Genomic DNA, 57,671 nt, shown 5'->3' with positions numbered 1-57,671 from the left:
TCTTCGTCTCCTAGTAACACGCCTCCTCCATTCGACAGGGCTAATTTTCCGCAAGTAACCATCTATGACAACGTTAAATTCCAATATAGGCTGGTGACTGAAAAATTCGGCATTCAAAAGATTGCACTCGTAGTTGGATGGTCAATGGGAGGCATTCAATCATTCCAATGGGGGGCAAGTTACCCCGACATGGTGGAACGAATTGCACCTTTCTGCGGAGGTGCAAAGACTTGGCCACAAACGTATGTGGTCCTTGACGGAATGAAAGCTGCGCTCATGGCTGCAATTGGCTTCGATTCAAATAAATTAAACCAGTTGACATCTGCAGACATGCGCACCGTTGGCCGTTTTTATGCGGGATGGGGCCTATCACAGGCGTATTACAGAGAGGAACTTTATCGTGATATGGGATTTGATTCATTAGAAGATTTTGTGGCTGGCGTTTGGGAAGATAGCTTTATGAAGATGGATCCGCACAATGTCCTCGCCATGTTATGGACAGGCCAAAATGCGGATATTAGTGCAAATCCTGTCTATAATAGAGATTTCGATGAGGCGCTTAAAAACATTAAAGCGCTAGCCTTCGTCATGCCAGGGAGTACGGATCTCTTCTGCACTTCGGACGATAACGAATACGAGGCTAAGCTTATACCTAATGCTGTTTTTAATCCTATCGAATCTATCTGGGGCCATTTTGCCGGTCGCGGAATCAATAATGTCGATAATAAATTTATAGATGACAATCTAAAACGCTTGTTGTCGCTTAATCCAAACAGATAAATAATTATTAGTAATTAATTCGGAAGAAAATGTACAACAAAAAAATAAGTCTACACTTTATCAAAAGCCAAAAAGTGAAGTGAAGAAAAAAGCTTAATTTCTCTGCATTTAATTGAGAAATTAGGCTTTTTTAATATTGAAAATTCCTTAACGTTGTAAATTCGCATTTTCCTGACGCTACCCCAATTAATGTGCATAGTTTTTTCAGATAATGGAAACTTATAAAAAAGCACAATGAACCATATAAATAAGAATAAATAAAATAGGAGGGAATACCATGCCATTAAATGTTACGCAAAAGTTAATAAAGGAGCACTTGGTTTCTGGTGAAATGGTTCCTGGAACGGAAATAGGAATTAAAATTGACCAAACCTTAACACAAGATGCAACAGGAACCTTGGTTATGCTGGAACTAGAAGCAATGGAATTGGATCGTGCGAAAACCGAAGCGTCCTGTCAATATGTTGATCATAATCTAATTCAAGTAGATAGTAAGAACCCTGATGATCACCTATTCTTGCTAAGTGCAACACAGCGATTTGGCCTATATTATAGTCGTCCTGGTAATGGAGTAAGTCATCCTGTTCATATGCAGCGTTTAGCTAAGCCTGGAAAAACATTGCTCGGCTCGGACAGTCATACATGTGCCAATGGGTGTATGGGTATGCTGGCAATGGGTGCTGGTGGTATTGATGTAGCTTTAGCGATTGCTGGAGAGCCTTTTTATGTGAAGATGCCCAAGGTATGGGGAGTGAAATTAACAGGAGAACTTCCTGAGTGGGTCAGTGCGAAAGATGTTATTTTTGAAATGCTTCGTAAATATGATGTCAAAGGCGGAGTAGGTAAGGTAATTGAATACTACGGTCCTGGTGTTGAAAGTTTAAGTGCAATGGATCGACATGTAATTGCAAATATGGGGGCTGAACTTGGGGCAACGGGAACTGTGTTTCCATCGGATAAAGAAATTAAGCGTTTTTTAAAGGAACAGGAGCGTGAAGAAGATTGGATAGAATTAGTAGCAGATAAGGATGCAACATACGACATCCATGAAGAAATTAATTTGTCCGAGCTTGAACCGTTAATTGCAAAACCATCTAGTCCCGGAAATGTTGTACCGGTTACCGAGGTTGCTGGTACACCGATATATCAATCCTATATAGGGTCATCTGCAAACCCTGGATTTCGAGATTTCGCGATCGCAGCTGAAATTGTTAAGGATAAACAAATAGCTGATGGGGTATCTTTTGATATTAATCCAACATCAAGGCAAATGCTAACAGATTTAGTAAAAGAAACTTATGTTGCAAGTCTACTTCAAGCTGGAGGACGTTTACATCAAGCTGGATGTAACGGATGTATTGGCATGGGGCAGGCTCCAGCAACCGGTCGAAATAGCTTACGTACAACACCACGTAACTTCCCTGGTCGTTCAGGAACTAAAGAAGATAGTGTCTTTTTGTGCAGTCCAGAAACTGCCGCAGCATCTGTATTAACAGGGAAAATTACAGATCCACGTACACTTGATATTAAATATCCGAGGATCAAGGAACCAAAAAATCCAACGATTGATGATAAGTTGCTGGATAAGCCTTTACCACTTGAAGAAGCGAGAAAGGTTGAATTACACAAAGGTCCAAATATCGCATCGATCCCCAAAATGGATGAAATGCCTGATAAGCTTGAAGTTCCAATTCTTCTAAAAATGGGTGATAACATTTCTACTGATGAAATACTTGCGGGTGGTGCCCGTGTACTCCCATTTCGCAGTAATTTACCGGAAATCAGTAAGTTTTCCTTTGAGATTATTGATACAACGTATTACAAACGCGGAAAGGAAACTGTTGATAAAGGTGGCCATGCTATTGTTGGCGGTTTTAACTATGGTCAAGGTTCGAGTCGTGAACATGCTGCATTAGCACCGAGATACCTTGGGTTGCGCGTTGCTTTAGTAAAAGACTTTGCTCGAATCCACTGGCAAAACCTTGTAAACTTTGGCGTATTACCACTAACATTCGTCAATGAAGAAGACTATGATTTGTTGGAACAAGGGGATGTATTAGTACTTACTGATTTGAAAAATAAAATAAAACAAGGTAATGAATTCACGATAAGCATAAAAGATAAAGACCATCAAATAACAGTTCAACATCTACTTTCTGAACGTCAAGTTGAGATTATGTTAAAAGGTGGAATCATAAATTGGGTGAAAGACCGACAAAAGAAAACAATATAAAGATAGGAGGATTACAAAATGGTTGATCGAGAAAATACATGTAAAGCCTGCGAGGGTACTGGAATGTTGGCAGATGATGAAGGATGGCAATATAGATGCAGTGTTTGTGGTGGGGATGGATCATACAGTGAACAACCAACACGAATAATGGAAGTTGACGAAATGAACCGGTTATTGGATTAGAAATTAAAAGCTCTTTTCGCATAGTTTGTTGCTATTTATAGAAACTGCGACATAACTCAAAATTATGTTTGGCACTCTGTGATCGCTGTATATCATTTTATAACATTCACCATTTAACTTCAGTGATTGGAGCGTAGAGGACGACTTCCCGAAGCGGAAATCACGTTGCTGTTACGTCGCGTTTTTTTCAACTATTAAATAAGATGCAGCATGTGAGAACAAAACAATCTTTTAGAAAACAGTCCAATAAAAAAAGAAATCAGGGAGGTTGACCTCACCTGATTTCTTTTTTACTTATTTTTATTAGCATCTTTTCCGTAAATATATTTCGATGCATCAACTGGTTTCCAATCTTCTGTTGGTGTATAGAAACGTAATAAATCACCATAAAGAACATCATCTGAAAGTTCTAATTCATGTCCAACCCTGTCTCTCATTTCTTTCATTTGTTTTGTTGGCTCAAGTTTTTCGCCGGTTTTCGTATCATAATAGGTTCCTTCTATCAGACTATATTCTGGCGTGATAAAGTCACCATTACGGAATGGTACAAATTCTTTGTGTCCTTTTGAAAACATGTCTGTACCAAATTGAATATAATTCTGTGCATTGATACCCATTAAATGCAGCAATGTCGGCATTACATCAATTTGTCCTGAATATTCATGAACAGTACCTTTTCCATCAACACCTGGTATTTTAATCATAAATGGCACACGTTGTAATTGTGCACTCTTGTAATCTGTAATTTCTTCACCTGTAATTTGTTTCATGGCACGATTATGGTTTTCTGAGATACCATAATGGTCACCGTAAATCATGATAATTGAGTCTTCGTAAAGTCCTGATTCTTTTAAGTCCTTAAAGAATTGTTCCAATGATTCATCCAAATATCTTGCTGTTTGGAAGTAGCGATCAACAGATGGATCACCAGTTTCCGCAGGCTCAATAGTTGCATCTTCTGGATCGATTTTATATGGATGATGATGTGTAAGAGTCATCATGTGTGCATAAAATGGCTGATCCAATGATTCAAGTAATGGCATTGATTCTTCAAAAAACGGTTTATCTTTTAGTCCATAATTGATTACTTTTTCTTCACTCATATCGTAATAGCTAGAATCAAAGAATTTATCGATACCCAATTCTTTATAAATCTCATCACGATTCCAAAAAGATTTATTATCACCGTGTAAAACAGCTGATGTGTAATCCTGCTGTTGTTTTAGTATAGCTGGTAATGCTTGGTACGTGTTATTACCTTTTGTTACAAATGCTGCGCCCTGTGGTAACCCGTACAATGAGTTATCAAGAATTAACTCGGCATCAGCAGTTTTCCCTTGCTCTGTTTGATGGAAAAAATTGTCAAAGTACGTAAAATCTTTGCTTTGATCATGCACTAATGAATTTAAGAATGGTGTTACTTCTTCACCGTGTAGTTTGTAATCAATCAAAAATGATTGAAATGATTCTAGATGAATCTTAATGATATTTTTACCTTCACCGACACCAAAAAGTTCTGGGTTTGGCTCGGCGTATTTATTTTTCGTATAATTTTCTACTTCCGTTAAATCACTACTATCCGCAAGAACACGTTGAGTAGATGAACGCATTGTTTGAACGGCGTCATAGATTGCGAAATTATATGATCCCAAGTATTTCACAATATAATTACGGTCAAAAGTTCGTTCTAATAGTTGTGGACGGTCAATTTCTGCTAAGCCTAAGTTTACTGTAAAAGCTATGACACCTGCTGCCAAAACAGTCATAGGTCTTCTAATTTGCATACGATCCGTTGACCAATTTTTCCTACTCCAAATAAATAAAGCGATAAGAACAATAATGTCCACAGCGTAAAATAAGTCATGCCAAGCTACTAAACTAGCAACACTACCGCCTATGCTACCAAAATTGTCTGTTTGGGTAAGTGTAGGCAATGTTATAAAATCGGTATTAAAACGGTAAAATACGACATTTGCGTATACAAGAAAGCTCATTAAACTATCAATGAGAATAATCCACAAGCCTACTTTTCTACCTTTTGCAAATAACCCTAAGCCGAGAAATATTGCTGCCGAGCTAAGTGGATTAAAGAATAATAGAAATTGCTGTAACGCATTTTGAATGTCTAAATTGAATTCGAATAAATATATTAGATAGGTTTTTAGCCAGAGCAAGACTACTGCAAGACTGAAGAACCCCATTTTAGAAGAAATAACTTTCTTCATATTTTTTCACCTCTATAATTTTTGCCTTATATATCAAAGCTGTATTATAGCGTATATAAGACGATAATGCAAGGGGTATTTTGTACTATGCAGTTATTGTTAAGCGGAGAGTGGTATCCGGGGGATAAAGAGGTTTTGTGGGACGAAGGGACTGACCCCTTGTCCCACGCCATTAGTCTTAATGTGGCATTGTTCCTTGAATCGGTGCGTAACTGTTTTGGAAAGCTTGCATGTCTTGTTGTTGTAATTTAGGAACTTGATAATAGTGATTTTTGTTTTGGTATAAAAATACTTCATAAGCCATTTCAATCATATTAGGAACACTATCTGCAAATAGACGTCGCATGACAGGGTTTGTCATTTCTAATGCTGTCATTGTAAACGCAGAGGCACAAGATTTTAATTGTCCTAACATGAAACCAGAAATACATTGATCATTTATTTCAGTTACATTTTGACTTGGAGTTTTTGGTGCTGATGGCTGCATTCCATATATGACATTATTATCCTGTTGCATTTCGTACGATTGAGTTGGAATAGCAGGGTCTTGACCAGTCTTAAATGTTTCAACAAGTGAGTTGTACAGTTGATTACAAAATGTACGATGTTGTTGCATCATTGTTTTAAGTTCTGGATCTTGAACATGCTGCTCGTATAATAAATAATGCTCCATTCCACCTACTAATGTTGAAAAGGCTTCATGCGCATCGAACATATCATGCCCACCATAATGCTGTCCGGGAGGCATCTGTGATGTGCCTTGTAAGTTTTGTTGCTGATTCTGATTTTGATTTAGCATCTATATTTAACCCTCCTTGGAATTATAATCACCGTTATTTTGGACCAATTTGTTCATTCTATACATATGTTTACTGTTAATTTGAAAAGTAGAAGCAGAATAGAAGTAACTCAATATTGTTCAAACGTTTGATTAACTTCCTAGCGATTTTTTAAACTTCTCCACCTTTGGTATGGATTCATCGATTAATTGTTTGAGTTTAACTACATCCGGACTATCTTTCTTAATCTCGTCAAAAAGGGGATATAGACTGCTTTCGATATTGTTATATTCCTCTGGATTTGTTTCTTCTACTTGTTTTTCAATTTGATCCCAGTTTTCTGCAACCATTTTTCCAGTTGATTGTATTTTTTTCGTTTCGCTAGGCGAATTTTCTACCGTTGTTTTTAATTTTTCTAATGACACTAAGACCTTATCCAATCCACTGGTTAAATCGGGTGAAATGGTATTGCCTGCTTCCTTAGATACTTCACTTGTCTTAAATTCATTCGTTTCTTGATTCTTTTGTCCCTGCTCTTTTTGTGACTGTTCATCGTTACTTGCACCACACGCAGCCAATAGTAATACCATAACAACTAATGCAAAATAAAGTGTGTTTTTCATTTTAAGAAACCTCCAAAATTGGATTTATTTGTTTAGTATGTTATTTTTTATCACTTTTATACAACAAAATTTGCGGGGGATACGGTGAAACCTATCCTAATGTATTTCGTACGTTAAGGAAAGACTAACATTGGGAGGTTTCGTTGTGGTCTTAAGGTTAACTAAAATAGCGTTATTCTTAATGGTTGCGGTGTTAGTAATTGGATGCAGTGACAAGTCAGAAGAAAAAGCGGATAATTCTAAGTCAGAGGAAGGAGATACAATGGAGAATCTTAAAGGCAGTTGGGATGGAACCATCAACGTACCGAACCAGGCTTTATCAATCACTATTTCATTTAAAAAGGCAGAAGAATGGACCGGCACAATTAGTATTCCTGTTCAAGGTGTTAAAGATCATCCTTTGACAAATATTACATATGATCGGCCTACTATTGGATTTGTGATGAAAATTCCAGGGCAAAAGCTACTATTTGAAGGGACTATTAACGATGGCATAATTGAAGGTACGTTTACTCAACACGGACAGACTTTTCCATTTGAATTAAAAAAGGACGTTGGATTGAAGGATTCCGATAGAGATGAAGAAAATTTTTTAAGTATTGATACTAATCAAGGAACGCTTTATGGCGAATTAGAAAAGCCTAAGGGGAAAGGGCCATTTCCCGTAATGATTATTATTCCTGGATCAGGTCCTACAGATCGTGATGGAAATTCTATCGGGTTTTCGGGTAAGAATAACAGTTTAAAACGTTTAGCAGAAGCATTAGCAGATAACGGAATAGCAAGTGTTCGTTACGATAAACGGGGCGTTGGAAGAAATCAAGAAGCGGCAATTCCTGAAACCGATCTAACGTTTGATCAGTTGATTGAAGATGCTGAAACCTGGATCAAAGCATTGAAGCAAGATAAGCAATTCTCGCAAGTAGGTTTGCTAGGTCATTCCCAAGGGTCACTTGTCGGAATGGTATCAGCACAAACTGGTGTTGATGCTTTTATATCGATTGCAGGTGCAGGTCGACCTATTAATGAGGTGCTTTATGAACAATTGAATGGAAGCCTTTCAGATGATTTAATGTCGGAAAGTAAAATAATTCTAGGAAAGCTAAAACGAGGTGAGCATGTTGAAGATGTGAGCAAGGAACTGGAAAGTGTTTTTCGTCCGTCTGTTCAAGCATTCCTATCGTCATGGATGAACTATAACCCAGTAGAAGAGATACAAAACCTTAATATACCGGTGTTAATAATAAATGGTAACCGTGATATACAAGTTCCGGCTAGTGATGCGAAAGAACTGAAACATGCAAAGGACGACGCTAAACTGCTGATTATTGAAAAAATGAATCATGTATTAAAAGAAGCACCAAACGATAAAGCGGCAAATGTGGAAACATATACCAATCCAGGACTTCCTTTAGCTGATGAATTAGTGGAAGGAATTTTGAGCTTTTTAAAGGTAAACGGATTTTTGAAATAAGAATAATTAAAATAAAAATAAATACACACTAATAAGATAAATATAACTAGCATATTAGTGTGTATTTTTATGATGTAACTTTTTCCTGTAGAATTCGTCTCCTTAAATAGATACATTTTTATTTTAAGCTGATTGACTTCCATACAATACAACCGAAGAGAGGGCTTCTAATGCTAAAGAAAATCGGTTTTTCCTTATTAATTTTACTGATAGTCGTCGTTATGGTTCGTTTTTTTAACAATGGACATAACCAAAGCAATGATAACAATTCTGATATAGCGCAAGATGAAGAAACAGAGCAAACGGATCCTGGGGACAATAGTATTGATGTAAATAAAGTATTTGCTCTATCCGAACAAGGAAAGGTGCCAGATGTTCCGTTTATTGCAGGCAAGACAGCCAAACGAGAGGTGAATGAAAAGTGGGGAGAACCAGGGAAAACAACTAATTTGGAAAATAAAAAATACGTTAACTACCCTGAACGTCGTATAGATTTTGGTTTTCAAAATGATATAGTATTTGATGTTCGATCGTTTGCTAATAAATTGCAAGCTATCCATTTTGGAGACATTAAGAAAGCAAAAGGGGAACCGGATGAGGTACGTTACTATAAAGATGATAGTCATGATCAAATAATTCTTGTTTATGATGTTGGTTCGAGTTACCAATTGAAATGGATTTTGCCTAAACCGACAGATGATAATCCTAATCCTAAAACGGATCATATTTCCGTTGTTTCGCAATTTACGGAGCAGGATGAGGAGGAAGCTTCGAATGCTGATATGGTTGAAGAGATGAGTTTGGATGAAAAAATTGGACAGATGATTTTTGCTGGTACTTCTGAGGAAACCTTGACAGCGAACACAAAAAAATTAATCCATGGCGATAAGGTCGGGGGAATCATTTTTTATAAGGAAAATCTTAAAAGTCCTAAACAGTCAGTAAAACTATTAAATCAAATTAAGAAGGTCAATGAAAACAGTCGGTTACCACTTTTTTTAGGTATAGATCAAGAAGGTGGGCGTATTTCCCGACTTCCAGGGGATTTAGTCGATATTCCTACAAATGAAAAAATTGGTCAAATAAACAATGAACAGTTTTCCTACAAAATTGGCTCTGTTCTAGGTGAGCAGCTTAATTCGTTTGGTTTTAATCTAGATTTTGCCCCAGTACTTGATGTAAACAGTAATCCTGATAATCCAATCATTGGTGATCGATCCTTTGGGAATAATCCAGAAGTGGTGGGTAATTTAGGCGTGCAAACAATGAAGGGAATTCAATCGCAACATATTATCTCGGTTGTTAAACATTTTCCGGGGCATGGCGACACGTCGGTTGATTCCCATTTACAGCTTCCTAAAGTAAACAAAAGTCTTGCTGAATTAAAAAGCCTTGAATTAAAACCATTTGCATATGCCATAAAAAATGGAGCAGATGTCGTCATGATAGCTCATATTTTGTTGCCAAAGATTGATTCAGAATATCCAGCTACCATGTCTAAGAAAATTATTACTGACATGTTAAGAAAACAACTTAATTTCAACGGGGTTGTAATTACGGATGACATGACAATGAAGGCGATAACAAACAACTTTGATATTGGTCGTGCATCTGTTAAGTCTGTGAAAGCTGGCAGTGATATTATTTTGGTAGCGCACGATTATAACAAAGTGGTATCCGTGTTTGACTCGTTAAAGTCTGCCGTAGAAAATGGGGAATTGACTGAGGAAAGAATTGATAAGAGTGTTAGTCGAATTATTGATTTAAAAAGAAAATATAACCTCACAAATGAAAAGGTTAATGCTGTTGATATTAATGAACTGAATCAATTAATTGAAAATGCGCTTAACATGATGCCTTAGGTGAATTGGGACAAAGGGACTGACCCCTTGTCCCAGTAATATGCTATTATAGAAATAACATTATATAGGACAAGGAGGTTCATGATGAAAAGTAAAAATCCAATCCAAATAGACGACCGAATACATATTATTGATGGGTTTGATCTTGGCGTATCAGAGCGGACTGGTATATATGTTATTAATGAGACAGCGTTAACTTTGGTGGAAACAGGTCCAAGTCCATCTGTTCGGCATATTAAAAAGGGATTAGAATTTCTTGGTTTTTCGTTAGAAGAAGTTAAATATATCATCGTTACGCATATTCATTTAGATCATGCCGGCGGTGCTGGACTGCTTTTAAAAGAATGTCCTAATGCAAAAGTGGTTGTTCATCCAAAAGGGGAACGTCATCTTATAGACCCTAAGCGATTAAAAGCGGGAGCAAGGGCGGTTTACGGAGAAAGTTTTGAGGAGTTATTTGAGCCTATAATTCCTATCCCAAGTGATAGATTACTAGTAAAAGGGGAAGGGGATTCATTGCAAATTGGCCAATCCTGTACACTAGAATTTTTAGATACACCTGGGCATGCTAAACATCATTTCAGTATTTATGACCCCGTTAGTAATGGGATATTTACTGGAGACACGGTTGGTATACGATATGACCAATTAGTAAATGACGGAGTGGATTTATTCCTGCCAACGACTTCACCGAATCAATTTGATCCTGATGCAATGCGGTCTGCGATTGATCGCATACAGGAAAAGGATGTAGACCGGATTTATTATGGTCATTTTGGTATGACGGAAAAGGTGGATGAGGCACTTCGCCAGGTTGCTGATTGGCTAACTATTTTTGAAAAGGAAGGGCAGCAAGTTGCTGCTGAAGGAAAAGGATACGATGAGCTTGCAGGAAGATTGCTTTATCGTGTTAAAGAATATTTACGAACACTTCTAATAGAAGATGAACATCCTGTGTATGTTTTAATTAATTTGGATATGCAGGTTAGTGCACTTGGAATCGTTGATTATCTTCAGAGGAAGAACAAATAATACTAGGTTATTGTATTAAGTCTCTATTAGAGCTGAGTAATCTGTCTCGGGAATAATAGAAAATGTGCTAGTAACATAGGGGATAAGCCAAGTCAATTGGCTTACGATCACATAGATATAATATAAATCGAATACAAAAAATTTTGTAAGAGATTTTAACTCATGAATCACTCCCCTGAAAAGCCGATTGACCACCGGAAAAAGGGAAAACACCTACTAGTCATTTAGACGGTAGGTGTTTTTCATTGGTTCTGTATGACTATTTTGTGTAGTTAAGCTCCCATAATAAGTTATTCTTATCTTTAACGACTGCATGTTTGGCACCCCAAAATGTGTCTTGCAATTCCATTTGTATTTCTCCGTCATTGGTGAGTGCATTATATATTCGGCTAATCTCTTCCTCGCTAGTAAGGTCCGGACCAAGAAGGATATTGTTTCCTCTTATAACTTTATCGCCAAAAATGTCAGCAAAATAGATGATGCAATCTTCATTAATATGTAATTCAGCATGGATATACTTACCTTCATGCCCTTTGAACATATCAATTCCATCGGCTAATTGCACGTTTTTAATTTCCCCGCCGAAAATATCTCGGTAATATTCAATCGCTTCTTTACAATTTTCAATTCTAATATGTGGAACAATTTTTTTCATCATGAAAACCTCCCTGTAAAGTTACTATAAATCAATTCTCAAAAGGTCAAAACAAATATCATAAAAAAAGCTGACTTAGTACATTAAGTCAGCCAATCCTTATTATTTACTTTCCTCGGTTTTCATAAACGTTAAAATGAAAAAGAACAGGAAGCTAAGGAGCATAATGGATCCTCCAATAATAAAGAAAACGGTTGTTATGGTATTGGGTAAATCAAATGGTTTTATGTAATAGAGCCACATACCAGTCGTTAATCCGATTACACCAATAATGGCAGTAAATACATGAAACGTTGCAACCACTGTTTTAGCAGGTGTGAAAACTTTATAGTAGACTGCCCAACAAATAAAGTTAACCAACCAACAACAAGAATATGCGCATGGACGGTTTTGAATGCATAACCTCCTGCACCTGCCATATGAGAACCAAGAAAGGCTCCTACCAATGCAAACAAAGCTGAAAATCGAAGTAATATTTTACTATATTTATTCAAAATTAGCCTCTCCCTAGTTAATAGTCTATGGGCTTTGTTTACCATTCATTCGAAGTATTATTATTCATTACATCGTTTCGTTGTCCGTTATATTTTTATACATCTTTATACAAATGTGTTAAAGCATCTTCAATTCCTGGAATGGCGTCTTCAATAGTTGTTGCTTGTATAGTGATTTTTCTATTATCTGGGTACTGGTTCGCTGTGTGCTGATAACGTGGATCGTAGTAGTGTTCCAGTAACAGTTTTACAGCATGAAAATAATTTTCTTTTTTCAAGTCATCGTCAATCATTTTTGCAATAGGTGTATGGATTCGTTTTTTAATAAATTGGAATGCATGAATGAATTTCTCGGGAAAATTCCAAGGTTGATAGTCGTCTAATATATTTCTAACACGTTCTTCGATAGGGAGATTGATAAACAGCTGTGTTCCTTCTTCTTTTTTATCACAGAGAAAATCTGGTAATAAAACTTTTCCGATTCGTTTGCTCTCACCTTCTATAAAAACATATGGCTCATGTTTATGACGTAGGAGTTGCTCTACCAGTAAAGCATCGAACTTTTTCTGATTGCTTGGTTCCAGTCCAATTTGGCCAAAAATAGAGCCTCTATGATTAGCCATACCCTCTAAGTTAATTGTAGGATATCCTTTTTGTTCAAGTAGTTTTAGAATAGCTGTTTTTCCAGAACCTGTGTATCCGTTTAATACGATTAGGTTCGGCTTAAATTCTTGACTTTCTAAGAAACGAACGACCCATTGCCGGTAGGATCTTATTCCACCACTTAATCGATATGCATCAATACTCATCAAATCAAGAACTGTAGCAGCAGTCTTACTTCGCATACCGCCCCGCCAACAAAAGACGGTTATTGGTGTTTCGATTTGTTTAAACGCTGCAATAAACGCTGGTAGTTTTGCAGAAAAGATTGCTAGTCCCCGCTTTTTTGCTGCCTCTGGTCCAACTTGTTTATAAACTGTGCCAACTTCAGCCCGTTCCTCATTTGAAAAGACAGGAATATTGATACTGCCGGGGATAGTAGCATCTTCATACTCCTTAGGGGAACGAACATCAATTAATGTGTGGATTTCTTTATTTTGTAATGCAAACAAATCATTTAATGCTATATCCTGGAACATAGAATTCGTCACTTCCTAACACGTATACTAGTTAACAGTAATGTGTCCGCTTTTTCCTTCGACAACATCACCAATTATTTTCGCTTCAACACCATTAGCTTGTAAGTCTGTAACTAGTGAATCAGCCTCGGCGTTACCTATTGCTATAAGTAACCCGCCAGAGGTTACCGCATCACACAAAATCCACCTATCAATTTGATCCATTGTATCTGGGTAGGAAACGATATCTTTTACGTGAGCATAATTATTTTTCGTTCCCCCAGGTACGGATCCCGCTTCTGCAAGTTCTTTAACACGAGGTAAAATCGGTACTTGATTATATGCGATATTAATTTCAACGTCACTTCCTTTGGCCATTTCAGAAGCGTGTCCAAGTAGACCAAATCCAGTTACATCCGTACACGCATGTACATTATAGGCATCCATTGTTTCTGCAGCAGTTTTATTAAGTGTTGTCATTACATTGGTAACGCGAGTTATTTCATCGTCACTAAGCAAATCTTTCTTAATGGATGTTGTTAAAATTCCCACTCCGATTGGTTTGGTTAAAATAAGTTTGTCGCCTGGCTTTGCTCCTGTGTTTGTCCGAATTTGATCTGGGTGTATGATACCTGTAACAGCAAGTCCAAACTTTGGCTCTTTATCGTCAATGGAGTGACCACCAACAAGCGCAACACCAGCTTCGTTCAGTTTATCTCCGGCACCTCGTAGAATTTCGGCTAAAATACTTTTGTCTAGAGTAGATATCGGAAATGCAACAATGTTAAGAGCAGTTATTGGCTTCCCACCCATTGCATATACATCACTGATTGCATTTGCTGCTGCAACCTGTCCAAAGTAATATGGATCATCAACAATCGGAGTAAAAAAATCAACTGTTTGAACAAGGGCAAGATTGTCATTAATTTTGTAAACACCGGCATCATCACTTGTATCGAGACCAACAAGTAAATTTGGGTTTGTAACAGTAGGCGGGAGTGAGCGAAGGGCTTGAGATAAATCTGCAGGCCCTATTTTACAACCACATCCACCCTTTGATGATAATGAAGTAAGTTTAATGGGAGTTGTCATATGTAGTGTAGTTAGGTAATTTAATCTTAACATAGGTGACGTTTGGAAACGGATTTAAAGGTTTTAATGTTATTTTTAACACAACAGACATAAAATGCGACGTACACACCAAGCCGAGGAGGCAGAAAAATTTTACTTTCATACTAGAGACATCCTGGGGAGATGATGCTCTGTAGGAGAGCGTGAACATCAGCGGGAGCGCGTGAATATCGGCAGGAGACCGGGAACATCGGCAGGAGAGCGTGAATATCGGCAGGAGAGCGTGAATATCGGCAGGAGAGCGTGAATATCGGCAGTAGAGCGTGAATATCAGCAGGAGAGCGTGAATATCGGCAGGAGAGCGTGAACATCATCGGGAGAGCGTGAACATCGGCAGGAGAGCGTGAACATCGGCGGGAGAGCGTGAATATCGGCGGGAGAGCGTGAATATCGGCAGGAGAGCGTGAATATCGGCAGGAGAGCGTGAACATCGGCAGGAGAGCGTGAATATCGGCAGGAGAGCGTGAATATCGGCAGGAGAGCGTGAATATCGGCAGGAGAGCGTGAACATCATCGGGAGCGCGTGAATATCGGCAGAATAGCAAGGATAGCGACTGCTCCGGAATACTGGCTGTGAGAATAACAGCTACATAAGATGATTTACGTCGCATTTTACTGAAACTCCGTAGTAAAAGGCAATGAAATTTACGAAATGGCCTTATTGTATTTGGGTTTATTTTTTGTATTGACAATCAAAGTGTATTAAGACTATAATACATCACAAGGGTGTATTAACTGTTTAATACATGAATTTTTATGACTAATGTGTATTAATAGCATAATACACATTTCACATAAGCTAATCGGAGGAGAATAGATGATAAACGTAAAACAACTTAGCCATAGTTTTACTTTAGGCAAAAAAGATCCAAAAACAACCTTGCCAGTTTTAAAGGATATATCATTTAACGTTAAAAGAGGTGAGATTGTTTCCGTTATTGGGAAAAGCGGGTCGGGTAAATCAACCTTACTAAACCTTATAAGTGGTTTTAGCCAACCAACTGAAGGGGAAATTTGGATTGACGGTCAACAGGTTACTAATTTTACGGAGGCAGAATTCGCTGACTTCAGGTTGAGTCATTTAGGGTTTATCTTTCAAAGTTTTCAGCTGATACCAAGTATGACAGCTTATCAAAATATTGAACTACCATTAGTTTCTAAAGGTGTAAATGAATATGACAGAAAACAAATTACTATAGAATTACTCAAAAAGACCGGATTAATTAATTACCAGGGTCATTATCCAAGTGAATTATCTGGTGGACAACAGCAACGAGTTAGTATTGCAAGAGCATTAGTACTAAATCCACCTATCATTTTAGCTGATGAACCTACAGGGAGTCTAGACAGTGAAACGGAAGCTGATTTATTACAGTTTATCAAGCAGTTAAATAAAGAGAGGGGCATTACGTTCTTAATTATTACGCATGATGATGCAGTTGCTGCTATTGGTAATCGTACGATTGCGATAAAAGATGGCAGACTTCTAGAAGTTGGTGATGCTCAATGAGGTTAAAGGATCAATTAGCTTTTGTTAGGCAAAATGTTAAAAAGAACAAGGTAAGGACCTTTATGACAATTTTAGCTACTGCTATGGGATGTACGTTCCTCATTGTACTGGCATCAATAGGGTATGGTCTTCAACAAACAATAGTTGAGGATACCTTAGAGCAGCAGATTGTCACGAAAATAGATATTCATGGATATGAGAAAGAAGATGGGAGATTTCGTTCATTAACGATGGATGATATTGATTATCTAGAATCAATTGACGGCGTAAAAGCAGTAACAAGAAGAAATCACCTTCAACAAATTCCTACCTTTTCAACTGGTGACTACATAGAAGAAGCAGAAGCAGTTATTGCGCATTTTCCATCTGAAATTAAATCCGGTCTCAAGTTAAAAGAAGGAAGATTACCTAAAAATGCGAATGAAATTGTTATTGGCTATCATTTTCCCAAGCACCTTCATCCAGATTCTATCAAAGAACAAGATTTATACAGTAAAGATGGTGAATTAAAAGAGAATTATCAATACAAAGAGGAATTAATCGGAAAATCAATTAAAATGACCGTTAAACGGTTGGATGGGGAGAAAGAAGTAACCCATATCATTCCGCTAAAGGTTGTAGGTATTTTAGAAAAACCAACAAAGGAATGGATGCAGGACCGAAACGTTTATATTTCTCAGGAGGTTTTGGAGGAAATTGTAGGATTTACTGGCACTCCAAATGGTAATCCACGCCAGGAAGAGGGAATGGAAGAAGCGAATAAAGCAGCCGATACGTTTGATGAGGTAAAAGTATATACAACTAATTTGGAAGCCGTAAAAGGCATTTCGGATCAACTTGATGATGCAAACTACGCATCCTATTCAGTTGTCAAAGAGATGGAGCAGATTAACATGCTATTCACTATTGCAAAGGCTGGATTAATATTAGTTGGTACAATTGCTATTTTAATAGCTTCCATCGGAATTTATAATACAATGACGATGGCTGTAACGGAACGGGCGCCAGATATAGGTATCATGAAAGCAATTGGAGCAAATCCAAGAACGATTAAACGAATTTTTCTGCTAGAAAGTAGCTATATTGGTGTGATTGGTGCAGTGGTTGGAGTAATTGTAGCGTATGCAGTTAGTTTTTTAGTGAACTTTGGTCTTCCTATAATTATTGAAGCTGCTTTTACGGAACAGCTACCGGATAACTTAAAGTTTTCTGCTATTCCAGGTACCTTGATCGTAATATCTGTCAGTATTTGCTTAGCTGTTACTATTTTGTCTGGGATGCGCCCGGCTAAACGTGCTACACAAATAGATGTTTTAAAAGCAATGAGACGTGAGATTTAAAATAACTCATCTGAGAAATGTAGGAGATGTGTCTATGAATAATATAAAGTTTAATAATCGAGATCCTGTTTATGTGCAGGTTGTCCGTCATTTCAAAGAACAAATCGCAACTGGAATGCTAGAACCTGGTAAGGAAATTCCTTCGAGACGGGAACTTGCTAACAAATTAAAAATCAATCCTAACACTGCGCAACGTGCGTATAAAGAAATGGAGGAGGAAGGCTTGATTTATACAGAGCGTAATTTACCAAGTCGTATTACTAAAGATGAACAGGTTTTAGGGGGCGTTAGAGAAGAACTTATTTTACAAGCGGTGGACTCCTTTGTTAGCTCCATTCGTTCCATTAATGTACCTGTTGATGAGGTGTTAAGTTTGGTTAAAGAAAAATACGCGGCAGAGGACAAGAATTAAGGAGGGATATGCATGATTGAGGTAAAGGATATAACAAAAAAATTTGGTCGGAGAAAAGTATTAAATGGAGTCTCATTTACTGCAAATAAAGGGGAAATAACCTGCTTAATTGGAATAAATGGTGTAGGAAAAACAACTATTCTAAATGCCATTATGAATCTTACCCCAATTAACAGTGGCCACATACTGATCAATGGTGAAAAAATCAAGAAAGAAAGCTATGAAAAAATCACCTTCATTCCAGATGCCATTACAATGCTTCCACAAATGCGAATAGCGGAAGCGATGGGATTTATGAACGACTTTTATGACTGCTGGAACCAGGAACGTGCTACAGAATTACTTGGATTTTTTAAACTAAAAGAAAGTGAACGGATTTCTGATTTATCAAAAGGGAATACAGCGAAGGTAAATCTATTGCTTGGTCTAGCAATGGACGTTGATTACATCTTGATGGATGAACCATTTTCTGGAATTGATATATTTAGCAGAGAACAAATTGCTAATGTGTTTACGAGTCACTTGATTGAGGATCGGGGTGTTATCATAACCACGCACGAAATCAGTGATATTGAACATTTAATTGATAAAGTTGTGTTACTGGACAATGGAAACGTTTTGAAAGAATTTAATGCTGAAGAAGTTCGAGAAAATGAAAATAAATCGGTAGTAGATGTCATGAGAGAGGTGTTTAAGGCATGAATAGGTATTTGAAATTGGTCAATTTTGAGTTTAATAGAATTGCTAAGGTTTATTTTGTCTTATTAGCAATTCTGTTAATATCGCAGATAGCTGGTGTGATTTTTAGTTCAAAAAACTACTTGAACGAGACTAATCGAATGATATATGAAGAGTTAATACCAAAAGCGGAGTACCTTTCTAGATACGGGCCAATGAGCATGGATCAAGTATTATCAAGTATATGGTTCATAGGCCCAATGGCACTATGTGTTGCATTGGTAGCATTTTATATTTTTCTTATTTGGTATCGAGATTGGTTTGGAAAAAATACATTTATCTACCGCTTATTGATGCTGCCAACAGCAAGACTGAACGTTTTTCTTGCTAAGATTACAACTATTCTTTTGATGACTTTTGGATTTGTAGCATTTCAATTAATTCTTTATCCAATTGAAAGCACTATCTTAAAATGGATGGTTCCAAAGGAGTTTCGTGTGGACTTAAGTGTGCATGAACTAATTAGCTCTAGTGGATTTTTAGAATTAAATATTATCTTCCCAAATAGCATTATAGAATTTATTTTAAATTATGGTGCTGGATTTGTGGCGGTTACCATACTTTTTACAGCGATCATGTTCGAACGAAGCTATCGTATAAAGGGGATATTGCTTGGAATTGGTTATAGTATTTTGGCAGTTATTATATTCTTTGCACCGATTATTATCCAAGAATTTTTACAAAGGTATTACCTTTATCCAAGTGAAATACTAATTGTAGAGGTAGCGATGGGAATCATCGTAACGTGCTGTTCCATTTGGGTGAGCAACTATTTATTGAAGAAAAAGATCAGAATATAGGGGGGAGATTGTCATGAACAAATATTGGAAGCTTATTATCATTGGAATCGTGATTATTCTTTCTATCGGAACGTTTTACATTAAATCTGCATTAACAGTGAGTAAATATCCGGAATTTGTGATAGAAAAACAGAGTGGTGATGAGAGCGAAGTGGATAACGTTGTAATTAATGGAAATTATTATGCAAGATCCACTATAGGTGAAAGCTTAACACTAACATCAAATGGCTCAAAGTACAAAAGTGAACAGTCATTTTTAAAACAGCTTGATGGGTATGGTGGAATAGCAAGTATTAGACAGCTCAAGGAAAAACACCGGAATTTCATGCGGGGCAAGTCTGGTTCTCCAGATCATTTTTATGAAGATGAACATTATTTGGTATATGGTGAAGTAGATTATCAAGTAAATTCTCTTTCACCAAGGGATTTCCGTTTTTCTATATCTGTATTAGATAAAGTTGAGGATAAAACGAATTCATTTGAAATCGACGTACCAGACGTAAAAGAACTTGATTATATGAATGTAGACGATGTGCAGATGATGGATGGGAAGCTTAAAATTTTCACAAAAAATGTGACTGGAGGAAATGAAGCTGTTCATCTATATAGCCTTGATATCGCCTCAGAAAAAATTGTTGATCATAAAGAAGTAATTTCAAATGAAGGTCTTCTAGAAAATCAATCAGGTCAAATTATGATACTTAGTGAAACGAATCCAATGCAGAAGCATCAGAATGTTCTTTTTGAAAAGTCCGTTATTGAAGATGTGGAGCAGTCTGAAGGGTATTATGTATCAGAAGAAGTCAGTAGTGAGCTTGTAGCCTATAACCTTGAAACGGATGAGAGCCATCCGATTGCATTACCTGAAAAAATTCATGCGTCAGAACAAAGAACCATGTTTGATGATTCAACGATTTATTTTGTTGAGGAAAGTCCAAATGATGTTGTAGTCACTCCATATTTGTTAAACGAGGGTATTAAGGGAGAGTTTAAATTTACTTTACGAGACTCAAAAAACAACGACGCATCGGTTGAAGAATCTAAAACGATTACCATTAATAATGGGAAAGTATATGCAGTAACAATGATGATGGATGCAAAAAAAGCTGCAGTACTTGTTGTTGGAAGTCTAAAAACAGGTAAAACGCTTTATACAGGGGAAATAATACCAAAAGATCCACTAAAAGACGAAATAGATTCTTCCCTGTATGTTACAGATATACAAATTAATTAAATTTGCATAAAAAGAGCTTGCTTTGAATTCTTTTCAAAACGAGCTCTTTTTCGTTAGAAGTGTAGGGCAGGAACGTAGGAGGCGAGAGAAGGAACATGTGCCCGAGAATGGTAACATGGCCCAATGGCGAAAACATAAGAAGGGGAAGGACCTCCATAACTCTGTGGTTTCCCTCCCTTCATAATTCAGGTTAATGATTTTAGACTTTTCTCAATAGACCTCATAGTTCTTTCCTGTTTGAGCACCGTATACACTTTTTTTGAAGGCGCGTGCAACACGACTAGCTGGAACTGCTTCAAATCCTTGAAAGTAATCTTTTAGTCTATCCCATGATTCCTGTACGGCGTTAGGGCTAACACTATTTATCCGAATTCCTCTAGGCATCTCAAGTGCAGCTGATTTTACGAATGCTTTCACACCCCCATTTGCCATTGCTGCTGAAGCACCTTGTCTGATGGGGTCATCCATCATGATCCCAGTTGTCAGTGTAAAGCTGCCGTTATCATTCATATAATTCAAGCCTAACAGTACTAAGTTAATCTGACCTTTTAGTTTACTTTCAATTCCAATTTCATTTAGTTCTGGTGTTAATTCAACAAGCGAGCTAAATTGTGCACGACCCGCCGCATTTACAACTGCATCAAGTTTTCCAACCTTTTCGTACATTGTTTTAATACTGTCAATCGAGGTGATATCAACGGACACATCTGATCCATTTCGCCCGGCACAAATAATTTCATGATCTGATTGTAATTCTTTTGTAATTGCTTTGCCAATTGTACCACTGGCACCAACAATCAGTATTTTCATATACGTTGACCCCTTTTCTAAAATTGAAGTAAACTGAACAAACACACATGAAGACTGAACACTTAACAATGAAGACAGAATAACACAGCGCAGTCTATACTATCCTTTAAATAATTTATGTGTATGAATGCAAAATATGAAATTTTTGATAAAATTATATAGTGGAATTGAAAGGAGCAATCCAATGTTATTAACTACTGATCGGCTTCGGTTAAGAAAAATGAATATGGAAGACATAGATGATCTGATGAAAATATTTAGTGATCCAGAGGCGATGAAATATTATCCATCAACTAAAACAAGAGAAGAAGCGGAAAAATGGATTGAGTGGACAATGAATAACTACTCAAATTTTGGTGTTGGATTATGGATTGTCGAGAATAAAAATACAGGTGAATTTCTTGGACAGTGCGGAATAGTTCCGCAGAAGGTTGGGGAAAAAGTAGAAATGGAGATTGGGTATCTGTTTGTAAGGAGTGTTTGGGGTAATGGATATGCGACTGAAGCGGCGTTAGCATGTAAAGAATATGGATTTGCAGTATTGGAGTATCCGAAAATGGTTTCGCTAATTGACTTAAATAACCAACCATCGATTAAGGTTGCTGAACGGATTGGTATGAAAAGGGAAACTACCATATATAAATGGGATAAATATAATGATATTTACGCGTGTTATCTATAATTTTTCACGTGTGAAAATGTGGTTGAATACATTACGCTATTCAACCACATTTTCATATATTTTACGGATTTTTTCATCGAGAAGCTGTAAATGGACAATGCGTGCTTCTCGGATGTATTCCTTCCCATTAACAAATAGTAGTAGAACAGGGACAGTAAATATGGAAAAGCGTCCAGCGATTTCTTTAACTGCGTCCGCGTCTACATGCCCCAGTTTGATTTCAGGATAGTTCATCATTAATTCCTGTACTTGCGGTAATAGGCCGTGGCATACACTGCAATCTGGACGTGAAATGTAAAGGAATGCTAACTCATGTTCATGCATGAATTTTTCTACCATATCGAGTGATATTAGTTTTTGAAGTTCCCTCATGCGTAGCCCTCCGAAAAAAGAATAGTATTTCATCTATCCTATCAATATAGGTGCATGCAGTCATGCTAGATGCTTTTGCAGAAATAAAAATTCCCACTACACAATCTTACGTAGCGGGAATTCATGCCTAGTTTTTATTAATTGCTTCCAACGTAAAATCAATTTTTTTATCGGATTGTTCCTCATAACCCTTCATATAATTAATCCGGCGCTGTGCGGATGCTTGGCTAACCTGTTCATCAGCATGATAAGACGAGCGTACCAATGGGCCAGCTTCGCAGTGACGAAATCCTTTGTTTAAAGCGATTTCTTTCAGTTCAGCAAATTCGTCTGGATGATAATAGCGCTCAACTTTAAGATGCTTTTTCGTTGGCTGCAGGTATTGCCCAATTGTCATAATATCAACGTCATGTGCCAACAAATCGTCCATTGCTTGAACGATTTCTTCTTTTTCCTCACCCAAACCTACCATGATGCTTGATTTAGTTGGTGTTTTAGGTGCAATTTCTTTAACGCGTTGAAGTAATTGCAAGGAACGATCATACATAGCCCTAGCACGAACACGTTTTGTCAATCGGCGTACGGTTTCTATATTATGATTGAAAATGTCTGGCTTACTGTCCATTAATGTATGCAGGCTTTCATAATCACCTTTCATATCAGAAGGTAAAATTTCAATTGTACATCCTGGATTTTCACGGCGAATTGCGCGAACGGTTTCAGCAAATACAGCAGCGCCACCATCATTTAGATCGTCACGTGCTACAGCAGTTACGACAACATGTTTAAGTCCCATAATCGCAACAGACTCTGCCACTCGAAAAGGCTCTCCCCAATCGAGTTCGTTTGGCAATCCGGTTTTAACTGCACAAAAACGGCAGCCGCGTGTGCATGTGTCCCCCAAAATCATAAATGTTGCTGTTTTGCGTTCACTCCAGCATTCATGGATATTTGGACAGCGAGCCTCTTCACATACTGTATTCAATTTCTTATCACGCATTAATTTTTTTAGTCCTTGATACGATTTATTCGTGTTAATTCTAGTTTTAAGCCACTCCGGTTTTCGTATGTACACGTCCTGTTTAGCCACTTTTTACACGCTCCTTAGATGATGTTTGAAGTTCCACTCGTCTGTACTGTATTTTGTTTCAGCAAGCTGATATACTTCATTCCATTGATCTGAAGTTAATTCAATTGGAAATAACTCAATGTTTAATCCTGTTTGAAATCCTTTTTTAAACGCGTTTTTCATGGTATCGATTGAAATTTGTTTTGCTGTTTCCTGACCGATTGTTGTTGCTTTCGTTGCAAAAGCATGTCGTTTCCTAGTACGTATTTCCTCGGTTGGAAAATGGAAAATGTCGAAAAGCATTCTTTCATTAAAAGATCTAGGGATGGATCCATGTTGTAGTAATACACCTTGTTTTCGAGTTTGGGCATTTCCAGAAATCTTCTTTCCATTAGCCATTAATTCATACAGTGCCGGTCTTTCAAAGCAGACTGCTGAACGGTTTTTGCTTGATTCTATTTTTTCTGCGTAATCTACAGTGATTCCAAGGTTAGCATATCCTTCAAAAATCCCCTTAGATAGTACGTAATATGCTTCCCTAACAGACGCAGGAATATAGGACTTATTTTCAGCGATGATAATGCTATAGGTCAGTTCATCATGGTGAAGTACGGCACTTCCGCCTGTTAATCTTCTTACAAGTGGTATCTTATAATGATCGATAGCTGCGAAATCAATAGTCTTTTCTACATTTTGAAAATACCCAACAGATAGACTGGGGTCTGACCATTGGTAAAAGCGTAAGATGGGTGGGATTTTCCCTGCGCCATGCCAGTTAAGCAATAATTCATCTAATGCCATGTTTACCGTTGCATCGTGTACCTCGGTGTCTAAAAATCCCCATGTGTCATTCAAAGTTTAACACCTCGCTGTTTTTTTAGGCTGTTTTCACACAGATTGTTGCTTTCTCACATGCTGAACCTTATTTAATAGTTGAAAAACTGCGACATAGATTTAAATGGTGGTAAAACTGCCGTTCTGGAAATACACTTCGCTTTCCGCGGACAACGCTTCAACCTCACGGAAGAAACCCAATTCCTGCGGGGCAGAAAACCATAAAAAATGCGAAATTAATACAGCACTTATGTCACAGTTTCTATAAATTGTAACAAACTATGCGGAAAGAGCCTTTTATAATAATATAAAAGACTACACCCCAAAGCGGGATGTAGTCTGATAAAACGTAAAAATGAGTAAACGTACGCTTCGTCAACACTTCCCCACGCTAGTATTACCTGGTTCGGGTAAAAAGGGTCAGAACGAAACAGTTCTTCTCAGCCAATATATAGCTCCCCTAGTGTAAATAATTGGTATGCGGTTTTTCTATGGTTCTATCTTAACGACATTATTAGACATTGTAAATAAGAAAGGGTACCTATAACAAAATGCCCTTACAATAAATAAAAGCGTTCAAAGCTCTCCGTTGTACCATTTAAAATAACCAAACTCCCATGAAATGTATGCAATACCAAGGAGAGACATAATCATCATACATAAGAAAAACCAATCACTCGGAGTAATAGTAATGCGTCGATAAAACGTTCGTTCTTTTCCACCGGTAAAACCCTTAGATTCCATTGCGATTGCTGTGCGCTCCGCTTTACGAATCGAGCTTGCTAACAATGGTATAGAGAACATTTTGTACTGGTTCCACTTCTCCCGTAATGTTTTTGCATGATTAAATCCACGAACACGATGAGCGGACCGGATGATAGCTAATTCGTCCTTCATCATTGGTAAAAACCGATAGCCAGCCAACACCCCATAGGCAATTTTAGGTGATACTTTTAGATGCTGGATTAGACTTAAAATAAAATCTACAACATTGGTAGTCAATATAAATAAAAGGGATAATGCTGCTACACTTAAAACACGAAATGCCAATGCAAGTGCCGTTACAAAGGATTCTTTAGGTACATCAAATCCAACGAGGCTGATCACTTCATGTGGATTAGCAGGTGCATCTGCGAAGGCAATTGTTGTCCAAAGCATCCCAAATGCTATAACGAGAAAAGGAACAAAATATAAACAATATTTTTTCCAGTTTATATTCCCACCTAAAAAGGTTAAGATAACTGTCAAAATCATGAAAAGAAATGGTGTAATCGGGTCAAATATTAATGCCAACATAATTACCAGTAATACAATCGTCAAAGCCTTTATACATGGGTTAAGGTTGTGTAGAAACATAGCAAGTATCCTTTTTACAAATTTGTTGGAGCTGGACTTGAATCGGATAATCTAATTGCCAGGCATTTAATGTTACTTTAGGTTGTTTCCATAATTCATTTGGATTGCAATCGGCAACAATTTCCCCGTTATTGATAACAATTACGCGCTCTGCGTAGTGGTGAACGATCTCCATATCATGGGTGATCATGACAATGGTGGTTCCTTGTTTATGTCGTTCCCATAGCAGTTTCATTAACTCCATAGTAGACTGTGTATCCTGCCCAAAGGTTGGCTCATCTAAAATGAGCATATGCTGCTGATCGACAATCATCGTAGCTACACTAAGACGGCGTTTTTGTCCTTGACTAAGTGAGTAGGGATGTTCGTTTTCAAGCTCTGACAATTGACAAACCTTTAAAATAGAAGACACTTGTTTGTTTATTTCTCTAGTATTCATCCTTTTCAGATGTAAACTAAACGCAACTTCTTCATAGACAGAGTTCGTAACAAACTGATGCTCTGGATTTTGAAAAACATATCCTATCTCATCCCTTAAAGTCTCTTCTTTCCAATCGTCTAAGGGTTTTCCGTTCAGTTGAATGGTCCCGGAAGTTGGTTTCTGGATGCCAGCCAAAAGACGTGATAAGGAAGTTTTACCACTGCCATTCGCTCCTACAATAGCTACAAATTCGCCTTTGTAAAAATTGGCTGATACATTTTGGATAATAGTGTTATTATTTTTCACCCATGAAATATCATTTATTTCTAGAAACTCCTCTACATTTCTTTTTTTTTGAGGAGCCGTATTGCATATTGGTTGTTGCCAATAATGGGATTGATTAGCAAATTCGCCAATCGTAAGTGGAATAAAATCTTCATTAAGCCCATCTTGTTGTAATACGTACTGGGTTACCTTTGGAAGCCAGATACCTTGTTCACGCAAGCAGGGTAAAATATGTTTAATACCATTTCTAAATGAACCATCGAAAAACAGTTCACCATTCTTATTCAATAGAAGCGTCCGATCAACTAATTCCATCCACCCATCCAATTGGTGCTCGATGACAATAAGAGAAAATTCCTGTTGTCTTTTTAAGTTTTCGATTGTTGCAACTAACTCCTTTGTTGCAACCGGGTCCAAGTTGGCTGTTGGTTCATCTAAGATAAGCAGATCCGGCTCCATTGCTAAAATACACGCTAAGGCAAGCTTCTGCTTTTGTCCGCCAGAAAGAGAATTAATGGCAGATTCCTTAAAGGCGGACATATTGACCAAGGACAGTGCATTGTCAATTTTCTCTTCCATAAGTTGCTGGGGTACATTTAAATTTTCTAAACCAAATGCAATCTCATCTTCAACCGTAAGCATGCAAAATTGCGTTTCTGGATCTTGAAAAACAACTCCAACGTGACGGCTAAGCTCACCTGGCTTATAGTCAGTCGATTGTTTGCCATTGATAAAAACGTCACCGGTTATAGTTCCATCAAGTTCACGAGGGTACAAGCCGTTTAAGCAAAATGTTAACGTACTTTTTCCGCAACCACTTGGTCCGAGTAGCAAGACGGTTTCTCCTTTTTTTAATTCAAAGTCTATGTTGGAAAGGATGTCTTTATCCAATTGGTTTTCAAAACGTAAACGAAGCTGCTGAACATGTAGAAGGGCTTTTTTCATCATGCTGTTCGTTTCTTTCTGAATTCTTTTCCTAACGCAAAACTAGATAAGACACCTGTTTGCGCTAGTCCATCGCTCAATGCCTTTCCTAGTACCCCAGCAATTAGTGCACCACTTATCATGCGTGTAACAAGCATGCCTGATACATACGTAGTAGAGAGTGCAGCATATCCACTTATAAAGTAACCATATACAAAGCTGAACACTGCAGAACCAACACCTGCAGCCATGAGCACCCATGATGAATAATTTTTCCAGCGTGTCACAGCAAATGCCGTCTCTGCACCTAATCCTTGAATCATTCCAGATACAATTAGCATTGGTCCAGTTGCATTTCCTAACATGACTTCAACCATTGCTGCGATTGTTTCTGAAATAAATGCGGCGCCGGGTTTTCGGATGATATAGGCCGCGATAATGGAAACAATAAACCAAATACCAAAAATCAAGTCATACCCAATTGGTCCAAAAAAGCCTACAAGAACTTTTCCAATAGGAAGAAATGCTAAATAAACAACTGCAAATACAACAGAAAGTACTGACATGACGACGATTTCTTTAAAACGCCAATTATTCATTATCGATTACCCCTTTTTGTGATGGACTATTTGCTGAGATAGAGACAGTCATTACCGTGTGACTCGATCCGCCATTAACGGTTGCCTGAAAAACCTGTTCTAATCCATTAAAAATGCTCATAGACTCACCATCTAGTCGAGTAGAGTAATGTGAATGCGAAATGTTTACGTGTCTTTTCATAGACTCGATCTGTTCCATGATTACATTCATATAGTTTCCGCCCCCCAATGGATAAAGTGAAAATTTGGCGGCAGCAGGTTGCTTGATGGTCTGCACGTGTTTGATGTTTACTGGGATTTCATCCTCTGCCATATAAACATCTCCGGCTGAATCGCCTGGGCATCCTAACGAATAAGTCGCTTGGAACGCAACATGTTCGCCAGTTTTAGCTGCATGCATGAAAATAGCTTTTGTAACATCAAAAACATGTATCATTTTCCCTCGGACTGTTGTCGTCACAGCGTCTGTTTTCATCCAAACCTTCGATGAGTCCACTACCTTTAGAGCACCGGTAATGATTTCAATAAATTTGTCGCTCATGGGATGAATAGAAAAGCTACACCCTGCGATCTGTGATTCTGAACATTGCTGATTTGTCATTTAAATTTCCTCCTTTTTAATTCAAGTGGTGCTTCTACAGATAGCAGCACTCCAATAATTTCCAATAAAAAACTGCATCCCCGTGGAATGCAGTCTGCTTGTATGTATTTATGAATATAAAAATACATCTACGACCACACTTCCCCACGCTAGTATTATCTAGTTCGGGTGCAAAGGGTCAGAACGAAACAGTTCTTCTCAGCCGTTTTCACAGCTCCCCTAGTGCTAACATGAATATGCAGTTTTTCTATTTATATCGTAACGAGAATATGGTGTATTGTAAAGGCGTGACAAAAGTCGCATTTAGAAAAGTAGTAAAATAGTAGAATATAAATTAGTAGATTAGAAGCGGAGAAGGTGGGATTCGAACCCACGCGACGGTTACCCGCCCTAACGCATTTCGAGTGCGTCCCCTTATAACCACTTGGGTACTTCTCCAATAGGGATGCTGGTGAGAGGATTTGAACCCCCGACCCCTTCATTACGAGTGAAGTGCACTACCAACTGTGCTACACCAGCGTTACAAAAAGAAATAATAATACATTTTTACCAATTCTTCAAGCAACTTGTCTGTATTCTTCTTAAGGATAAAAAAATCTAGCAAAGAAGTAAACTTATTTGCTAGATAATCTATACTAGAAAAAGCTATGCTTATTTCCGGTCGCCGCCTAAAAGATCGAACAACCCACCAGTAATACTACCTTCTCCTTTTGAGCCGCCACGTTCTGGTGCTGCTGCAAATACACGGCTAGCTAAACGACTAAATGGCAATGATTGAATCCAAACAGTACCTGGTCCGCGAAGTGTTGCGAAGAACAGACCTTCTCCACCGAAAAGTGCTGTTTTTACACCACTGACAAATTCAATATTGTAGTCAACATCTCCTGTCATTGCTACTAAACAACCTGTATCAACACGGATTGCTTCTCCAGGCTGAAGTTTTCTTTTATGTATAGTTCCGCCCGCATGAACAAAAGCGATACCATCGCCCTCAAGTTTTTGCATGATAAATCCTTCGCCACCAAAAAAGCCTGTTCCAATTTTACGTTGAAACTCAATACCTACTGCAACACCTTTTGCCGCGGCCAAAAAGGCATCCTTTTGACAGATTAATTTACCATCAATTTCACTTAGATCCATAGGGATAATTTTACCAGGATATGGTGAAGCAAACGATACATGTTTTTTACCACTTCCATTGTTTGTGAACGTGGTCATGAATAAACTCTCACCGGTAATCACACGTTTACCAGCGCTAAATAATTTTCCGACAAGTCCGCCGCCTCCTTGATTTTCGGAACCATCACCAAAAATAGTTTCCATTTTGATTTGGTCATCCATCATCATTAAACTCCCAGCCTCTGCAATAACCGTTTCTTGTGGATCAAGTTCCACCTCAACAAACTGCATGTCGTCACCATGTAGCTTGTAATCAATTTCATGGTTATTCATGTTCCCGCCTCCATTTACTTAATTAAACAATTAATAGTATTCTCTATATTTTATGATATACCAAATTATCCTTGATATCTATACGTGATGAAATGTATTTACAGATAATATATAATATTATGGTAAATCAAAAAAATAAAAAGGCTGTCTGTCTTCAAAAAGCACAGATTAACAGGAATAGAGTTTCCGTGATTGCTAAAGTTGAGTCAGAAAGGGGAGAAATAGTGTGGAAGGACTTAAAAGAATGATTGATAGCCTTGATTATATTGAGAAAAATTTAGATGATGACCTCCGAATTGAACATGTGGCACTAGTTGCATGTATGTCTAAATTTCATTTTCAACGAATGTTTCATATGTTGACCGGGGTAACCGTTGCTGATTATATCCGTAAACGAAGACTTACACTGGCAGCACAGGAACTGACCCATTCGGGCAGTAAGGTAATTGATGTTGCCTTAAAGTACGGCTATGAAACGCCAGAGTCCTTTTCAAAGGCATTTCGTAAAACGCATGGATTAAATCCTTCAGCTGTAAGAAGGAACAATCAATCTTTAAAAGCCTTTCCCAGACTCTCCTTTCAAATCAAATTAAAGGGTGATGAAGAAATGGATTACAAAATTGTAGAGAAAGAAGCATTTCATGTAGTAGGGAAGGGAATCCGCACAGTAACTTGCAACGGTCAAAATCATCGTGATATACCAGCGTTTTGGGATAAATCGAACAGCAATGGGTTAACTGCGGGGTTGGAAAAAAACTGTGATTCTATGGGTTTGATCGGTGCGTGCATGGACTTTGATAAAGAACAAGAAGAATTAACTTATTTTATTTGTGCGGAAAAAGGTGATCATAATGTTCCAACAGATTGGGAGGAAAAAATAATACCAGCAGCAACGTGGGCAGTATTTCCCGCAATCGGACCAGTACCGCACGCAATAGAAAAAACATGGGAGCGAATTTTTTCGGAGTGGTTTCCATCTACAGGTTATGAGCATGTCGATGCCCCAGAGCTAGAAGTTTATCCTGTTGGTGGCGATGTATTAGCTGAGGACCACCAATGTGACATTTGGATTCCAATTTTGAAAAAATAGCTATACGGGACAAGGGGACAGACCCCTTGTCCCAGTTTGTGAACTTTTTATGAATAGGGAATACTTTAGTTGCACGTTGGATAAACTTGGCATATACTCATTATATAAACTATCCAGTCAGTTTTTATATTTAACAAAGCAGGTGGTATTTATGGCTCCAAGAATTTCAGAGGAAGCTAAGGAAGAAAAGCGTCTAGCACTACTTGACGCAGCATTAGAATGTTTTTCGCAGAAAGGGTACTATGCTTCTTCCGTTGATGATATTGTACGTTATTCTAATTTAAGCAAAGGCTCTGTATATAATTATTTTAACAGTAAAGAGGATATTTTTATTTCGCTATTGCAACATCAAACCAAAACATCACTAGAAAGATTAAATAAAGTATTAAGTGAAATCAAAAGTCCTTTAGAAAAGTTAAAGTACTGGATAAACCTTGATATCCCTTTTAATATACACAAAAAAAAGATGATGAGGGTTCATATAGAATTTTGGATGTACTCAGCAGACTCACCAGATGTTAAGAAGGTTATGACTGACAGATTTGATACTGTTCTTAAAATTGTAAAAGATATTATTGCTGAAGGAAAAGAAGCGGGGGAATTTAGGAAAGACGTTGACCCTGAAAAAGCAGCAGGAATGTTTTGGGCTTTACATGATGGACTATGGCTCCATACACTGGTTCGCTTTAATGAAAAGGAACTAGAAGAACGGATCAAAGAAATAGAAACAACCATGTTAGCTTATTTGACATAAGCCAGCATAAATATGGGGAATAGATAAGTCAAAAAAACTAACTGGTCAGTTTTAAATAAATTTATAAAAGTATACAATATGCGGAAGCAATTATAATACGATTTGCATATGGTAAAGAGGCTGACTAAGAATCATTCGTTGTTATAAAAAATGTTAGCTGACAGGCATATTTAATGAATTATCGAGTAGGATAGTTAAGGTTATTGTTTAAAATTCAAATAGGATGAGGCAGTTTTTTCACAATTTAAAAAACTGACTAGTCATTTTAATTAAGGAGGAGTACTATTATGCTATTAAGTGAATATAGACGCGAGGTAAAAAGTCATTCGTTAAGAAATTATTTGAAAGAATTAATGTACAGCTTGAATATGTCAGCTGCAAACAAAAAAGGACGAACTGATTATAGTGATCATCAAATTACAAGCCGAAATCAGAAGCCACCAGTAATAGAGACGATTGCAGACTATGAATACAATCGCAATTTTTACCACTAAATAGAGCTACTGGTGAAAACTGACCAGTCATTTTAAGAGAGAAGTGAGAAACATGCAATTAAGTGAGAATAAGGTTGATACTAAAGGTTATACGTTAACAAAATTAGTTCAAATAGGCTTAACTAGCTTAACAGAATTAAATAAGAAAATCTTCAGAAATCGTACACAGCCAACTTATGATCAGTATAAATTATCTGATGAAATTCTAACTGCATACAAAAGTAGAATCGGCTATTACCGATAAAATGAAAAGCGTGGGACATGGGGTCAGTCCCCTTGTCCCACGCTTTTGTTAACTCTCATAGGTACGCAGAGACTGCCCCCCGTGTCCTGCTTAACTTTCTTGAATTAATTTTTTGATTTCTTCTGTGTTTCCTTGATGGAATAAGTCCACAATTTTACTACCAACAACGACCCCGTCACAATAAGCACCTAATTCCTGGGCCTGCTTTGGATTGGATACACCAAAACCGGCCAGTACGGGAGCATGGGCATGTTGTTTTAGTTTTTGCAAATAGGATTTCACCTCAGTCTGGTGTGATGTCCTTGCACCAGTTATCCCGGTGACAGACACGGCGTATAAAAATCCTTCTGTACGTTCGGCGATTTCGACAATACGTTCCTCTGGACTGGTTAAAGCTGCTAGTCGAATAAGTGCGATTTCCTTGTCTTGTATATAATCAGCAATCATTGCTTCTTCTTCCAGTGGTAAGTCTGGCACAATAACTCCATCCACACCAGCTTTGACACAATCTGAAGCAAACCTTTCGATACCATAGATAAAAATAGGATTTATATAGGTCATTAAAATGATAGGTATTGTTCGTTCTGCTTTGAATTGCTCAAGTCTTTCTATGACAGAATGAAGTGTTGTTCCGTTAGCCAACGCCCGAACACCGGCATCCTGAATGGTTGGACCATCTGCAACGGGATCAGAAAAAGGAATTCCCAGTTCGACAGCAGTTGCACCACATTCCTGCAGAAATCTTAGACGTTCCTCTAAACTATCCAATCCACCATCACCAGCCATAATGTATGGCACAAATATTTTTTCGTTTGCAGAAAGTTTGTCATTAAAAGCTTTTTCCAAGTAGTGTTTACCCATTTTTATTTCCCTCCAATGCTGCTTTGACTTGTTCAACATCCTTATCACCACGTCCAGATAAACAAATGACAAAAGATTGGTTTCCATTCATTTCCTTAGCTAGTTTTAAAGCATATGCAACAGCATGAGCGCTCTCTAATGCAGGAATAATTCCTTCCGTTTTTGATAAAAATTGAAATGCATCCAGTGCCTCTTTATCTGTAATTGATGTATACGTTACCCGTGAAGTATCATGTAAATAACTGTGTTCGGGACCAACACCAGGATAATCAAGTCCTGCGGAAATGGAGAACGCTTCTTGAATTTGTCCGTCTTCATCCTGTAATAGATGTGTCATCGTTCCATGTAATACTCCAACTTTTCCATCGGTTAGTGTTGCTGCATGTTTCGTTGTATCTATTCCCGCTCCGCCTGCTTCAACGCCATATAACGCAACGTCCTCGTCTTGAACAAATGGATAAAACATTCCCATCGCATTACTGCCGCCACCTACGCATGCTACGACAGCATCTGGTAACGTTTCATTTTGCTCATAAAATTGTTTCTTTGTCTCTTCGCCAATGACAGTTTGGAAATCACGAACAATTTTCGGAAATGGGTGTGGGCCTACAACAGAGCCTATAATATAATGTGTGTCTGTTACATGACTTGCCCAGTAGCGTAAGGCTTCGTTTACAGCATCCTTTAATGTACCGCTTCCTTGTGATACACTTCGGACCTCTGCACCAAGTAATTCCATCCGAAACACATTAAGCTTTTGTCTCCTAATATCCTCTTCTCCCATAAAAACAACACAATCTAAACCAAGTAATGCACAAACCGTTGCAGTTGCAACACCATGCTGACCAGCACCTGTTTCTGCGACAACTTTCCGCTTGCCCATTCGTAATGTTAATAAAGCTTGCCCGACAGTATTATTAATTTTATGTGCTCCTGTATGATTTAGGTCCTCGCGTTTTAAGTAGATCTTTGGTCCACCAAGTTGTTTTGTTAGATTTTCTGCATAGTATAACGGTGTTTCGCGACCCACATATTGTTTGAGGTAATAGTTTAGTTGATTAATAAATTCAGGATCCTTTATTGCTTTTTCATATGCTTCCTCTAGTTCAATCAAAGCAGGCATTAGTAATTCCGGAACAAATTTGCCACCAAATTTTCCGTAACGACCTTTTGTATTAGGCATTGTATATGGTTTCAACGTAATCATCCTTTCCCTTTTGCAGTGTTAATAAATTCTTTTATTTTGGCTATATCCTTTTGTCCATCTGATTCAACTCCACTGGAAACATCAACTCCAGACGGCCTTGCTTTAGCTATCGCTTCTTGTACATTGTCAGCGTTAAGTCCACCTGCCAAAATAACTTTGCTTAAATTCAGATTTGTTTCGGTTAATAATTTCCAATCGAATGTTGTGCCGTTTCCACCTCGATTCGCGCCGATTGGACTATCAAGTAAATAATAATCACAAGGAAACTTACTAATTTCTTTAATGGTGTCAGACTCCATTGGAAATGCTTTGATAATTGGATAGGCAAGTTTTTCAGCAAATTCAGGAGACTCATCACCGTGTAATTGAATGTAATCAAGCCCAACCTGCATGGCAATCTGTTGTATATTTTCTAATGATTCATTTACAAAAACGCCAACTTTCTTGATGGAAGAGGGAAGCGATTTTGAAATTGTTGCTGCTGCAACAGGAGTTATTTTTCGTTTACTAGGGGCAAAGACAAATCCGATAAAATCAGCCCCGGATTGAACAGCTGTTTCTGCAGCCTCTTTTGTCGTGATGCCACATATCTTAACGAGCATTTGGTATCTGTCCTTTCGCAATTTGTACACGCAAGTCTTGAAAAGTCACAGATAAATTATCCGAACGCATCAATGTTTCTCCAACTAATATGCCACTCACATTTGCTTTTGCTAGTCGCTCGACATCATTGTGTGTTTTTATGCCGCTTTCCCCAATCAGCAGGGGATGGTGGGACAGGGGGTCAGTCCCCTTGTCCCGGTATTTCACCATAGGAGACAGTGTTTCTGTTACGCTCAAGCTGACTTCAAATGTTTTTAAATTCCGGTTATTGATACCGATGATGTCAGCATCAAGCGCCAGAGCTATTTCCATTTCTGCTTCGTTATGCACTTCGCAAAGTACGTCTAGATTCATGCTTTTTGCATAGGTATACATTTCTTTTAATTGATCCTCGGATAAAGCTGCAACGATCAGGAGAATGATGTTCGCGCCTGCAGCTTTTGCTTGATCTATCTGTACCGGATCAATGAAAAAATCTTTACATAATAATGGTAGATCGATAGCCATCCGAACCGCATGCAGGTCATCCATCGATCCTTTAAAAAATGTCGAGTCAGTCAAAATAGAAATAGCGCCCGCCCCTAATGCTTCATAGTTTTTTGCTTGCTCAATAGGGTCAACATTTAAATCGATTGCGCCCTTAGATGGTGATGCCCGTTTGATTTCGGCTATGACATTCATGTTTCCAGATGAAAGAAATGTTTGTTTAATCGACGGAATGGTTGCCCCGGTTAGTGAATATTCCTTTATACCGTTTGCTTTCAACTGTGCTATCTCTATTTCTTTCTGCTGTAAAATTTTCTCTAAAATAGACACTCACATCACCTCGCTTGGAATCTTTTTACTATAGCTAATTAACATTTGCAGTTTTTCCATTGCTGCTCCAGATACAACACTTTCCCTTGCCATCTCAACGCCACCCTTAACGGTCGTAGCAGTACCATTTGCAAATAATCCTAGACCAGCATTTAATAATGCAGTATCAAGGTGAGGACCAGGGTTCCCTTTTAAAACACTAAGCAGAATTTCCGCATTTTCTTTGGCATCACCACCACGGATTTGATCGTTTGAATAAACAGGTAGGTCTACATCAGTTGGATGAATCGTGATTGACTTGACTTTGCCTTGATCTAATAAAGAAATATGGTTATCACCTGCAAGAGAGGCTTCATCCATATAGCCTGCCCCATTAATGACAATTGCGCGTTTCCTGCCAAGCTTTCCTAATGTTTCTGCCATCATCGGAAGTACATCACGCCTGTTTACCCCAAGTAACTGGGTGTTTAATTCAACAGGATTTGTCAGTGGTCCAATCAAATTGAAGATCGTTGGAATCCGTAAATCCTTTCTAACCTTCATGAATCGTTTTATTTTTGGGTGAACATGTGGTGCATACAAAAATGCGATTTTGTTTTCCTGTAAAATTTCCTCCACTTGTTCTTTGGATAAAGATAATGATATTCCCAAGTGCTCGAGTACATCGGCACTTCCTGTCTTACTGGAAATACTTCGATTGCCATGCTTTGCAACCGTAACACCAGCCCCAGCAATGATAAATGCAGCAGTTGTACTTATGTTAAAGCTGTTGGACCCATCGCCACCGGTTCCACAGTTATCCATGACATTTGGAATTTGGTTCGTTATTTGTAGAGACTCCCGGCGAATTACTTCTACTATGCCAGCGATTTCATCGGCGGTCTCACCCTTGGCTCTTAGTCCAATTAAAAGTGCTGCGATTTCGCTGTCTGAAACAGTATCTGTAAAGCATTGCGTTGTAGCATCCATCATTTCCTCTAATGCTAGATGTTGCTTATTGATTAGTTTTTCAAGATAGTTTTTCATGTCTAGACCCCTCCCTAATTTCTTGTAAAAAGTTTCGAATTATTTTCTTTCCAGTTAACGTGCCTATTGATTCGGGATGAAATTGCACGCCGAATACTGAAAACTTGCGATGTTTTATTGCCATAATCTCGTTATCATCTAATGATCTGGCAGCAATCTCCAATTGATCAGGCATCGTTTTTGCATCGATGATTTGTGAATGATAACGCATGACCTCGAGCGGCTGGGATAAATAACTAAACAATCCCAAGCTATTATGGGTAATCAAGGAGGTTTTCCCATGCTTGATTACATGTGCCTGTTTTATTTTGGCACCTAATGCAGCTGCGATGATCTGATGACCAAGACATACGCCTAAAATGGGTATTTGTTTATGAAATGCTTTTACGATATCTAGGCAAATCCCTGCTTGGTCAGGTAATCCTGGACCAGGTGAAATAACAATTGCGTCTGGTTTTAATGCTTCAATCTGTGACAAAGTGATTTGATCATTCCTGAAAACCTCAACATGGATATATTCCTCTGAAAAATATTGAAAAAGATTGTAAGTAAAGGAATCATAGTTATCAATGAGTAAAATCATATAAGGTCACCTCCGTTAAACTTTTAGCCTTGTGTAGTGTTTCTTCATATTCTTTTTCTGGTATTGAATCATGGACAATTCCTGCACCTGCCTGCAAATATGCTGTTGCGTCTTTAATGACCAGTGAGCGAATCGTAAGTGCCATGTTTAAATCGTGATTGAAATTGATATAGCCAATCCCGCCACCGTATGCACCGCGTTTCTTTTCTTCTAAATTGTTGATAATCTGCATGGCACGAATTTTGGGTGCTCCTGAAACGGTTCCTGCTGGTAAGCATGAGCGAAGTGCATCAATACTTGTGAAGCCTGCTTTCAATTTCCCGTGTACTTCGGAAACAATATGCATCACATGCTGGTATTTTTCTATTTTCATATAGGTCGGAATTGTAATACTGCCAATCTCACAGACACGACCAAGATCATTTCTGCTTAAGTCGACTAACATACGGTGTTCCGCAATTTCCTTTTCATCTGCAAGAAGTTCTTTTACAAGTGCTTCTTCTTCTATCTCTGTCTTTCCACGTGCTCTTGTGCCCGCGATTGGATTTGTCATAACTGTGTCTCCGGATGTTTGTATTAGGCTTTCTGGTGATGCCCCAAGTATCAAGTAGTCGTCAAAGTCAATGTAAAACATATAGGGAGAAGAATTTGCTTTTCTAAGCTTTCGATAAAAAGAAAACGAGTCGCCAACCATTTTTGCTTGCATTCGTTGTGACAAAACCACTTGAAAAATGTCTCCTTGCTGAATATGCTTCTTGGCGGTTTTTACTTTTTCCTTGAATGCATATTCTGTTACTTGTGGTTGAAACTGAACATGCTCCATTTCTTTCATTGGTGCATGCTGATTTGTTTTTAATTGGTTTTCTAAAATATGCAGCCGTTTGTTTAGTGCTTCTTCTGATTGGTTGTTAAGGTTGATAGCAATTAAATAAATCATTTCGTTCGTGTGGTCATATACGATAACATCCTTGTAAATCATAAAATGAATGTCTGGCATGTTGAGTTCGTCTGACAAACTCTCCCCGATGTACTCGTATTGTCTAATCGCATCATAGCCGATATAGCCAATCGCTCCGCCGTAAAAAGGGAAGGGGAGGTCGGCATCTATTTGCGGCAAATTCTTTTGTAAATACTGCAGAGGGTCTTCTGTTAATTTTTCAATGTTGCCAGTATCCTGATGGATGATGGTTGTGGTATTCTCTTTTCCGATGATCTCCTGATATGGATCTCTGCCAATAAACGAAAACTTACCTTTTTGCTCATGCTGAAATGAACTTTCCAACAGAAATTTTTTCTTGCCTGTTATACGGGTAAAGATGGAAATAGGTGTTAATGTATCGGCGTTTTGTTTGATGATTTTGTAGGGTTTCATTGGTAAAACTCCTTCCTTAATAGTTCTAAGGGATTTTTTAACATTTAGTTGATTCTGCGAGCCGTTTACATACGTGTAGGCTTCCGTGGAAAGCCAACGCGCGGTCCATGAAAAAATAAAAAAGTCCTCTATAAACACAAATAAATGTGATTATAGAGGACGATTGATCGCGGTGCCACCTCTTTTGAAAGGAAACTTTATTCCTTTCATCTTGATTCAGATACGGGATTATTTTATAGAAAATAAACTTATATCCTATCCGTGTAACGGCGGAGCTCCGTGTTTCCCTACTTTTATTCAGGAACCCTCTCGTAAGGCCATTCAGCATTCGTCCACGTACCGGAATCCCACCAACACCGGCTCTCTTTAACGCTTCTTGTATGCTTACTCTTCTTACTCAACGATTTATATATTTAGTTTGTTCATTAAAGGAATACAAAAAAGTCCCTCAATCCAAAAAGGACGAGGGACCGTGGTACCACCTTTATTAGCTGCAAAACAGCTCACTTTGGCACTATCAAGCAAATTTGCTGAATAGTTGTCTCTTGTAACGATGAGACGTTCGCCAAAGCCTACTGCATTATATGGTTCAGTTTGGAAGTTCAGAAGTCCATTCATCTATTTATCAACACTGGTTTGCACCAACCACCAGCTCTCTATAGCATCCAAATAGATTACTACTCTTCGTCATCACTTTACGTTCAATTAAGTTATTGGAATTAATGATAAGGAAGTTAAGTTTAAATGTCAAGAGAAAATTTATTTAAATACTGAAAACTTTTCCGTAACTGGTATTCTATCCTTTTTAGCAGGGCTTTCGTCAAAATATCCAAGATGCAAAAAGCCAACGATTTTTTCATTTTCCCCAACGTTTAAAATTTCTTTTACGTTCGGATCGTATATATGTGGATTCGTTTTCCATACAACACCGAGTTTTTCTTCCCATGCAAGCAACTGGAAGTTTTGGATCATACATGCTGTTGCGCCGAAATTCTCATCCCATTGCTTTTGTAATTCAGGCTCCTGCATGATAACAACAAGAAATGCATTTGGTTCGTTAAGATATTCCTCACGATTTTGTTGTCTCTCTTCAGGATATGTTGCAGCAATTTGTTTTGCGAACGTTTCTTTTTTATCAGAGCCTACAAAAATAAACCGCCATGGCTGCCGAACCCCATGTGTTGGTGCCCAAATTGCATCTTCCAATATTTCTAAAACTGTTTCTTGTTGTACGGGTTTATTGTTATAGCCCTTTTTTACGGAGCGTCGTTCACGTATAATTTTCTTGAGATCGGTTTGTTGTCTCGTTTGTTCCATCATGAAATCCTCCCATTTATTCTTTATGTTTATTTCTATTCAATTTAATTGATAATTATTATCAGTTAAATTGTAGCGAATAAATGATTAGAAAGCAACAATAGGATTTTTTGAATGTTTGTGTGATATTAAACACTTACTTTTATAAGGGAATCCGATATAATTGCTGGTAAAACTTGTTGAACTTTTATGAGGGAGGATTTTAAGTGGATAAATTTATGGAACGAGCAATAGAATTAGCAGCAGAAAATGTTCGTGATGGTGGGCAACCGTTTGGTGCGGTTTTAATGAAAAATGGTTACATTGTCGCAGAAGGTGTGAATGAACTACATAAACGGTTTGATGTAAGTGCGCATGCTGAGATGTTGGCCGTGAGACGGGCACAAAAGAAAATGCATACGCATGTTCTTCCGGGTTATACGATGTATGCAAGCGGGGAACCTTGTCCAATGTGTTTAACTGCGATGCAATTTGCTGGTATTGATAAAGTATATTATTGTACATCAGTTGAAGATGCTGTTGAGGCAGGATTAGGGAAATCAAAGGAAATCTATGGCGATTTAAAAAAACCGAAAGAAGAACGCTCAATAAAGATGGTGAACTTGCCTTTACATGAAGGAAAAGAAAACCCGATGAAGCTTTGGAGTGGGCGTTCATAATGCACTGTTGACAACAGAATCTTACACCAGTAAGATGAAAGAAAGAATACATGAAGGAGGACCTATCCTACAATGAAGTAAGCCCACGTTTTTTCCAAATATGTTTGAATAAGTTCAAACAAGCGTTTCTGTCTGACTGAAACGAGTGGGATACGTGTGTGTACTTTTGTAGGATAAGCCGACTTATACGTCTATATATTTTCCTAAAATAGGTATATCCATATTCCATTTCATTCACAGGACAGAATCCTGTGTTTTTTTATTGGCAAAAAGTAATGATGGGGGATTGGATATGTTTATATTTAAAGCTAAAGGACTTTGTAAGGAATGGAACGGTGTAACATTATTTGAAAATATTGATCTTGAACTAAAAAAAGGGGAACATGCAGCACTATTTGGTCGGAATGGTTCTGGAAAGACCACAATGTTAAATGGTTTAATAGGACGGATTAGTTTTGATAGAGGAAATGTCCAACAGTTTGTTTCATCTGAAGAGTGGGGTGTCCTTGAACAGGACCCATGTGTCGATCATTCTACTTCGACTATCGATTATGTCCAATCAGCATCCGAGCTTCGTTTTACATTGAAGCAGGAGCTTGAGCAAATTCAATCACAAATGAACAGTTCGGATCAAAATTTACTTGATAAGTATAATGAAGTTTACAATAAATTTTTGTCAGTAGATGGTTATAACCTTGAAGCAGAGGCAGAAAAATGTCTGCACGAAGTAAACTTGGATGAATCCGTGTGGAAAACGCCATTTAATCAGTTGAGTGGTGGACAGAAAACACGAGCACAGTTAGCGCGTCTTGTTATACAAAATCCAGCTTGTATCATAATGGATGAGCCGACTAATCATTTGGATAAAGAAACGATTGAATGGCTTGAGAGCTGGATGCAGAAATGTACTGGTGCTATCTTGTATGTATCCCATGATCGCTATTTTCTGGATAGAACAGCCCACGCCATTTATGAACTGAATCCTGATGAATGCAAACGATACACTGGTAGCTATTCAGAATACCGTCAGCAAAAGGAGCTTGAACAACGAACGCAAGAAACAGTTTACCGAAAACAAAAACAAAAACGGGAAGAATTGATGCAAACGATTCGCCGCTACCAGCAATGGTTTCAGCAAGCGCATAAAGCAGCAGGGCAAAATGATTTTGCGCGGTCAAAAGCAAAGAAGAACGTTTCGCGATTTAAGGCTAAGGAAAAAGAACTGGAGCGATTGGAAAATAAAAAGGTTCAGAAACCCCAAGCAGATAAGCAATTAAATTTAAACTTAGAAGGAAGTGGATTTTCAGCAAGGCGACTGTTGCAGGTTGAGGGTATTTCTTTTTCCTATCGTGATACAGAATACCTGTTTAATGAATTTTCGACATCGATAAATAGAGGTAATCGTCTGGCGGTTATCGGTCCTAATGGTTCTGGCAAATCAACACTGTTAAAATTATTGATTGGCAAATTGCGCCCTACGAGTGGAGAAATCAGGCTAAATCCACAAACAAAGATTGGGTACTTTGCACAAGAACTAGAGAACCTGGATTTGGATAATACGATTCTTGATAGCATGTTAGCTTTGCCAAATATGACACAATCAGAGGCAAGAACGATCTTAGGATGTTTTTTGTTTTCAAGAGAAGCGGTTTACAAAAAAATTAAGGATTTAAGTATGGGTGAAAAATGCCGTGTAGCATTTCTTAATTTATATTTTAGTAACGCCAATCTGCTTGTATTAGATGAACCGACAAACTTTTTGGATATTGATACAAAGGAAGTCATTGAGGATGTGTTAGTGTCGTTTCCGGGTGCGTTAATTCTTGTATCCCATGATCGCTATCTAGTTAAAAAAGTCGCCAATCGTTTTATTGAACTAGGCATGGAGAATATCGTGGAATATCGAGGTGATTACGATTCGTTTTTAGCGCACAAAGACACAAGGATACTTGATACAGATAAACAAAATAAAATTCGTGATCTTGAACTCAAATTGACACAGTTAATGACATTGGAGATTGCAGAGGATACAGAAGCCCAAACAGAAATTCTTCAAGTAATTAGAGCAACAAAACGAAAACTTAGTGAGTTGAAAAAAATAGACAAAAATTTGTAATAAAATATTCTGAGGAGTGTGTCGAATGTCATAGCTGCCCTCATAGCTACATGGTGTAAGATAGTAGTGTAAGTGATGATTTGGGGGTAAAGGTAATGACATTTTACATGTTTCTCGTATTCATACATATTTTTTCTGCAATTTTAGGAATGGGTCCAGGTTTTGTAATGATCTATATTGTTACGAAAGCTACGACAATGACGGAGCTTAGGCATGCATATGCAATTCGAAATCGACTACATATTTTCGTAATGGTAGGAGGGACGCTGCTGCTAATTACAGGACTATGGATGGGGGCATTGAATCCAATATTGTTCCGAGCTGGTTGGTATGTAACAAGTTTAACGCTCTTTTTAATAGCACTGGGGTTTGGTCCAATAGTACTTTCACCAAGGTCTAAGCCGATCAAGAAGCTTTTGAAAAATTATGCGGGTGACGATATTCCTAAAGAATATTATATATTCGCGAAAAAACTATTTTTTTATGAACGTATTGAGAATGTGATTTTCTTGGTTGTGATTGCATTGATGATTACAAAGCCGTTTTAATCAAAGCTGTATGAATTCCAACGTAAGATAATACGATCCAATTTTGATAAAATACGATCCAAAACCGAATAATACGATCCGAATTGGTGCAAATACGATCCAAAGTCAAACTAATACAGGCACAGTAGCTTTATGCTACTGCGCCTGTATTACATTTTTAAGTATTCACGCTAGTATTCTTTTTCAATACGCCAACCAGTAAAGCTGTAACAATTGTACCAACGATGATTGCCACTAAATAGAGGAGTGCCTTCGCAAATCCACCTTCGACAAGCCCGATAACAAAAACTCCTCCATGTGGGGCACGTAACCCAATATCAAATAGCATTGATAATCCACCGGTAACTGCAGCACCCACCATTGCAGAAGGAATTACACGTGCTGGATCGGCTGCGGCGAAAGGTATCACGCCTTCTGTAATAAAACATGCACCAAGGGCGTACGATGTTTTTCCAGCTTCTCGTTCTTGCTTAGTAAAACGATTCTTAAATAATGATGTTGCAAGGGCCATACCAAGTGGAGGTACCATGCCAGCAGCCATAACTGTTGCGATAAATGTATAGTTGTGTGCATCTAACATTGCAATGCCAAATGTGTATGCTGCTTTATTAACGGGTCCTCCCATATCAAACGCCATCATAGCACCTAAAATAATCCCTAGAAGTACTTGGTTTGTTCCACCCATTCCTTCTAAAAATGCTGACAGGCCAGTATAAACCTTGGTCAACGGTGGATTAATTACCATCATAATGATTCCAGTAATCGCGATGCTAAATAATGGGTAAAACAAAACTGGTTTTAGGCCTTCAAGTGATTCAGGTAACGCGGCAAAGGCTTTTTTCACAAGCAATGTAACATAACCTGCAAGAAAACCTGCGATAAGACCGCCAAGAAAACCGGAACCACCAGCAGCCCCTTCCGCACCCGTAACGGTTGTGGCAATTAATCCGCCTACCATACCTGGAGCAAACCCGGGTCGGTCAGCTATACTGGATGCGATAAACCCAGCTAGTACTGGAACCATTAGGAAGAACGCTTTTCCTCCTCCAATGGTATTCAACATTGCCGCGAATTCATTATCAGATTCAATTCCCCAAAAGAATGAGATGGCTATTAAAATACCGCCACCAACAACAAATGGTAACATGTTTGATACACCGTTCATGAGATGCTTATAAAAACCGCTTCGTTCCTCTTTGTCATGTGAGGCATTTTTTGAGCCTTCGTCCTTATAAATAGGTACATCCTGGTTTACTGCACGATTTAATAAATCTGTTGCTTCGTGAATTGCTTTACCAACACCTGTTTGGATAACAGGCTTACCACTAAAGCGAGCCATTTCTACCTTTGTATCGGCAGCAACAATAATTGCGTCTGCTTCCTCAATTTCTTGATTTGTGAGGCGATTTTTAACCCCACCCGATCCATTTGTCTCAACCTTTATCGATATCCCCATTTCTTTAGCTGTTTCAGAAAGTTTTTCTGCCGCCATATACGTATGAGCAATCCCAGTAGGACAAGCAGTTACAGCTAGGATTTTTTGTGAACCTTCTGTTGGTTCTTCCGGTGTATCCAGTTCAGCCTCTTTTTCGTTTACCGCTTGTAAAATTTGTTCAATTGAGGTAGCTTGATAGATTTTATCCCTGAATTGTTGGTCCATCAAAAATGTGGACAACCGTGACAGTGCTTCTAAATGCGCATTATTTGCTCCTTCACTTGCTGCAATCATGAAGAATAGATGTGCAGGTTGCCCGTCAAGCGAATCGTAATCGATACCGTTTGCTGAACGACCAAAAGCGATAGCTGGCGTTTTCACTGCTTCTGACTTTGCATGTGGGATGGCGATTCCTTCACCAATTCCTGTTGTGCTCTGTTTCTCACGTGCTAAAATACCTTTCATAAATTCTTCTTTATCATTTAATCTTCCTGCTTGATTTAGCTTGCTAACTAATTCGGTTATTACATTTCCCTTTGAATCGGCATGTAAATCTAGAATGATTGTATCTTCTTTAAGTAGTTCCGTAATTTTCATTGAAATCACATCCTAACGTTGAAATGGACTTATCTTAACACTGTTGACCAGTTTGTCGGCATCTTCTTTTTCGCATAGATCTGTTTGAAACGCAGTGGCACTACCTGTTGCGACACCATAACGAAAAGCCTCGACTGGATTTTTATCTTTTACATATGAAGCGATAAAACCTGAAACAAGGGAATCGCCTGCTCCAACCGTATTTACAACGGTATCCTTTGGTGCTTCGGCTATTAGTGCATAATCTTTAGTAGCTAAAATCGCTCCATCACCACCCATCGAAACAATGACATGTTGAACACCTTTGTCTACAATTTTTTTTGCAAGTTGAACCGTTTCATGATAAGTCGTTACCACTGTATCAAATAATTCACCTAGTTCGTTTTGATTCGGTTTAATTAAAAATGGTTTTGTTTTTATTAAGTTTTTAAGTGCGGGTCCAGATGTATCCAGAACAAAATGGACATCTTTTTGCTTGCAAATTAATGCTATTTCCTGATAAAAATCGTTGGGTATTGAATTAGGTAAACTTCCTGCTAACACAAACCAATCACCTTGCCGAAATGTTTTGATTTTAGACAATAATGCCTGTTGCTGTGCTTGGTTTATGCCGGGGGCAGGTCCGTTTAGTTCTGTTTCGTTTTCCGACTTTATTTTTACATTGATACGTGTTGTTTCCGATGAAGGTATAAAATCAGTTTGTATACCTTCTTTTTCTAAAAACTTCGTAATGTAAACTCCAGTGAATCCTCCTGCGAAACCTAAGGCTACATTGTTATTGCCAAGTCTTTGTAATACTCGAGATACATTTATTCCTTTTCCACCGGGATAATAATAGACTTCATTGGTTCGATTTAATTTACCAGTTTGAAATTCAGGAAGATAAACGGTGTAATCGATTGATGGTGTTATCGTGCATGTGTAAATCATCTAGTTGTTAACCACCTTTACATTTGTTCTTTTTGTTAAATGGGATAAATCATCTGCTTCAATTTCTGTTGTTATTAATTGAGCTTCTTGTAAATCGTTTATTTTGGCGAAGCTGATTTTATTATGTTTCGTGGAATCAGCTAATACATAGACTTCCTTAGCTAAAGAGCTAGCAATTTGTTTCATATGTGCTTCTTCAGGGTCAGGTGTCGTGTACCCATAATCGATATGATAGCCATTGACACCAAGAAAACACTTATCGAAGCGGTAGTTTTGCAATGATTGAACTGCTTGTTGGCCAATAAGTGCGCTTGTTTTTGGTTTTATTAAGCCACCAGTTAAGTAGGTAGTAATACCTCTTTCTATTAACGAATCTAAATGTGTCAGTCCATTTGTCACAACAACTACATCTTTATCTTGTAAATAAGGAATTATTTGCAACGTTGTAGTACCTGCGTCAAGGTAAATACAGTCACCATCTTGAACGATAGAGGATGCATAGTTGGCGATTTTAATTTTTTCCTGAAGGTTTTTGGTTGATTTTTCAGTGATGCTAAATTCCTGTAATTTACGTTCTGTTAGCGTAGCTCCTCCATGGATGCGTTCCAATTTATGTTGCTTCTCCAGTTCTGTTAAATCGCGCCTGATAGTAGACTCCGAAGCGGAGGTTGTTTCTATAATATCCTGAAGTGTAATGGTTTGTTTTTCTTTTAGTAATTGTAAAATGATTTCATGTCGTTCCGTTGTTAGCATGAGCAACACCTTCTTTTCACTGTTAAGATAAATTATAAAGCAAACGTTTTCATAAATCAACTAAAATCATTCAAAAATAGCCAAAAACAATCATTCGGGCTTGCTTTGGGGTTTAATGTGATCAAAATGTGGATATTACCTATTGTAAAGCTAGTTAAAGCATGCTATTGTAGTGAACAATATATTTTTATAGAGAATGAAAGGAGATAATCTCATTTGAGAAAAGTAACGTTAGAGCAAATTTTTAATCATCCGATTACGCAAAAGTATTTAAAACGATCTGGTATAGCTCATGCTGTGGCTGTAGCGGAACATGCATTTAGGTTTGCACAAAAATATAAAGTCAATCCAGATCTTGCTACAAAGGCAGCCTTATTACACGATGTAGGTCACTATACATGGTATCGTGATGGTGAATGGGACTATGATTTGTACCGTGAAAATGATATTCATGCAATCAAGGGTGCCAGTCGCGCACACAAATTATTGATTCGAATTGGTGAGGATCGTCATGCAGCAAAAGAAATTGCGGTTGCGATTTTACTCCATACGGATTCTTATTTGCCAGAAGGAGATCTTCATTTAAAACCATTGCAATACGTTGTTTCGTTAGCAGATGAGACTGACGAGGAAGTCGGTGGTAAACACCACTATCGTCAAATAGATGAACAAGAAGCGTTAGAACGATTGCGAATAATAGACGGTAAAATCGATGGAAATTACAATTGCTCGGGTAGAGTTGTATAACGGTGACACTAGTTTGTCGTATTCTTATAAGAGAATAGGGCTTTTTTAATGTCCACCGCATTAAGGAGCTAACAAAATAGTCGTCTTTCTGAAAGTCAATTAGACTGGTATAGTATAAGAAACGTGGCTAATAGATAACGAGGTGGAGAGTTCTATGAAAGAATGGACGAAAGATACAGAAATAGACGCTTCCATTGATGAAGTTTGGAAGCTTTTTGATGGGTCGCTTGAAGATATGCAAAAAGTAATGCCAAATGTCATTGAAAATGAACCTATTAAGGTAACTGATGATGGCGTTGGAAGTATTTATCGACAGAAGTATGAAGAGCGAAATCGTGTGCAATCGTATGATGTTGAAACATTGGAATACGTCAATACACCAGATAAGAAGAAATTGAAAATTAGCTTTACCCTGGCTAAAATGTTTGAAATTACAGCTACGTATGAACTGGAAAGAATAGATGAAACTAAAACATATTTCCGTTATACGACTACAAATAATCCACTTAAGTGGTACATTAAATTACTGTTGACATTCGCCGGTGATAAAATTGTAGTTGGTTTTGTTGAAAAAGTGAAAAAGGTTGCGGAGAAAGAAGCTGATAACAAACAAGAACAGGAATAATAGAAAGGCCAGCTGCTTAGCATCTGGCTTTAATTATTATTTAATATTATATTTCTCTTTAAAAACAGGACTTAGTTCGCTCCATACATCAAACTTGTTCCCGTCTAAATCGGAAAACACAAAATTCCTTCCTGCATGACCCCGGTTTTCAATTTCTCCAACTACTATATTCTGCTCTTTGAAGTTCTTATATATTGTCTCTAAAGCATGCAAGCCATTAACCTCGAAAGTAATAGAAAAGCGCTCAACACCATTATAATCAATGAAGTTTGCACTTTCATTTTCACTAGATTTGACCAAAAAAATACTGTGATTAGCAAAGTTAAGAATGGCCTTGTCTTCGTCTTTATAGTTAAGGATTGCCCCTAACTTAGATACATACCAATCTGAAGATTTATCTACATCGGTTACTGGAATATACGTGGTTCCGATTCTTACTAGTTTTTCATTCATTTTAATTGTTCCTTTCTTAATTGCTTTTACCATAATTTTTCGCTATTTTTATTAATAATCCCTTCTTTATCTACAAAAAAATAGACCTATGAACTAAAATCATAGGTCTATCTTTTATACTTTTAATACCCCTAAATATTCTTCAAGTGTCAATTCTTGTTCATAAATTACTTGGGCAGCTTCTTTACCGACATAGCGAAGATGCCATGGTTCGTATTGATATTCAGTAATATCTTCTTTGCCCTTTGGATAACGTATAATGAAGCCGAATTTATGAGCATTCTCTTTTACCCATTTACCTTCATCTGTCTTACCAAATTCAGTATTTAACTGAAACTCAATATCCGGGCTAGTAACATCCATTGTCAGTCCAGTTTGGTGCTCGCTTTCACCTGGTCGTGCACTGAATTTATTGGCTTCTTTCTCACCATGCTGTTCTGAATAAGATGCGAACAGCGTTTGTTGCCGATTGTATGATCGATAACCTGATTGTGCGTACAATTCCAGGTCAGCTTTACCTGCTGCTGCAAACATCTTCTCAAGCGCTTTTGCAGCTTCTTTGCGCATGTATTTTTTGGGTATATCTTTTGTAAATGGAAATGGAACATCTGGCACTATAAGTTCTTCTGGAACATAATCTTCCGGTAGTGCATGTTGTTTATTTACAAGTACTAACGTGTCAGTTGGATTTGAAACGGTTATGGTATCTGATTCTTTGACGGTAGCTTTGTCTTTAGCAATTCCTTTACCAGGCTCTATTTTAAATGAACCATTCAAAGCTTTCTCGATCCATTTTCTTGTAGATTTATCGTAGACACCAGTTGCGGCCAATTTTACTTGTTGTGCTTGGAAATCCTTTATGGCCCATTCGGTATTTGCATCAAACGTACCATTTTCGGCAATAGCGTATCCTAATTTTATAAGAACCTTTTTCAATAGCTTGACATCGTTACCTTTAGCATTAATTTTTAAATTTGTATCTGGAAGAACGAGATCACTTTTATGTTCCTTCTGGTCATTCGATTTGTTAGCTTGACTCTCTTTGTCTATTGTTTTGCCATTAGTTGTTTGTTGTTCATTTGTACATGCAGACATAACGAATATACCCATTATCATTGCAATGATGACAGGTAACGATCTTCTAAACATTACATTCTCTCCCTTATATGCACTTTCCTTATCTGTATTCTATTATTATATCATGCTTAAAGCTTGTACCATATTACAATTTTTTCAATACGTAACTAGGAAATAAAATTTTAACTTAATAACTTATCCTCTTTTTTTATAAAAAAATAATATTGACCATTTAATTGAACAACTACATTTTAAATAAGTTCAATCTATTGATTACTTTCACCTGTTCCTTTTTTGACATCCCAAATGACTACTTTAAATTGATAAGAGGATTCTAATTGGTATAAACAATGAATTAAGCACTACAGTTCTCGGGCAGAATCCTAAACATCAATACATAGATTAATGAACTAGTCAAAGCACATAGAAGAATGAAGCCAAAAATTAAAATTGGTGGTAAAGATGCTGAAAGGATCACGGTTAGTGGTGCAATAAACCGCCCAATCGAAAACTGAAGATCGGATGCTCCCATATATTGACCCCGCGCATTCTCTGGTGCATATTTACTTACAAAGTTTTGTACAACAGGAGAATGAATTATCTCTCCTAGTGTCAAGATTACCGTAATTCCAAACAGTAACCATGCACTAGTTGTAAATCCGACTAAAAACATACCAAAACCAGATAAACAAGCCGATAGTATTAACATATTTCGGTCACTCCAGTTTTCTAATATCCTTGTTATTGGAATGACACAAAGTACAAATAAAAGCCCATTCAATCCTATCATCCATCCAAATACATGCTCACTGCTAAGTGTGATTGACCATTCCTCCATCGCAAATAGCATTTGTGCCGGAACGTAATTTTTTACATATAAAGCCAAATAAAGATCTAATTGCATAATGGAAATCGTAATTAAAATACCTCCAATAATATAAAGGAAGAATACCTTATCACGAAGAATGACGGAATAGCTGACCCATTGATCCTTCATAACCGAAATTACTGTATTGTTTTGTTCCCGTGCTCTCTTCACCAAGGGCATTGTTTCTCTAATCATGAAAAAGATTGCAATGGAATACAGTAATGTGACTAGCGTACATGTCCATAATAGTTCAACTCGATATTGGAAGAATAAAACAGCGCCTATAACTGGACCAAAGACTGCACCCAAGTTTTTCGCCGATGCAAACGTTGCAAACACACTGCGTCTTTTTTCTTTAGGTACTAAATCAGCTACCATTGCTGTGCTAGCTGGTCTGTATAGTGATTTTCCTAGACTAATCCCAATAAATGCAAAATAATCAATCCAATAGGAAAAGGAAAGAGCAAACAGAGCAAAGAAACCAGCCTGCATGAATGAACCAATAAGCATTATGGTACGTCTTCCAAACTGATCAGCAATATAGCCACCAATCATGCTTCCGAAAATACTGATAATAGAAGGGGCGGTCATCATAATTCCTGCTTCAATTAATCCCAAAGCATCGCTAAAATAAATCGTAAGAAAAGGAAAATACATCCAAAACAACATATTAAATAGTGTTTCCCCAATCAGCCTAATTTTCAAATTACTATCCCATGAAAGCCATTGCAATAAAATTTTCCCCTCTCATCTAAGGTTTCCTGTCAAGTATCCTTACATTAAATTAATTTTCAACAAAAATATAGACTTATATTTAATTATCATTTATACTATTATTATAAAAGTTAGCCAATAAGTGGCTGTATTTTAATTGACACATAATCCGAACACTAGTTCTTAGTGATTTTCTATTACTTATAATATCCACAACTCCTCTACCTACGATGGTTAGAGGAGTTTTCTGTTATACCATAATAATTACTTCATACCTATTCCTTCCTCCTACTTAATAAGGCAAGGAATAAATTAATAATGAACATTATGTTAACTGATTCGAGTTATTCTAACCTGATGAATTGTTGTGTACCTGCAAATTTAAACCTAAATTCACATACAAATCGCTCTATATCAATAAAAAAATGACTACAATTTAGCAGTCATTTTATATTACAGTTAAATGGTTAGGATAGGTATCGTTGAACAGTTTTTTAAATGAACAAACCACAGAGTAGTTCCCCTGTCAGCTATGGTTTTCAGCAGCTATAGCAACAGCTTTTGTAGGATGAACCGTACCATATGGATGCTCGGGAGGTGCATAAATTGAATAAAGCTTTAAAGGCTCATTTCCTGTATTAATCACATTATGCCATTTACCAGCAGGTACCATGATGGCATAATCCTCGTAAACGTTCCGCTGAAATGTTAAATTGCTTTCCGAATCGCCCATTTTCACAACACCTTGCCCTTCTTCAATCCGTAAGAACTGATCAACATTAGGATGTACTTCTAAGCCAATATCGCTGCCAACCGGGATGCTCATTAAAGTAACCTGTAAGTTATCTCCTGTCCATAACGCTGTTCGGAATGTATTGTTTTGTTCGGCAGCATCTTCAATATTCACCACAAACGGTTGTTTTCCATAATCTTTTAAAGTAACCCTGGCATCCTTATGTTGCGGATACCAATACTCATTGTTTTTCACATGATAAGTAGGGTATTGTAGCTGTCTCCCATAGTTATACATTGGCGCTTTGGTATAGTAATGATATGGATACATGTAAGAATAATAGTACATTCTCAGTCATTCCCTTCCAAAATTATCACATTATCCTATGCGAGGGGATGGATAAATGTACATGGGGGATAGTGTTTATCTATGTCTTTCTCTCATCAATAAAATCTACATGTATGTTAATCCGTCTGAGAGGTTGTATGCTGCTGTATGTCGATAAGGGCAGTCATCAATGTTATTGATTTTTATTTCCATCTTATTTTTTAATCTTAAATAGTAAAAAACCGTCTCGTACTACTAACATGGAGCAACCCCATCAAGAGGGTAAGGCACCCTTCAAGGAAATAATCCCTTGCACTGCAAACGAGAGATTATTGTTTTTATAATGTTACCCAAATTACCTAGATGCGATGTGAAAATTGTGAAAATAATGATAGAATAAAGCTTAATAAAGGGGGGTAAGAAATGTATATAAAAGAAAATTTAAATACGACGATGGACCAAACAGCCAAGGAAATAGACTTCTCCGGAGTGATAATGGCATCTGATACCGTTACTCTAAATTATGAATCTGCCTATGGATTTGCCAACAGATCTGATGAAATTAAAAACACGACTGGTACACGATTTGGTATTGCTTCTGGCTGTAAACTATTTACAGCCATAGGAATTTGTATGTTAGTTGAACAAGGGAAACTGACATTTCAAACACGATTAAAGGATTGTCTGTCAGCTCCATTTTCATCTTTTCATGATGAAATTACGGTACATCATCTATTAACACATAGTTCGGGAATTCCTGATTATTTTGATGAAGCGGTTATGGATGATTTTTCGGAGCTTTGGAATGAACGACCAATGTATAAAATGAATAGATTGCGAGATTTTCTTCCGATGTTTCAAGATAGAGAAATGATGTTCTGGCCTGGTGAAAAATTCCATTATAACAATGCAGCCTATATTGTTTTAGGGTTAATAATTGAAGAGCAATCAGGACTTACTTTTACAGACTACATTGAAAAAAATGTTTTTAAGAAAGCTGGTATGTTTGAATCAGGATATTTTTCTTTGGATCAGCTTCCGAAAAATACAGCAATCGGCTACATTGATGATGAAGAGGAGGAAAATTGGAAAACTAATATCTACTCTATTCCTGTTAAGGGTGGCGCTGATGGTGGTGCCTTTGTTACGGCTGGTGACATGATTAAGCTTTTGGATGCATTATTTTCATTCGAACTTTTGAACGAAGATACAACGAAGCAACTGTTGACGCCACATATGGAAGAAGATGAGGGTGAATATTATGGTTATGGCATTTGGATAGATAAGTCTGATAGTGAAATAGAAAAGTACCATCTAATGGGTTATGATCCCGGTGTTAGCTTTCATGCAGCTTATTATCCTAAAAGAAGTGTTAAATTGATTGTTGTATCTAATAAAAGTAAAGGTGCTTATGGTATGATGCGAGCATTTGAGGAGGATTTTGTAGAATAGCGGATTCTCTCGAGAAGTGTTTTTTACTAACTATTTGGTTAGAAGACTGGATATATCAGTCTTCTTTTTTCTGTAGTTAAACTGTATGGGAATATCTAGCGAAAACGTTTTAAGGTAGTTTTAGAAATAAGATGTATTGAAAATGGAATAATACAATGTGATGATATAATTCTGAACGTAGACAATAAAATAGAGGAAACTAGAGGTTGCGCCTTGATGCACTTAGAACTAGCTTTACTTCATCTACTCACTTCATTAATACTGAGATTGTAAGGAAAGGCGATGAGAAAATATGATTTTTAGTGAACGACTAAAAAAAGAAAGAGAAAAAAAGGGCTGGTCACAAACAGAGCTCGCTGAAAAGATTCATGTTAGTCGCCAGTCTGTTTCCAAATGGGAGACAGGCAAAAACTATCCGAGTATCGAGGTAATCATCGATCTAAGTGATTTATTTGGTATTACGGTAGACGAACTATTAAGGAGTGATGAAGAGTTGAAAGAGAAAGTAATTCAAGATAGCAAGCAATTGGCGCATCCAAAGTGGAAAGTATTTTTCGATAGTGTGTTTTTATTAGGTGTATTTTTATTAATATTAAAAATCATCATTATCGCTTTAAATCATTTTGTTGGTACAACTATTCTTATATTAGAAGGCTTACCGAAAGTTATCACCAGTTTTTTACCACTCGTTTTAATGCTGATTGGTGGTATCGGCAGCGATCAATTGAAAAATAAATATATTGATTAAATGAACAAATTTACTTTTTATTAATTGTACATTTAATAGGAATGGAAATAAAACCCACTGGTTATTTTGAACTAACCAGTGGGTTTTCAGTGTAATATATACGGCTTCATAAATGAACAATTACATTGTAAGGTAAAAAACGATGAGTAGTAACACAACTAGTGGAATACTAAAAAATGTTCTCTGTCATAGAGACCAGACCACTCGTTTTAGACGAACCCCAGTTCATTTATTGTTTATTTTAAATGAATTGGGGTTTGTGTGTGTTAATAAAAATTAGTATTGAGAAGACTAGTTCTTTACTTTTTTCCCACGCTATTTTGCCTCGAACAATCTACAAATCTCAATAATCACGTTCGTCGCTTTTTCCATATTATCTACCGAAATATACTCAAACTTACCATGGAAGTTTTCACCACCAGTAAAAATATTCGGTGTAGGCAGTCCCATGTAAGATAGTTGTGATCCATCAGTTCCGCCACGAACCGGTTGAACAATCGGTGTTATATCCAGATTTTCCATTGCTTGATACGCGATATCAACAATTTCTTTTACAGGTTCAATTTTCTCGCGCATATTGTAGTATTGATCATTCATTTCCAACTGTACGCTGGAATCACCGTATTTTTTCTTCATTTCATTTACGTTTGCTTCCATTGTTTGTTTTCTTTTTGCAAAATTTTCTTTGTCAAAGTCCCGGATAATATAGGAAACGTTTGTCTTTTCAACATCACCATTCACAGAACTTAAATGGTAAAATCCTTCATATTTCTCCGTATGTTCTGGTGTTTCATTTGCAGGGAATTTGCAGATGAATTCAGCAGCCATCATGCCTGCATTTACCATTTTATTTTTAGCTGTACCTGGATGAACACTGTTTCCGTTAAACGTAACTTTAGCAGCAGCAGCGTTAAAGCTTTCATATTGTAATTCGCCAAGTGGTCCACCATCGATTGTGTATGCATAAGATGCATCAAATCTGGCCACATCAAATTTGTGTGGACCACGCCCAATTTCTTCATCAGGCGTAAAAGCCACACGTATTTTTCCATGTTTTATTTCAGGATGTTCAATTAAATATGCCATTGCAGTCATGATCTCTGTTACTCCAGCCTTGTTGTCGGCACCGAGCAAGGTAGTCCCATCTGTTGTAATCAATGTATGTCCTTTGTAACTTGGTAATTCCGGAAATTCCTTACTTGATAAAATAACATTTAATTCTTTATTTAGTAGTAGGTCGTTACCATTGAAATTATTAACAACTTGCGGATTGACGTTTTTACCAGTAAAGTCCGTTGCTGTATCGACATGTGCCAAAAACCCTATTGTCGGAATATCTTTATCAGTGTTGGCTGGAAGTGTTGCCATTACATAGCCATTATCATCAATTGAAACGTCGTTCATACCAATTTCTTTTAATTCGTCAACAAGCATATTAGCAAGTTCCAATTGTCCCTGGGTGGATGGTGTGCTTTCATTGTCTTCATTCGATTGTGTATCAACTTTTACATATGTAGTAAATCGTTTAATAAGCTCATCTTTCACTTTTACATCATCTCCTATTGTTATTAGAATAATCATATCATTTAGACCGCGCAAAAACCATAGGTCAGCGCGTGGTAATAAGAGTAGAGCGCGCATTAATAGTTCAGGAACACGCAATAATTGGTCGAGATCGCGCAGTATCAAGGTTTAATCGCGCAATACCAAGTGATAATCGTGCAATCCATAGGTCAGCGCGCGGTAATAAGAGTAGAGCGCGCATTAATAGTTCATGAACGCGCAATAATAGTTCCGGACCGCGCAGTATCAAGGTTTAATCGCGCAATACCAAGTGATAATCGTGCAATAACCATACATGAGGGTGCAGTAAAAAGAATAGTCAGCGCAATAGAGTCCGAGACCATGCAAAATCCGGACATGTAAAACTTAATTTTTAGTAAAGGGTTATAGAACTTTTTGTCGAACTAGATACATAGATAGATTAATTTGGGGTGAGTGAATTTGATTAGAGAAGTAGGTGTAGATGAAGCAGAGCAATTGTTGGAGCTGACGAAGCGAGTCGATAGTGAAAGTGCTTATATGCTTTATGAACCTGGGGAAAGAAGATTAACCGTGGATAAGCAACAGAAAATGATTGAGGTATTTAAAAATGAACAGAATTCAACTATTTTAGTAGCTGAACAAGATAATAGATTAATAGGATATCTCTTTGCTGTTGGTGGAAAAGTACAGCGGAAAAAACATGTTGCATACTTAGTTATTGGAATTCTTTCAGACTATAGGGGAAAGTGCGTCGGTACTGCGTTGTTTTCAGAAGCTGATAAATGGGCCCGAAAAAAAGGACTTAGCCGTCTTGAGTTAACTGTAGTTGTTAAGAATGAGGCAGGGCTTGCTTTGTATAAAAAAGCGGGATTTGAAATAGAAGGTGTAAAGAAACATTCCTTAATAATTAATGGAGATTTTTTTAATGAATATTATATGGGGAAATTGT

At 37.5% G+C, this 57,671-nt stretch carries 57 protein-coding genes, 2 tRNA genes, 2 riboswitches and 2 other annotated features (2 of these 63 only partly in view); of the genes, 25 read left to right on the top strand and 34 right to left on the bottom strand.

Annotated features, from left to right (window positions below):
* The 3 genes from CS937_RS00990 to CS937_RS19280 form a co-directional block, all read left to right on the top strand.
* Positions 1–780: the 3' portion of an alpha/beta fold hydrolase gene (locus tag CS937_RS00990; RefSeq protein WP_099156625.1), read on the top strand. Its footprint begins 240 nt before the window's first position; only the last 780 of its 1,020 coding nucleotides appear in the window; its start codon lies off the left edge, out of view; it ends in the stop codon at positions 778–780.
* Positions 781–1,057: 277 nt separating this feature from the next.
* A complete protein-coding gene (locus tag CS937_RS00985; RefSeq protein ID WP_099156624.1) occupies positions 1,058–3,013 on the top strand; it encodes an aconitate hydratase in 1,956 nt (651 codons plus the stop codon).
* Between the two features lie 18 nt (positions 3,014–3,031).
* The gene (locus tag CS937_RS19280) at positions 3,032–3,196 is read left to right on the top strand and encodes a hypothetical protein (RefSeq protein WP_176555699.1); all 165 of its coding nucleotides are present in this window, start codon (positions 3,032–3,034) and stop codon (positions 3,194–3,196) included.
* A 290-nt stretch (positions 3,197–3,486) separates the two neighbouring features.
* Here CS937_RS19280 and ltaS read toward each other — a convergent pair whose 3' ends face one another.
* From ltaS to CS937_RS00970, 3 genes are all read right to left on the bottom strand, one after another.
* Positions 3,487–5,421, bottom strand: a complete 1,935-nt coding sequence (gene ltaS, locus CS937_RS00980) for a lipoteichoic acid synthase (protein ID WP_099156623.1) — start codon at positions 5,419–5,421, stop codon at positions 3,487–3,489.
* A 178-nt stretch (positions 5,422–5,599) separates the two neighbouring features.
* Positions 5,600–6,220, bottom strand: a complete 621-nt coding sequence (locus CS937_RS00975; protein ID WP_099156622.1) for a spore coat protein — start codon at positions 6,218–6,220, stop codon at positions 5,600–5,602.
* A 132-nt stretch (positions 6,221–6,352) separates the two neighbouring features.
* Positions 6,353–6,823, bottom strand: coding sequence for a hypothetical protein (locus CS937_RS00970; RefSeq protein WP_099156621.1), 471 nt, complete (start codon positions 6,821–6,823; stop codon positions 6,353–6,355).
* Between the two features lie 145 nt (positions 6,824–6,968).
* Between CS937_RS00970 and CS937_RS00965 the strand changes: the two genes are divergently transcribed.
* From CS937_RS00965 to CS937_RS00955, 3 genes are all read left to right on the top strand, one after another.
* Positions 6,969–8,297: an alpha/beta hydrolase gene (locus tag CS937_RS00965; protein WP_245835666.1), complete on the top strand. Its 1,329-nt coding sequence runs from the start codon at positions 6,969–6,971 to the stop codon at positions 8,295–8,297.
* Between the two features lie 170 nt (positions 8,298–8,467).
* Positions 8,468–10,159: a beta-N-acetylhexosaminidase gene (nagZ, locus tag CS937_RS00960; protein ID WP_099156620.1), complete on the top strand. Its 1,692-nt coding sequence runs from the start codon at positions 8,468–8,470 to the stop codon at positions 10,157–10,159.
* An 84-nt stretch (positions 10,160–10,243) separates the two neighbouring features.
* The gene (locus CS937_RS00955) at positions 10,244–11,191 is read left to right on the top strand and encodes an MBL fold metallo-hydrolase (protein WP_099156619.1); all 948 of its coding nucleotides are present in this window, start codon (positions 10,244–10,246) and stop codon (positions 11,189–11,191) included.
* A gap of 259 nt (positions 11,192–11,450) precedes the next feature.
* Here CS937_RS00955 and CS937_RS00950 read toward each other — a convergent pair whose 3' ends face one another.
* The 4 genes from CS937_RS00950 to selD form a co-directional block, all read right to left on the bottom strand.
* Positions 11,451–11,846, bottom strand: a complete 396-nt coding sequence (locus CS937_RS00950; protein ID WP_099156618.1) for a VOC family protein — start codon at positions 11,844–11,846, stop codon at positions 11,451–11,453.
* 260 nt (positions 11,847–12,106) lie between these two features.
* Positions 12,107–12,340 (bottom strand): hypothetical protein, encoded by a 234-nt coding sequence (locus tag CS937_RS19870; RefSeq protein WP_342748181.1) that lies wholly within the window; start codon positions 12,338–12,340, stop codon positions 12,107–12,109.
* A gap of 95 nt (positions 12,341–12,435) precedes the next feature.
* The gene (gene mnmH / locus CS937_RS00940) at positions 12,436–13,479 is read right to left on the bottom strand and encodes a tRNA 2-selenouridine(34) synthase MnmH (protein WP_099156617.1); all 1,044 of its coding nucleotides are present in this window, start codon (positions 13,477–13,479) and stop codon (positions 12,436–12,438) included.
* A 27-nt stretch (positions 13,480–13,506) separates the two neighbouring features.
* Positions 13,507–14,550 carry a selenide, water dikinase SelD gene (gene selD, locus CS937_RS00935; RefSeq protein ID WP_099156616.1) on the bottom strand — a complete coding sequence of 348 codons (1,044 nt, stop codon included), beginning with the start codon at positions 14,548–14,550 and terminating at the stop codon, positions 13,507–13,509.
* Between the two features lie 856 nt (positions 14,551–15,406).
* Between selD and CS937_RS00930 the strand changes: the two genes are divergently transcribed.
* The 6 genes from CS937_RS00930 to CS937_RS00905 are packed head-to-tail and all read left to right on the top strand — an operon-like array spanning position 15,407 to position 20,623.
* A complete protein-coding gene (locus CS937_RS00930; protein ID WP_099156615.1) occupies positions 15,407–16,099 on the top strand; it encodes an ABC transporter ATP-binding protein in 693 nt (230 codons plus the stop codon).
* Positions 16,096–17,439 (top strand): ABC transporter permease, encoded by a 1,344-nt coding sequence (locus tag CS937_RS00925; RefSeq protein ID WP_099156614.1) that lies wholly within the window; start codon positions 16,096–16,098, stop codon positions 17,437–17,439. The genes CS937_RS00930 and CS937_RS00925 overlap by 4 nt, the downstream gene beginning before the upstream one ends.
* A gap of 34 nt (positions 17,440–17,473) precedes the next feature.
* A complete protein-coding gene (locus CS937_RS00920) occupies positions 17,474–17,851 on the top strand; it encodes a GntR family transcriptional regulator (RefSeq protein WP_099156613.1) in 378 nt (125 codons plus the stop codon).
* 12 nt (positions 17,852–17,863) lie between these two features.
* Positions 17,864–18,553: an ABC transporter ATP-binding protein gene (locus CS937_RS00915; protein ID WP_099156612.1), complete on the top strand. Its 690-nt coding sequence runs from the start codon at positions 17,864–17,866 to the stop codon at positions 18,551–18,553.
* On the top strand, positions 18,550–19,389 hold the full coding sequence (locus CS937_RS00910) for a hypothetical protein (RefSeq protein WP_099156611.1): 840 nt from the start codon (positions 18,550–18,552) through the stop codon (positions 19,387–19,389). The genes CS937_RS00915 and CS937_RS00910 overlap by 4 nt, the downstream gene beginning before the upstream one ends.
* A 13-nt stretch (positions 19,390–19,402) precedes the next feature.
* Positions 19,403–20,623, top strand: a complete 1,221-nt coding sequence (locus CS937_RS00905) for a hypothetical protein (RefSeq protein ID WP_099156610.1) — start codon at positions 19,403–19,405, stop codon at positions 20,621–20,623.
* Positions 20,624–20,833: 210 nt separating this feature from the next.
* On the opposite strand, the gene CS937_RS00900 is transcribed toward CS937_RS00905, so the two are convergent.
* Positions 20,834–21,433, bottom strand: a complete 600-nt coding sequence (locus CS937_RS00900) for a short chain dehydrogenase (RefSeq protein WP_099156609.1) — start codon at positions 21,431–21,433, stop codon at positions 20,834–20,836.
* A 184-nt stretch (positions 21,434–21,617) separates the two neighbouring features.
* Between CS937_RS00900 and CS937_RS00895 the strand changes: the two genes are divergently transcribed.
* Positions 21,618–22,115: a GNAT family N-acetyltransferase gene (locus tag CS937_RS00895; protein ID WP_099156608.1), complete on the top strand. Its 498-nt coding sequence runs from the start codon at positions 21,618–21,620 to the stop codon at positions 22,113–22,115.
* 36 nt (positions 22,116–22,151) lie between these two features.
* Here the strand turns inward: CS937_RS00895 and CS937_RS00890 are convergent, their stop codons facing one another.
* From CS937_RS00890 to CS937_RS00845, 10 genes are all read right to left on the bottom strand, one after another.
* A complete protein-coding gene (locus tag CS937_RS00890; protein WP_099156607.1) occupies positions 22,152–22,487 on the bottom strand; it encodes a thioredoxin family protein in 336 nt (111 codons plus the stop codon).
* Positions 22,488–22,614: 127 nt separating this feature from the next.
* Positions 22,615–23,577 carry a lipoyl synthase gene (gene lipA, locus CS937_RS00885; protein WP_099156606.1) on the bottom strand — a complete coding sequence of 321 codons (963 nt, stop codon included), beginning with the start codon at positions 23,575–23,577 and terminating at the stop codon, positions 22,615–22,617.
* A 3-nt stretch (positions 23,578–23,580) separates the two neighbouring features.
* Positions 23,581–24,411 carry a lipoate--protein ligase family protein gene (locus tag CS937_RS00880; protein WP_425445441.1) on the bottom strand — a complete coding sequence of 277 codons (831 nt, stop codon included), beginning with the start codon at positions 24,409–24,411 and terminating at the stop codon, positions 23,581–23,583.
* 345 nt (positions 24,412–24,756) lie between these two features.
* A riboswitch (TPP riboswitch) is annotated at positions 24,757–24,862 on the bottom strand.
* Positions 24,863–24,966: 104 nt separating this feature from the next.
* Positions 24,967–25,746 carry an energy-coupling factor transporter transmembrane component T family protein gene (locus CS937_RS00875; protein WP_099156605.1) on the bottom strand — a complete coding sequence of 260 codons (780 nt, stop codon included), beginning with the start codon at positions 25,744–25,746 and terminating at the stop codon, positions 24,967–24,969.
* Positions 25,727–27,400, bottom strand: coding sequence for an ABC transporter ATP-binding protein (locus CS937_RS00870; RefSeq protein ID WP_099156604.1), 1,674 nt, complete (start codon positions 27,398–27,400; stop codon positions 25,727–25,729). Before CS937_RS00870 ends, CS937_RS00875 begins: the two co-directional genes overlap by 20 nt.
* Complete coding sequence (locus CS937_RS00865; protein ID WP_099156603.1) at positions 27,397–27,975, bottom strand: ECF transporter S component; 579 nt, start codon at positions 27,973–27,975, stop codon at positions 27,397–27,399. Before CS937_RS00865 ends, CS937_RS00870 begins: the two co-directional genes overlap by 4 nt.
* A complete protein-coding gene (locus CS937_RS00860; protein ID WP_099156602.1) occupies positions 27,968–28,576 on the bottom strand; it encodes a YkoF family thiamine/hydroxymethylpyrimidine-binding protein in 609 nt (202 codons plus the stop codon). The genes CS937_RS00865 and CS937_RS00860 overlap by 8 nt, the downstream gene beginning before the upstream one ends.
* A 124-nt stretch (positions 28,577–28,700) precedes the next feature.
* Positions 28,701–28,807: riboswitch (TPP riboswitch) on the bottom strand.
* 118 nt (positions 28,808–28,925) lie between these two features.
* Positions 28,926–29,014: transfer RNA gene (locus tag CS937_RS00855), tRNA-Ser, on the bottom strand.
* A gap of 8 nt (positions 29,015–29,022) precedes the next feature.
* A tRNA-Thr gene (locus CS937_RS00850) sits at positions 29,023–29,095 on the bottom strand.
* 132 nt (positions 29,096–29,227) lie between these two features.
* A complete protein-coding gene (locus tag CS937_RS00845; RefSeq protein ID WP_099156601.1) occupies positions 29,228–30,028 on the bottom strand; it encodes a TIGR00266 family protein in 801 nt (266 codons plus the stop codon).
* A 226-nt stretch (positions 30,029–30,254) separates the two neighbouring features.
* On the opposite strand from CS937_RS00845, the gene CS937_RS00840 reads away from it, so the two are divergent.
* The 4 genes from CS937_RS00840 (at position 30,255) to CS937_RS00825 (ending at position 32,610) form a co-directional block, all read left to right on the top strand.
* Positions 30,255–31,118: an AraC family transcriptional regulator gene (locus CS937_RS00840; RefSeq protein WP_245835665.1), complete on the top strand. Its 864-nt coding sequence runs from the start codon at positions 30,255–30,257 to the stop codon at positions 31,116–31,118.
* Between the two features lie 151 nt (positions 31,119–31,269).
* Positions 31,270–31,872 carry a TetR/AcrR family transcriptional regulator gene (locus CS937_RS00835; protein WP_099156600.1) on the top strand — a complete coding sequence of 201 codons (603 nt, stop codon included), beginning with the start codon at positions 31,270–31,272 and terminating at the stop codon, positions 31,870–31,872.
* A gap of 287 nt (positions 31,873–32,159) precedes the next feature.
* Entirely contained in the window at positions 32,160–32,366 is a 207-nt protein-coding gene (locus CS937_RS00830; protein WP_099156599.1) for a hypothetical protein, read from the top strand.
* A 52-nt stretch (positions 32,367–32,418) separates the two neighbouring features.
* Positions 32,419–32,610: a hypothetical protein gene (locus CS937_RS00825; RefSeq protein WP_099156598.1), complete on the top strand. Its 192-nt coding sequence runs from the start codon at positions 32,419–32,421 to the stop codon at positions 32,608–32,610.
* Between the two features lie 90 nt (positions 32,611–32,700).
* Here CS937_RS00825 and trpA read toward each other — a convergent pair whose 3' ends face one another.
* The 8 genes from trpA to CS937_RS00780 all read right to left on the bottom strand — a co-directional run bounded on the left by trpA (position 32,701) and on the right by CS937_RS00780 (position 40,395).
* On the bottom strand, positions 32,701–33,471 hold the full coding sequence (gene trpA / locus CS937_RS00820) for a tryptophan synthase subunit alpha (RefSeq protein ID WP_099156597.1): 771 nt from the start codon (positions 33,469–33,471) through the stop codon (positions 32,701–32,703).
* Positions 33,464–34,678: a tryptophan synthase subunit beta gene (gene trpB / locus CS937_RS00815; protein WP_425445440.1), complete on the bottom strand. Its 1,215-nt coding sequence runs from the start codon at positions 34,676–34,678 to the stop codon at positions 33,464–33,466. Before trpB ends, trpA begins: the two co-directional genes overlap by 8 nt.
* Positions 34,675–35,280, bottom strand: a complete 606-nt coding sequence (locus CS937_RS00810) for a phosphoribosylanthranilate isomerase (protein WP_099156596.1) — start codon at positions 35,278–35,280, stop codon at positions 34,675–34,677. Before CS937_RS00810 ends, trpB begins: the two co-directional genes overlap by 4 nt.
* The gene (gene trpC / locus CS937_RS00805; RefSeq protein ID WP_099156595.1) at positions 35,270–36,097 is read right to left on the bottom strand and encodes an indole-3-glycerol phosphate synthase TrpC; all 828 of its coding nucleotides are present in this window, start codon (positions 36,095–36,097) and stop codon (positions 35,270–35,272) included. Before trpC ends, CS937_RS00810 begins: the two co-directional genes overlap by 11 nt.
* Positions 36,098–37,123 (bottom strand): anthranilate phosphoribosyltransferase, encoded by a 1,026-nt coding sequence (trpD, locus tag CS937_RS00800; RefSeq protein WP_099156594.1) that lies wholly within the window; start codon positions 37,121–37,123, stop codon positions 36,098–36,100.
* Positions 37,107–37,706 carry an anthranilate synthase component II gene (locus CS937_RS00795; RefSeq protein ID WP_099156593.1) on the bottom strand — a complete coding sequence of 200 codons (600 nt, stop codon included), beginning with the start codon at positions 37,704–37,706 and terminating at the stop codon, positions 37,107–37,109. The genes trpD and CS937_RS00795 overlap by 17 nt, the downstream gene beginning before the upstream one ends.
* Positions 37,690–39,078 (bottom strand): anthranilate synthase component I, encoded by a 1,389-nt coding sequence (trpE, locus tag CS937_RS00790; RefSeq protein ID WP_099156592.1) that lies wholly within the window; start codon positions 39,076–39,078, stop codon positions 37,690–37,692. Before trpE ends, CS937_RS00795 begins: the two co-directional genes overlap by 17 nt.
* A gap of 152 nt (positions 39,079–39,230) precedes the next feature.
* Positions 39,231–39,488 (bottom strand) — a binding site (T-box leader).
* 45 nt (positions 39,489–39,533) lie between these two features.
* Positions 39,534–39,778: a binding site (T-box leader), on the bottom strand.
* A 59-nt stretch (positions 39,779–39,837) separates the two neighbouring features.
* Positions 39,838–40,395, bottom strand: coding sequence for a nitroreductase family protein (locus CS937_RS00780; protein ID WP_099156590.1), 558 nt, complete (start codon positions 40,393–40,395; stop codon positions 39,838–39,840).
* Between the two features lie 206 nt (positions 40,396–40,601).
* Between CS937_RS00780 and CS937_RS00775 the strand changes: the two genes are divergently transcribed.
* From CS937_RS00775 to CS937_RS00765, 3 genes are all read left to right on the top strand, one after another.
* The gene (locus CS937_RS00775) at positions 40,602–41,054 is read left to right on the top strand and encodes a nucleoside deaminase (protein ID WP_099156589.1); all 453 of its coding nucleotides are present in this window, start codon (positions 40,602–40,604) and stop codon (positions 41,052–41,054) included.
* A 292-nt stretch (positions 41,055–41,346) separates the two neighbouring features.
* On the top strand, positions 41,347–43,170 hold the full coding sequence (gene abc-f / locus CS937_RS00770; protein ID WP_099156588.1) for a ribosomal protection-like ABC-F family protein: 1,824 nt from the start codon (positions 41,347–41,349) through the stop codon (positions 43,168–43,170).
* Positions 43,171–43,265: 95 nt separating this feature from the next.
* Complete coding sequence (locus CS937_RS00765; protein WP_099156587.1) at positions 43,266–43,718, top strand: DUF2269 family protein; 453 nt, start codon at positions 43,266–43,268, stop codon at positions 43,716–43,718.
* A gap of 157 nt (positions 43,719–43,875) precedes the next feature.
* On the opposite strand, the gene CS937_RS00760 is transcribed toward CS937_RS00765, so the two are convergent.
* Genes CS937_RS00760 through CS937_RS00750 form a run of 3 tightly spaced genes read right to left on the bottom strand, consistent with a single transcriptional unit; the run spans position 43,876 to position 47,433 of the window.
* Positions 43,876–45,750, bottom strand: coding sequence for a PTS fructose transporter subunit IIABC (locus tag CS937_RS00760; RefSeq protein ID WP_099156586.1), 1,875 nt, complete (start codon positions 45,748–45,750; stop codon positions 43,876–43,878).
* A gap of 12 nt (positions 45,751–45,762) precedes the next feature.
* On the bottom strand, positions 45,763–46,680 hold the full coding sequence (pfkB, locus tag CS937_RS00755) for a 1-phosphofructokinase (RefSeq protein ID WP_099156585.1): 918 nt from the start codon (positions 46,678–46,680) through the stop codon (positions 45,763–45,765).
* Entirely contained in the window at positions 46,681–47,433 is a 753-nt protein-coding gene (locus CS937_RS00750) for a DeoR/GlpR family DNA-binding transcription regulator (protein ID WP_099156584.1), read from the bottom strand.
* Positions 47,434–47,649: 216 nt separating this feature from the next.
* Here CS937_RS00750 and CS937_RS00745 point away from each other — a divergent pair, with 216 nt between their 5' ends.
* Both CS937_RS00745 and CS937_RS00740 read left to right on the top strand, forming a co-directional pair.
* The gene (locus CS937_RS00745; RefSeq protein WP_099156583.1) at positions 47,650–48,180 is read left to right on the top strand and encodes an HD domain-containing protein; all 531 of its coding nucleotides are present in this window, start codon (positions 47,650–47,652) and stop codon (positions 48,178–48,180) included.
* Positions 48,181–48,334: 154 nt separating this feature from the next.
* Positions 48,335–48,805: an SRPBCC family protein gene (locus CS937_RS00740; protein WP_099156582.1), complete on the top strand. Its 471-nt coding sequence runs from the start codon at positions 48,335–48,337 to the stop codon at positions 48,803–48,805.
* 36 nt (positions 48,806–48,841) lie between these two features.
* Here the strand turns inward: CS937_RS00740 and CS937_RS00735 are convergent, their stop codons facing one another.
* The 4 genes from CS937_RS00735 to CS937_RS00720 all read right to left on the bottom strand — a co-directional run bounded on the left by CS937_RS00735 (position 48,842) and on the right by CS937_RS00720 (position 52,998).
* Positions 48,842–49,258, bottom strand: a complete 417-nt coding sequence (locus CS937_RS00735; protein WP_099156836.1) for a VOC family protein — start codon at positions 49,256–49,258, stop codon at positions 48,842–48,844.
* Between the two features lie 114 nt (positions 49,259–49,372).
* The gene (locus tag CS937_RS00730) at positions 49,373–50,407 is read right to left on the bottom strand and encodes a D-alanyl-D-alanine carboxypeptidase family protein (protein ID WP_176555698.1); all 1,035 of its coding nucleotides are present in this window, start codon (positions 50,405–50,407) and stop codon (positions 49,373–49,375) included.
* A 283-nt stretch (positions 50,408–50,690) separates the two neighbouring features.
* A complete protein-coding gene (locus CS937_RS00725; RefSeq protein ID WP_099156581.1) occupies positions 50,691–51,935 on the bottom strand; it encodes an MDR family MFS transporter in 1,245 nt (414 codons plus the stop codon).
* 508 nt (positions 51,936–52,443) lie between these two features.
* Complete coding sequence (locus CS937_RS00720; RefSeq protein WP_099156580.1) at positions 52,444–52,998, bottom strand: cupin domain-containing protein; 555 nt, start codon at positions 52,996–52,998, stop codon at positions 52,444–52,446.
* A 402-nt stretch (positions 52,999–53,400) separates the two neighbouring features.
* On the opposite strand from CS937_RS00720, the gene CS937_RS00715 reads away from it, so the two are divergent.
* Complete coding sequence (locus CS937_RS00715; protein WP_099156579.1) at positions 53,401–54,429, top strand: serine hydrolase domain-containing protein; 1,029 nt, start codon at positions 53,401–53,403, stop codon at positions 54,427–54,429.
* A gap of 292 nt (positions 54,430–54,721) precedes the next feature.
* Positions 54,722–55,177 carry a helix-turn-helix domain-containing protein gene (locus CS937_RS00710; RefSeq protein ID WP_099156578.1) on the top strand — a complete coding sequence of 152 codons (456 nt, stop codon included), beginning with the start codon at positions 54,722–54,724 and terminating at the stop codon, positions 55,175–55,177.
* A gap of 315 nt (positions 55,178–55,492) precedes the next feature.
* On the opposite strand, the gene pepT is transcribed toward CS937_RS00710, so the two are convergent.
* On the bottom strand, positions 55,493–56,722 hold the full coding sequence (gene pepT, locus CS937_RS00705) for a peptidase T (RefSeq protein ID WP_099156577.1): 1,230 nt from the start codon (positions 56,720–56,722) through the stop codon (positions 55,493–55,495).
* A gap of 459 nt (positions 56,723–57,181) precedes the next feature.
* On the opposite strand from pepT, the gene CS937_RS00695 reads away from it, so the two are divergent.
* On the top strand, positions 57,182–57,671 hold the 5' portion of the coding sequence (locus tag CS937_RS00695; protein WP_425445439.1) for a GNAT family N-acetyltransferase. Its footprint extends 8 nt past the window's final position; 490 of the gene's 498 nt are visible here — the first part of the coding sequence; its start codon is at positions 57,182–57,184; its stop codon lies off the right edge, out of view.

It is taken from the genome of Virgibacillus ndiopensis, assembly GCF_900187325.1.
Classification (GTDB): domain Bacteria; phylum Bacillota; class Bacilli; order Bacillales; family Amphibacillaceae; genus Virgibacillus_E; species Virgibacillus_E ndiopensis.
Note: the sequence above shows the minus strand (reverse complement) of the source record. Positions and strands in the feature narration are given on the sequence as shown.

Coding starts and splice junctions, on each gene's coding strand:
- CS937_RS00955 (WP_099156619.1), top strand. CDS start 10,244: ATGAAAAGTAAAAATCCAATCCAAATAGACGACCGAATACATATTATT.
- CS937_RS00715 (WP_099156579.1), top strand. CDS start 53,401: ATGTATATAAAAGAAAATTTAAATACGACGATGGACCAAACAGCCAAG.
- trpA (WP_099156597.1), bottom strand. CDS start 33,471: ATGGGTAAACACTACTTGGAAAAAGCTTTTAATGACAAACTTTCTGCA.
- CS937_RS00860 (WP_099156602.1), bottom strand. CDS start 28,576: ATGACAAATCAGCAATGTTCAGAATCACAGATCGCAGGGTGTAGCTTT.
- CS937_RS00835 (WP_099156600.1), top strand. CDS start 31,270: ATGGCTCCAAGAATTTCAGAGGAAGCTAAGGAAGAAAAGCGTCTAGCA.
- CS937_RS00985 (WP_099156624.1), top strand. CDS start 1,058: ATGCCATTAAATGTTACGCAAAAGTTAATAAAGGAGCACTTGGTTTCT.
- CS937_RS00740 (WP_099156582.1), top strand. CDS start 48,335: ATGAAAGAATGGACGAAAGATACAGAAATAGACGCTTCCATTGATGAA.
- trpE (WP_099156592.1), bottom strand. CDS start 39,078: ATGAAACCCTACAAAATCATCAAACAAAACGCCGATACATTAACACCT.
- abc-f (WP_099156588.1), top strand. CDS start 41,347: ATGTTTATATTTAAAGCTAAAGGACTTTGTAAGGAATGGAACGGTGTA.
- CS937_RS00890 (WP_099156607.1), bottom strand. CDS start 22,487: ATGAGGGAACTTCAAAAACTAATATCACTCGATATGGTAGAAAAATTC.
- CS937_RS00925 (WP_099156614.1), top strand. CDS start 16,096: ATGAGGTTAAAGGATCAATTAGCTTTTGTTAGGCAAAATGTTAAAAAG.
- CS937_RS00720 (WP_099156580.1), bottom strand. CDS start 52,998: ATGTACTATTATTCTTACATGTATCCATATCATTACTATACCAAAGCG.
- CS937_RS00910 (WP_099156611.1), top strand. CDS start 18,550: ATGAATAGGTATTTGAAATTGGTCAATTTTGAGTTTAATAGAATTGCT.
- nagZ (WP_099156620.1), top strand. CDS start 8,468: ATGCTAAAGAAAATCGGTTTTTCCTTATTAATTTTACTGATAGTCGTC.
- CS937_RS00950 (WP_099156618.1), bottom strand. CDS start 11,846: ATGAAAAAAATTGTTCCACATATTAGAATTGAAAATTGTAAAGAAGCG.
- CS937_RS00875 (WP_099156605.1), bottom strand. CDS start 25,746: ATGTTTCTACACAACCTTAACCCATGTATAAAGGCTTTGACGATTGTA.
- CS937_RS00895 (WP_099156608.1), top strand. CDS start 21,618: ATGTTATTAACTACTGATCGGCTTCGGTTAAGAAAAATGAATATGGAA.
- CS937_RS00730 (WP_176555698.1), bottom strand. CDS start 50,407: ATGTTTAGAAGATCGTTACCTGTCATCATTGCAATGATAATGGGTATA.
- trpB (WP_425445440.1), bottom strand. CDS start 34,678: ATGATTACGTTGAAACCATATACAATGCCTAATACAAAAGGTCGTTAC.
- CS937_RS00865 (WP_099156603.1), bottom strand. CDS start 27,975: ATGAATAATTGGCGTTTTAAAGAAATCGTCGTCATGTCAGTACTTTCT.
- CS937_RS00765 (WP_099156587.1), top strand. CDS start 43,266: ATGACATTTTACATGTTTCTCGTATTCATACATATTTTTTCTGCAATT.
- CS937_RS00975 (WP_099156622.1), bottom strand. CDS start 6,220: ATGCTAAATCAAAATCAGAATCAGCAACAAAACTTACAAGGCACATCA.
- pfkB (WP_099156585.1), bottom strand. CDS start 46,680: ATGATTTACACATGCACGATAACACCATCAATCGATTACACCGTTTAT.
- CS937_RS00845 (WP_099156601.1), bottom strand. CDS start 30,028: ATGAATAACCATGAAATTGATTACAAGCTACATGGTGACGACATGCAG.
- CS937_RS00970 (WP_099156621.1), bottom strand. CDS start 6,823: ATGAAAAACACACTTTATTTTGCATTAGTTGTTATGGTATTACTATTG.
- CS937_RS00825 (WP_099156598.1), top strand. CDS start 32,419: ATGCAATTAAGTGAGAATAAGGTTGATACTAAAGGTTATACGTTAACA.
- CS937_RS00905 (WP_099156610.1), top strand. CDS start 19,403: ATGAACAAATATTGGAAGCTTATTATCATTGGAATCGTGATTATTCTT.
- CS937_RS00795 (WP_099156593.1), bottom strand. CDS start 37,706: ATGATTTTACTCATTGATAACTATGATTCCTTTACTTACAATCTTTTT.
- CS937_RS00760 (WP_099156586.1), bottom strand. CDS start 45,750: ATGAAAATTACGGAACTACTTAAAGAAGATACAATCATTCTAGATTTA.
- CS937_RS00930 (WP_099156615.1), top strand. CDS start 15,407: ATGATAAACGTAAAACAACTTAGCCATAGTTTTACTTTAGGCAAAAAA.
- CS937_RS00830 (WP_099156599.1), top strand. CDS start 32,160: ATGCTATTAAGTGAATATAGACGCGAGGTAAAAAGTCATTCGTTAAGA.
- CS937_RS00780 (WP_099156590.1), bottom strand. CDS start 40,395: ATGGAACAAACGAGACAACAAACCGATCTCAAGAAAATTATACGTGAA.
- CS937_RS00870 (WP_099156604.1), bottom strand. CDS start 27,400: ATGATGAAAAAAGCCCTTCTACATGTTCAGCAGCTTCGTTTACGTTTT.
- CS937_RS00920 (WP_099156613.1), top strand. CDS start 17,474: ATGAATAATATAAAGTTTAATAATCGAGATCCTGTTTATGTGCAGGTT.
- CS937_RS00810 (WP_099156596.1), bottom strand. CDS start 35,280: ATGCTCGTTAAGATATGTGGCATCACGACAAAAGAGGCTGCAGAAACA.
- CS937_RS00900 (WP_099156609.1), bottom strand. CDS start 21,433: ATGAAAATACTGATTGTTGGTGCCAGTGGTACAATTGGCAAAGCAATT.
- selD (WP_099156616.1), bottom strand. CDS start 14,550: ATGACAACTCCCATTAAACTTACTTCATTATCATCAAAGGGTGGATGT.
- ltaS (WP_099156623.1), bottom strand. CDS start 5,421: ATGAAGAAAGTTATTTCTTCTAAAATGGGGTTCTTCAGTCTTGCAGTA.
- CS937_RS00750 (WP_099156584.1), bottom strand. CDS start 47,433: ATGCTAACAACGGAACGACATGAAATCATTTTACAATTACTAAAAGAA.
- CS937_RS19280 (WP_176555699.1), top strand. CDS start 3,032: ATGGTTGATCGAGAAAATACATGTAAAGCCTGCGAGGGTACTGGAATG.
- CS937_RS00735 (WP_099156836.1), bottom strand. CDS start 49,258: ATGAATGAAAAACTAGTAAGAATCGGAACCACGTATATTCCAGTAACC.
- trpD (WP_099156594.1), bottom strand. CDS start 37,123: ATGAAAAACTATCTTGAAAAACTAATCAATAAGCAACATCTAGCATTA.
- CS937_RS00710 (WP_099156578.1), top strand. CDS start 54,722: ATGATTTTTAGTGAACGACTAAAAAAAGAAAGAGAAAAAAAGGGCTGG.
- mnmH (WP_099156617.1), bottom strand. CDS start 13,479: ATGTTCCAGGATATAGCATTAAATGATTTGTTTGCATTACAAAATAAA.
- CS937_RS00915 (WP_099156612.1), top strand. CDS start 17,864: ATGATTGAGGTAAAGGATATAACAAAAAAATTTGGTCGGAGAAAAGTA.